This window comes from Bradyrhizobium cosmicum, assembly GCF_007290395.2.
GTDB lineage: Bacteria > Pseudomonadota > Alphaproteobacteria > Rhizobiales > Xanthobacteraceae > Bradyrhizobium > Bradyrhizobium cosmicum.
In genome coordinates this window covers 5360311-5417038 of sequence record NZ_CP041656.2, presented here as the reverse complement: position 1 = coordinate 5417038, position 56728 = coordinate 5360311, and the positions used below count along the sequence as shown (strand labels likewise).

Here is a 56728-nt window from a genome sequence, read left to right as displayed (position 1 = left end):
ATAGCCGTAAGCAATGCCGAGCCTAGCCGCGGGAATGCCGAACTGGCTGTCGTGTGAAGCGATGCGGATGTCGGTGAGCATCGCGACCTGCATGCCGCCGCCGAGACAGAAGCCCTGGATGCAGGCAATCGTCGGCTTCGGGTAGTCGGCGAGCAGCGCGCGCTGGGCGGCGCTGCGCTTGGCATATTCTTCGGAGGCCGCCGCGTTGTGGCGGGTCTTCTCGAACTGGCTGATGTCGGCGCCCGAGACGAACGCCTTGCCGCCGGCGCCGCGCAGGATCACGACGCGCACTGAATCGTCATCGCGTAAGGCCGTCAGCGCCTCGCCAAATCCCTCCCACATTTCCAGCGACATCGCATTGCGCTTGTCGGGATTGTTGAAGGTGATCACACCGACGCCGCTGGCCGCATGCTTGAGGATCTTGCCGTCGGCATATTGTGTTTCGGTCGTGCTGAAAATGTCGGACATCGCGCGCTCGCTGGTCAAAGGCCGGGCGCAATGTGCTGTCAGGTCGCGCGCGGGGTCAACCGTGGCAAGGCGAGGGGCTTGGCATCAGCTTGTGCCGCGATTGCATGCCGCGGTTACCTCCGCGTCGAATGGCCGGCAGGCGGCCAAGAGAAAGGGCGGCCAAGCCGCCCTGAAAAGCCGATGCCGCGCGCCGATGGCGCGCAGGCTCAAATCTGATCCGGCAGCCTCGTTCAATCCGGCCGCGTCCCCGTGACGCGGTGGATTGAACATCGGCCTTTGACTTCAGCCTTCAACATAGCTCTTGGAGGCCAGGCCGTCGATCGATCAGGCTTCGTTCGCCGCGATCGATTCCATCAGCGAGACGAGCTGACGCTGCACCGTCTGATCCTTGATCTTGCTGTAGGCGCGCAGCAGGCGGAGGCTGAACGCAGAGTCGAGGAACAGCAGGCTCTCGACTTCGCGCGCCTTGTTGTCGCCGTCATAGAAGAAGGTCACGGGCACATCGAGGGCGGTGGCGATCTGCTGAAGCCGAGCCGCGCCGACGCGATTGACGCCCTTCTCGTATTTCTGGACCTGCTGGAAACTGACGCCGAGCTTTTCGCCGAGCTCAGCCTGCGAGATCTTCATCTCGACGCGCCGCAGACGGATCCGCTTGCCAAGCTCAATGTCCGGCTTGCCGGCACTGCGCTGCTTCATTCTTTTCGCCGCTGTCTTCATACTTTTTCTCATCGTTCTTCGGTTGAAAACCCCCCGAAGAGCTGGGTCAGGGGTTCGCCCATATAGGAGTCCTTGAATTCGTGCGGGTGCACGAATTCTTCCTTAAACCACGGGAAGCGCGCCGGATTGAAAGCATCGATCAGCCAGTCAATCATGTGCCGCACGCGCGGAATCCGGCCGCTACCAGGATGGTAGGACAACCAGATATCCAGCGGTCGGTTCAGCTCGACCTCCAGTGGAATCAACTTCCCGCCAAGCGCAATGGCATAGCTCGGGAATACGCCGATGCCGGCTCCATTCGCGACAGCCCAGTAGTTGGCGCTTGAGACGTTGGTCTTCATGACCAGAAGGTCACGTTCCGGTACGCCCGGGAAGAAGCTCTCGAAGGTTTCCTTGGCGGCGATCTGGTCGGCGAATTGCAGCACCAGGCGGTGCTTGATCAACTCCGCCGCGGAGCGCGGCGCGCCATATTTCTCGACGTAACTCCTGGAGGCCCAGAACATCAGATGCATGCGGCCGAGCCGCACCAGCTTGACGTCGAGCGCCGAAGGCCGCGACAGGTGGATGGCGACGTCGGCCTCGTGGCGCGAGACGTCGGCCGAGCGCATCGCGCAATGCAGGTCGACCAGGATTTTCGGATAGGCCTGCTGGAATTCGACCAGCCGCGGGGCGAGCCAGAACGTACCCAGTCCCTCGGTCACGGCGACGCGGACCTCGCCGGACAGGGCATTGGCCGTCGAATCGCTGGCGCGCAGGACGTCGAAGGCCGCGGCCTCCATGCGTTCCACGGCTGACACCACCAGCGCGCCCTCATCGGTCAGATGGGTGCCATGGACGTCGCGGGTGAACAGGGTGGTACCGGTCTGGCGCTCGAAATCGTCGATCCGGCGGCGGACGGCGTTGATCGATAGAGACAGGCGCTCGGCCGCCGAGCGGAAACTGCCGCATCGAACGACTTCCAAGAAAATGCGAGCCGCATCCCAATCAGAGAGGCCGCTGATATTGATCTTTGGGCGTTCCTCCAGTGGAACGCCCCTTTCCGCCAAGGAGTGCATACAAGTCCCTTTGGGTCGCTAAACTGGCAGAATCTGGGGCAAACCACAACCACGACGGGTTGGGGGCCGGCGAGTTTTGAACGCCATCTTTACTACCTCGTTGGCGGTATCTGGATGCTACCAATTGCTGGGAATCGGGCAAGCTATCGTCCGGGTGAGGGGTGTCGCGTGAGTTCCGTTGCGAGCCTTGAAATGGCTACGGGATTGTCGGCGTCGTCTATGACGGGCGTCCTCGCCCGAGTGCTTCGGAATTGCGCGATGGATGAATCGCATATCTCCGGGCGTTCTTCCCCTGACACTCACGACGATGGCAAACCGCGCAGCGCGGGAATGTCAGCTGGAAGTGCGCAGAAGCACTTCGAAATCATGTTCGGAGGCGCAGACGCCTCATGCTATCCTTACTGCTCCACGGGGGCCGAGGGGATCGCCACGACTATATCTCGCAGGCCGAACTAACGGAAAGAACGCCGGTGTCGCATTCAGACGAACAGTTGCAGTCGGTGCTGGAAACGCTTGAGGAGTGCCGCAAGGTCCTCAACGAGATCAACAGCCGTGAGTCGGCCGAATTGCTGTCCGTCGTCATTCTCGACGTGCGGATGAAGCTCAAGGGAATTGACGGTGCCGATCTCAAGGCGCTGTGCGACGAAATGCTGCGGAGCGCTGCCAGCGATCCGCAGTCCCCCTCCAAGCAGACGCAGGACCAGCCCCGGCGTCCGCTGCTCCGCGTGGTGAAGTAGCCGCGCCGCCGAATCTCGCTTTTTGGCGAGATTTGTGCGCGTCCCGGTGCCGTATCTGTGATCGCAGATGGCATCGGGAGGAGCCCTGGTTTTGTGCGCCTCTGTTGCGCATTTTCCGGCATCGGCTACACCAGTGCCGGTTCGGCTCCGGTGTGCGCGCACTCCCCCGTGTGCGGCCAGAGGGCCTGAGATGGCTCCGACTGCATCATGCAAAATGTTTCGATCCCGGCGGCGCTGATTGCCGGCCTCGTCAGCTTCCTCTCCCCCTGCGTCCTGCCTCTCGTTCCGCCCTATCTGATCTATCTGACGGGCGCGACGATCGAGCATGTCGAGAGCGATGAGCCGGCCTCGGCCTCCAAGCGCGCCATCATGATGTCGGCGCTCTTGTTCGTGCTGGGCTTTTCAACGGTGTTCGTGGCGCTCGGCGCCAGCGCTTCGTTGGTCGGCGGATTGATCCGCGCCTGGTCGGCCGAGCTGTCGATCCTTGCCGGCATCGTCATCATGGTCATGGGACTGCATTTCCTCGGACTGACGCGGATCGGCCTGCTGATGCGCGAGGGGCGGCTGCCGATCCCCAAGCCCGTCGGCCTCTGGGGCGCCTATCTCATGGGGCTGGCCTTCGCCTTCGGCTGGACGCCGTGCATCGGCCCGATCCTCGCGGCGATCCTTTCGATCGCTGCGGCCGAAGCGACAGTGACCAAGGGCGCAGGGTTGCTCGCGGTCTATTCGGCCGGCCTCGGCATTCCCTTCCTGATCGCAGCGCTGATGATCGAGCAATTCTCGACCCTGTTCGCGCGCATGAAAGGCCATCTCGTCAACGTCGAGCGCGCCATGGGCGTGTTGATGGTGATCACCGGCATCGGCTTCCTCACCGGTGCAGTCTCGAATGTGAGCATCTGGCTGCTGGAGACGTTCCCGGCACTGCAGACGATCGGATAGGGCGCAGCGGTCCCGTCGATGGGAACCGGGTTTTCACGGATGGAACCTGAAAGAAACCGTTCCGGATCTCCGGTCATGCTCCTCTGCAGAATCAAAATACCAAACTTTTCCGATCCCGAGACGTTGCAGCAGCACAACCGCGTGGTGGAGATCTCGTGACAAAGACACTGTTCCTAGAACCCTTGTCGAACAACGCGGCTCTGGTTGCCTGGCAATTCGTGGGGCAACCGTTGCAGGAGTGGCCGAGCTGGGTCCAGTCAACCTGCTCGCTTCAGAAGGATGCCGAGGGAAAATTCGAGCTTCGGCACGAGCGCCGCAGCGGCACGCAGATTGTCTATCTCGGCGAGTGGCTCGTGAGGGATCTGGACGGCGGCATCGACTTCTACACGGACGCCGAGATTTGGGCGCGGTTCGCCGCGAAGCGCTAGTGATCTATCGCACAGGTCGGGTGGGGCAAAACGCCTCGCCCTTTCGGACACACTTCAGATGCAATCTGAGGTAATATTTCGTCCTACTGCACCCAGAGGGGCAATTTTCAAAAACGTATACTGAAGCGAGAATTTTACACCGATCGACAAACTCGGCGCCCCTCTCCCTTACAGCATTTTGCGCAGGAGCAAGCGATGGGAACCGACGTAAACGTTCAGCCCGGTCATGGCAAAGCCGGACGTCAGCCGACGCGACAATTTCTCGATACGCTTTCAGGACACGACGATCCCGGCATGTTCGGTCGGATGTTTCCGACACTCGAACCGCTGGCCGTCGACGACGGTCCGCTTCATGATCTCGCCAACGCGATGAAGGACCCCGCTCCGGGCGACGCGGCTGGAAACAATACCAAAGTGCCCGCCGGGTTCACTTATCTCGGGCAGTTCGTCGATCATGACATCACCCTGGATCTGACTTCCTTTGGCGACAAGGAAGCCGACCCGATGGCCGTGCAGAACTTTCGCACGCCGGCGCTCGATCTCGACAGCATCTATGGTCTGGGTCCAGACGGAAGCCGCCACTTGTACGCGCGCAATTCCGCTGGCGACAACGGCAAGACCCCGGGCCCCAAACTGCTGATCGGCAAGACGGTCAACGTTCCGCTCGGCAACGTCACGGGAGATCACCGCAACGATCTTCCGCGCAGTCCCGAGGGGTTCGCCTTGATCGGGGATCATCGCAATGACGAGAATCTGCTGGTCGCGCAAACTCACGTTGCGATGCTCAAATTTCACAACAAGGTCTGCGATCAGCTCGCTGCGTCGGGCAAGCCGCCCGGCGAGATATTCGAAGAAGCGCGCCGGATCGTGACTTGGCACTACCAGTGGATGGTCCTGCACGATTTTGTGGAGCGGATCACCGAGAAAGGACTGGTGGCGAAGATCCTCGAACAGGGTCGGCGCTTCTACCGCTTCAAGAAGATCCCGTACATGCCGGTCGAGTTCTCCGCCGCGGTCTATCGTCTCGGCCACAGCATGGTTCGCGAGGTCTACAGCCACAACAGGATCTTCACGCCGGGCGGCGTCGTTCCTGGGACCCTCGACCTGCTGTTCCAGTTCACCGGGCTTTCGGGAGGCATCATCGGAGATCTCGCGCCTAATCCGATCCAGCCGCCGCTCCCGCTTCCGGTGCTTTCAAGCAACTGGATCATCGACTGGCGCCGCTTCCATGAGATCCTGCCGTCCAATCCGCCGGGAGTCGCGTTCAACCCGTCGCGCAAGATCGACCCGTTTGTCGTGCCGCAGCTCCACACTCTGCCTGGTGACGGCAGCAGCCTGCCGTTCCGCAATCTCAAGCGCGGTGTAATATTGGGATTGCCGTCCGGGCAGGACGTGGCGAAGGCCATGAAGATCAAGAATCCGCTGACGCCGGCCGAGATATCGAAGGGGACCGACGGAGCGGTGGCGAAGAAGCATGGTCTGCACGAGCACACCCCGCTCTGGTACTACATCCTCAAGGAGGCGGAGCAGCGGGGCGGCGGCGAAAAGCTCGGACCGGTAGGGGCGACGCTTCTTGCCGAGGTCTTCGTCGGTCTCGTCCACGGCGATCACCAGTCGTACCTCTGGCTCAAGGGCAAGAGCTGGAAGCCAACGCTGCCTTCGCAAGTGCCAGGTGAGTTCACCATGGCCGACCTGCTGCGCTTTGTCGGAGACATCAGCCCGATCGATGGCATCTCGACCGTCTAGTTGCTTGACGATCTGCCGGCTGCACAAATGAGGCTGGGCCGCGAATTGGCCCAGCCCGTGTTTGGCTGCAGCGTCCCGGTGATCGCGAAATATTGCACCGGCGCGCCCTCGCCGACGCCACGAGTTCCTCGCCGATGTCCCCGTTCACCGCGCCTCGTCGAGCGCGCAGATGACCGTGCAGACCACGCCGCGCGGCAGAAAATCCACCGTCGCCTCGCCGCCGAGCTGGTCGCGCGCGCTGCGCTCGATCAGGCGGGAGCCGAAGCCTCGCTGTACCGGAGCCGTCACTGGCGGGCCGCCGGTCTCGGTCCAGATCAGCCGCAGCCGCGGTTTTGGCGTGTCCCCGATGACCTCCCATTCCAGCGTGACCCGGCCGGTCTCGTTGGAGAGCGCGCCATATTTCGCGGCGTTGGTGGCGATCTCGTGCACGATCATCGACAGCACGACAGCGAGCCTCGGTGACAGCGGCACCGTGGGGCCTGTCATGCGGATACGTTCGGGGCCGGAGAGCAGGAACGGATGGAGCACCCGCGCGATCACGTCCTTCAGATCGGAGCCCTGCCATTTCTCCTGGCTGAGGAGATTGTGCGCCTCGGCGAGTGCGCCGAGGCGGCCCTCGAACTTGATCCGCTCGTCGCGGCTGGCGCTGCGGAAGGTCTGCACCGCGATCGCCTGCATCAGCGCCAGGGTGTTCTTGACGCGATGGTTGAGCTCCTCGATCAGCAGATTGTGCAGCATGTCGCCGCGCGCGATCGTGGTCGCCATCCTGACCGCAAAGGTGAGGCCGATCAGCAGCAGCACGCCGCCGATCAGGCTGGTGATCGCGATGTTGCGCCAGAGCGGCGCGATCAGCGAGCTCTCGGCAACACCGGCCGCGACGGTCCAGCCGGTCAGTCGCGAGCGCGTGTAGGCCGAGGCCAGCGCGACGCCTTCGAGCGAGACGGTCGACAATGCGGCCTCGGGCGCGCGAAACATCGCGTTGTACAGCGAGGGAGACGCCTGCTTGCCGAACGTCTCGCTCGGATTGGGCGCGCGTGCGAACACGAAGCCCTTGCTGTCCAGCAGCGACACCGTCCACTGCTCGTCGGGACGTTGCCGGTCGACCAGTTGCTGGAAGATGTCGAGCGGCGGGCTGAACGAGAGCGTGTAGGCGACCTCGCCGTCGCGCAGCACCGGAACTTCGACCGTCACGATCGGACGCTTCTTGGTCGAGCCGACGAACAGATCGGAATATTGCGGCGCCTTGCTTGCAAAGACCCGCTCGACGATCTCGCGATTATTGCGTGGCGGCAGGCTCGCCGTGTCGGGTGTCACGGTCGAGAAGAGCTGATGCCCCGACCGGTCGGCCAGAAGAAGAATGCTGTCTTCGCCATATTGGTTGATGAAACCCGCGGCGAGGTGCCGGAAGCGGTCGAAGTCGCCGCTGCGCAAGGATTCGCTGAGCGCGAGCACCTGCAACCCGCCCGTCATCCGCTGCACCTCGGCGTCGAGCACGAGGCGCATGCTGCGGACAGTCTCCAGCACCCGGCGCGTGGCGTCGGTGCGATCCTGGCGGTAGTTGGCGTAGGCGAGGCCGACCGCGAACACGATCAGCGGCAGCGTCGTTCCCGCGACCAGAAGAGCGAGTCGGACCGGCAGGGTGAATTTCGGCAAACGTGAACGTCCCGGTTCCAGCGCATCCGCGCTGGATTATGATTTTGCCCGACCATACGGGCATGATTTGCGCGGCGCTATAATTTTCGCATTTTGGAGAGCAGTTCAGAAAAGGATTTTGCAGCGCGGTCGCCGGCGTCCGCGCCTCAGCTCATGCCGATCGCGGTCAGCAACAGGCACACGGCGTAAACGGCCGCCAAGCTGAGACCGGCGATCCGGGCCTCTCGATGCGATGTCATGGTCGCCTCCCGGGTGGCGGCCGCCTTAAGGCGACCGCCGTCCATACATCTTGATCAATCGATTTCCTGAACGACCGTCCGCGTGGCGGGATCCACCAGCATCACGCGCTCGCCGGCGTAGACGTAGCGATATTTCGTCAGGGACGGACCCCAGTCCGATGGAACGGCTTCGAGCTCGACGTCGCCTGGAACCGTCGCGCCGACAATGATCTTCTCGTTCTTCACGATGGGACGTACGCGGTGCTCGGTGACGTAGGATTTGATCCTGGTCCGGTATTCCGGCTCGATCTGAACGACGGCCGTGTGACCGGTTCCGGTGGTGGTCACCACGGTGGACTGCGCGACCGCGCCAGTCGAGATCATCACCACCACGGCGGAAAGCAGATATAGCTTGTTCATCTTGTTCTCCTCACTGGAATAAGTGCGGCTCAACCGTCCACTGCAGACGGCGTTCCCTCGCTCTGGAACAAATTGCCGCTTTTTCCCGTTTGTGAATCGACCAGGCAGCAACGCCTGGCAATGGAGGAGAGCAAAAATGAAGCTGAAGATGGCAACTGCCGCGCTGATGATTGCTGTGTTTTCCCTGCCCGCGTTCGCGGCCGACGAGTTCTACGTCGTCCAGGACGTCAAGACGAAGAAATGCACAATCGTCGACAAGAAGCCGACGGAGACGACCATGACCGTCGTGAGCCCGTCGGGCACGGTCTACAAGTCGCGTACCGAGGCCGAGAGCGGCATGAAGACCGTCAAGGTCTGCACGTCAAACTGAGGAGGACGACAAATGCCAATTCTGATTTTGTGGGCGGTGCCAGCCGTGCTCGTGATCGGCGGTGGCGTCTATCTGATTGGCCATCTTCACTGAGCAGAAAACAACGGGGCCCCGCGATTCTTCGCGGGGCCCCGTGACACGAGCGTTCCTACAGATTGCTCTCGGTGATGGCGGCGTAGACCATGCTGCGCAGCTCGCGCCGGATGGGATAGGCGCTCGACGGCAGCACCTGCGTCATGAAGATGGTCACGAGTTCCTCGGCTGGATCGATCCAGAACGAGGTCGTGGCCGCGCCGCCCCAATTGTATTCGCCGGGGCTGCCGGCGACCAGCGTCTCCGCCGGGCGCATGGTCACGGCGAAGCCGAGACCGAAGCCGATGCCGTTATAGGCGGCCTCGGCGAACATCGAGCGCGAGACTTCCGGCAGCGAACGCCCGCCCGGAATGTGGTTGCTGGTCATCAACGCCAGCGTCTTCGGGCCGAGCAACCTGACGCCGCCGAGCTCGCCGCCATTGAGCAATGCACGGCAAAAGGTGAGATAGTCGGCCATCGTCGAGCACAGCCCGCCGCCTCCGGAGATGAGCGAGGGCGGGATGAGGAACGAGCTCTTGGTCGGGTCGTCCTGCAGCGTCAGACCCTCGCGGCGCTGGCCTGCGTGGAAGGTCATGCCGCCACTCGGATCGGCGGAATAGCAGGCCGCGAGACGGTGCGCCTTGGAGGCCGGCACGTGGAAATCGGTGTCGGTCATGCCGAGCGGATCGAGAATTCGTGCCTTGAGAAACTGTTCGAACGGCATGCCCGAAATCTTGCCGACGAGATAGCCGAGCACGTCGGTCGAGACCGAGTAGTTCCAGGCTTCGCCCGGCGAGAACTCCAGCGGGATTTTCGCAAGGCTCTCGATCATGGTCTGGAGCGTGCCGGACTTCTCGACCTCGCCGATCTTCTCGGCGCGATAGGCCGCATCAACGTTGGAGCGCTGCTGGAAACCGTAAGTCAGCCCGGAGGTGTGGCGGAGCAGATCGACGATCAGCATCGGCCGGGTCGGCGGCCGAGTCAGGAAGGCCGGCGCGGTGCCGGCGACGAACACGCCGAGATCCTTCCATTCCGGAATGTACTTGGCGACCGGCTCGTCGATCGCGACGAGGCCTTGCTCGACCAGCATCATGAAGGCGACGCTGGTGAGCGGCTTGGTCATGGAATAGATGCGGTAGATGGTGTCGTCCTTGACCGGCGCCTTGCGCTCGATGTCCGCATAGCCCTGTACCGAGCTGTGGGCGATCTTGCCGCGGCGATAGACCAGCAGATGCGTGCCCGGAAAACGGCCGGCATCGATGTACCGGTTCTTCAGATGCGCATCGACGCGCTCGAGCGCGGCCTTGGACATGCCCACGGATTCGGGCGAGGCGGGGGTAGGGGCGAGCATCAGTTTCCTCCGGGGCGTTTTGCCGGAAAGTTGATACCGAAATGGCGGCCGCATTCCAAGCCGGTTGCGCTTAACGCGGACCCGCCGACTGGTGTAGGCTCCCGCCCGGAACGCCTTAGGGAGCCCATCCGGGCCAACGAGAAAAACGCGAGGGCAAACGCATATGACCCAGTTCAACGAGACCGAACTCACCGAAGCCGTCGTCCAGAGCTTCGACAACACCCCGGACCCGCGGGCCAAATTCCTGCTCCAGGAATTGGTGAAGTCGCTGCACGATTACGTGAGCAAGACCGGTCTCACCTTCGAGGAATGGGAATACGCCATCGATTTCCTGACTCGCACCGGCCACAAATGCACCGATACCCGCCAGGAATTCATCCTGCTGTCGGATGTGCTCGGTGTCTCCATGCTGGTCGACGCGGTCAACCACCGCGACCGCGAGGGCGCCACGCAGACCACGGTGCTCGGCCCGTTCTATGTCGGCGAGCACAAGGTCACGGCACACGGCACCGATATCTCGCCGAACAACCAGACCGGCGATCGGATGTTCGTGCAGAGCCGCGTCACCGACCTCAAGGGCAAGCCGCTCGCCGGTGTCCCCGTCGACGTCTGGCATGCCGATGATGACGGCTTCTACGATTCACAAAAGCCGAACTACGACGAGGTCGGCGCCTCGGCGCGGGCGCGCTTCATCACGGACAGCGACGGCCGCTTCTTCTTCCGCACCATTCTGCCGTGCAGCTATCCGATCCCGACCGATGGCCCGGTCGGCGAGATGATCGTGCAGACCAAACGGCATCCGATGCGCCCCGCGCATGTGCACTTCCTGGTCAACGCAAAGGGCTACGAGCCGCTGATCACCCACGTCTTCATGGACGGCGACAAATATCTCGATTCCGACGTCGTGTTCGGCGTCAAGGACGACCTCATCGCCAAGATCGAGCCGCGCAACGATCCGGCGATGCCCGACGGCACCAAGGCGAACGGTCCGTGGCATTTGATGACCTATGAATTCCACCTCAAGCCGGGTGGTGGCATGGCGCCGAAACCGCTTGGGACGAAGGCGGCGGAGCCGGCGTGAGGCCGGATCGAGGGTCATCGCTCATCGGAAGGGCAGTGCCGTTGAGGCATTTCTCTTTCGCCCAACATAGGCCTTGCGCCGATTGCGCAATGGGTAGCTAGTGTTCGTGTCAGCGCACCACGCTACCCGGCCGTCGGAGGGCGCAATGCAAAACTACATCAATCACGAAAACATCAGACGTTATCAGAAGCTGATCGCCGTCAGTGAGGGTGACCCATCCCGCGACGAAGCACGGCACCAAACGCTGTTACGACTCCTGGACGAGGAAAAAGCTAAGGATGAGAGACCGCACGACTGGCCAAACGTCTGATCAGGGCCGTTCTGATCCAGTTTTCGGCTTTCTTGATCGAAATGGAACCTGCGTTTGCGTGTGGCGGGAGTATCGAGACTCCCAATGAGCCGTCGCGATATCGCCGACTATCCTGGATCGATATTGGAGAAGCCTGCTGGGCGCCGATTGTCGATTGCAACATTGTTGGGTCGCGTTCTGAACATAAAGCTAGAGCACCTTGGTCCCATCACCGTCCATTGTTGGCTGCTATCGGTGACAGAGAGTGCTGCATGCTCCCGCCCATCAAGGAGCATCGGATATGTCACACTATAAAGCCTACCTTATCTCCCGAGACGGCCACCACATTAAAGCCGTCAACCTTGAGTGTGTCGACGATGACGCGGCAAAGACACGCGCTGAGCAACTGACGGACTTTAGTGATGTCGAGCTATGGGAGCACGCCCGCAGGGTTGCGAAGTTTGGCACCAAATCTGACTGAAGACGCTGGCTGCGGGTTTCCCCGCCGCCCATTCCCCGTCGATCGCCGCCGCAAGAAGTCAGAACAGTTCTTGGCGCGCTGCTTTGTTCTGACCGGCCGTATATGCCCGCTTGGCCACCAGCAACTGCCGTCTGCACCTCACGAGTTCATCCTCTAACGTGCATGCAGCAGCGCCAGCAGCACGACCACCGCGCCGGCGAGCGCCGCCGAGGTCAGCTTCCAGAACATCAGCGGGCTGCGCTCCAGGAGCGGCGTGATCCGCGTGTCGAGATAGGCCGGATTGGGGGAGCGAAGCTCGAAGACGAATTCGGACAGATCCTCGTGCCGCTTGTAGGGATCGGGATGCAGCGCGCGCCGGAGCGCGCCATCGACCCAGGCGGGCACGTTGCGGTCGTCATCGGCCGGGCGGTACTGCAGCCTCCGCACGTCCGCCTTGCGCCGGATCTTTGCGATCTGGGCGCCGTAGGGAAGCCTGCCCGTGAGCATCTGGTAGCAAATCACCGCCAGCGAAAACATGTCGGAGCGCGGCGAGCCGCCTTGCCCAAGAAAATACTCCGGCGCCGTGTATTGGACGGTCCCCAGGATGTCGCCGGACTCGTCCTGCGGCGCGGCCTCGGTGACGCCGGCGACCCGGACCGATCCAAAGTCGATGATCTTCGCGGTGCCGGTCTTGTCGATCATGATGTTGTCGGGCCGCAGATCCTGATGCAGCATCTCCATGCGGTGGAAGGCGCGTAGGCCCGCGGCGATCTGCTCGATCAGTCCACGGACGGTTTCGAGGTCGGGCCGGGGATTGTCCGTCATCCACTGCCGCAACGTCTGTCCTTCGATGAATTCGGTCGCGACGTAGAGGTAACCGCGCCGCCGCGACTGTGACAGCGGTTTGAGCACGTGCGGGCTGTCGATCCGGCGCGCGATCCATTCCTCCATCAGGAAGCGCTTGAGATAGGCGGCATTGTCACGCAGATCGATCGACGGCAGCTTGAGCGCGACCGGCGCGTCGGTCTCCGTATCGACGGCGAGATAGATGTGGCTGCGGCTGCTGGCGTGGATCTCCCTGATGATCCCGTAGCCGTCGAAGATCGCGCGCGGCTCCGGCAAGGGAGGCAGCGGCAGTTCGGCGGTCTGATTGAAGATACCTGCCGGCTCGCGCTGCGGCACCGCATCGACGCGGAGGATCTGCACCGTGATGTTGTCGTCGCTGCCGCGCCGGTAGGCCTCTTCGACGATCGCCTTGGCCGCGCCGTCAAGCTCGGCTGCGCGTTCGTTGATGGCGCTGATGATGAAGCGATGGTCGACGAATTCGTAGGCGCCGTCGGTGGCGAGCAGGAAGGTGTCGCCGGCCTCGATCTCGACCGTCTGGTAGTCGATCTCGAGCTGCGGATTGATGCCGAGCGCGCGGCCGAGATAGGTCTGCTCCGACGACACGATGATGCGGTGATCCTCGGTCAGCTGCTCGAGCGCCTTGCCGGCGACGCGGTAGATGCGGCAGTCGCCGACATGGAAGATGTGCGCAGTGGTCGCCTTGATGACCATGGCGCTGAGCGTGCAGACGTAGCCCTTGTCGCGGTCGTAGGCATATTGGCTCTTGCGCGTCTGCGCATGGAGCCAGGAATTGGTCGCGTCAAGCACGCGGCGGGCGGAGGTCTTCACCGTCCAGGATTCCGACGTGCAGTAATAGTCCATCAGGAAGCTCTTGACCGCGGACTCGCTGGCGATCTGGCTCACCGTGCTGCTCGAGATGCCGTCGGCCAGAACGGCCGCGATGCCCTTCAGGCTGAGCTGTGGCTCCGCCGGAATCAGGACGCCGTGGAAATCCTGGTTGACAGGCTTGCGGCCCTTGTCGGAGTGCTGGCCGACCGAGATCTGGAGTCCGCGAGTCATGGTCATCACCAGGGAAGGGGAGCCTCACCCTGGGCGGGCGAGGCTCCCCTGTCGAGACGGATTCGATCAGGCCGCGACGCGGGGCGGCGCGGTCTTGCCGGCCTGGCGCTTCGGCTGGGTCATGACGTGCGTGGCATAGAGGGTCAATCCGGTGAAGGCGAGGCCGCCCACGAGGTTGCCGAGCACGGTCGGGATCTCGTTCCAGATCAGGTAATCCATGATCGAGAATTTCGCGTGCAGCATCAGGCCCGACGGGAACAGGAACATGTTCACCACCGAATGCTCGAACACCATGTAGAAGAACACCAGGATCGGCATCCACATCGCGATCACCTTGCCGGGGACCGAGGTCGAGATCATGGCGCCGACGACGCCGGTCGAGACCATCCAGTTGCAGAGCATGCCGCGCATGAACAGGGTCGCCATGCCGGCGGCACCATGCGCGGCATAGCCGAGCGTTCGGCCTTCGCCGATGTTGCCGATCGCTGCCCCGACCTTGTCGGGATCCTGCGTGAAGCCGAACGTCGTGACGAAGGCCATCATCAAGGCGACGGTGAAGGCTCCGGCGAAGTTGCCGACGAAGACGAGGCCCCAGTTGCGCAGCACGCCGCCGAGGGTAACGCCGGGGCGCTTGTCGATCAGGGCGAGCGGCGAGAGCACGAACACGCCGGTCAGAAGATCGAAGCCCAGGAGATAGAGCATGACGAACCCGACCGGAAACAGCAGCGCGCCGACCAGCGGCTGGCCGGTGTTGACGTTGATGGTGACGGCGAACCAGGCGGCCAGCGCGAGGATGGCGCCGGCCATATAGGCCCGGATGATGGTATCCCGGGTGGACATGAAGATCTTGGACTCGCCTGCATCCACCATCTTGGTGACGAATTCCGAAGGCGCGAGATACGACATCAATGGTTCCTTTTGCTTCGTGAGTGAGACCGACACGCCCCTCGAGAGAGCGCGCTGAACGTGATGGGCCGTGCGGGCTGATTGCCGCGCACGAGGGCTATGGGAGGTCTGGAAGCCTTGGGAATCGCGTCACGACGAAGAGCCGGAGGGGGCCGCGAAGCAGTTGAGCTTCCGGGCTGCAGCCGCCAGAGGCTGCAACATTGCGGCAAGCCGCAGTCTTCGTTGACGCCATAAGGAAATGCAAGTCGCGTGCCGATGCGGCGCGCTTAAAAATGATAGCAATTTCAATTGGATGGTGCCGGCCAGCATCTCGCTTTGACGGACTCCGCGGCCTTTTGGTTAGGCGGTTGCATAAAATTTGTGCGTCGCACAAGAAGTGAGCAATCCGCAAATTTCGCGTGCGGAAAAGGCCTGAGGCCGTCTGGCGTGGTACAGGTAACGCATTGAAAATTTGACGTTTTCAGATGCACCACGCTTGGCACGAAGCTTGAATGGTTCCAAGCTGACGCCACTGAAGCCGTCCCGCGAGACTTCTCATCCGAATTTGCTGACGCCACCAGGCGGGGGTTCCCCCGTCGCGCGTTCGCATGCGCCTTTTTCGGGCGCCACGGACGGACCGGGCTGCTCGTGCGTACTGACACAATCATTCGCAACGACGCAAAGGACGACACCGCCCATGACCAAGCGCATTCGCCGGCCTTCGGATACTGGCCTGAGCCGCCGTCAATTGTTGAAAGCCGCCAGCGGCACCGCCGCCCTTCTCGCTGCCGCCAAGCTGAATTTCCCAGCCGGCGCGTTCGCGCAGGATTCAGGCCCCGAGGTCAAGGGTGCCAAGCTCGGCTTCATCGCGCTCAGCGATGCCGGTCCGTTGTTCGTCGCCAAGGACAAGGGCCTGTTCGCAAAATACGGCATGCCCGACGTCGACGTGCAGAAGCAGGCCTCCTGGGGCACCACGCGCGACAACCTCGTGCTCGGCTCCGAAGGCAACGGCATCGACGGCGCGCACATCCTCACCCCGATGCCGTATCTGATCTCGGCCGGCAAGGTGACGCAGAACAACCAGCCGACGCCGATGTACATCCTGGCGCGTCTCAATCTCGACAGCCAGTGCATCTCGGTGGCCAACGAATATGCCGACCTCAAGCTCGGTGTCGATGCCACGCCGTTCAAGGCGGCGCTGGAGAAGAAGAAGGCCTCCGGCAAGGCGGTGAAGGCCGCCATGACCTTCCCCGGCGGCACCCACGATCTCTGGATTCGCTACTGGCTCGCCGCCGGCGGCATCGATCCCGACAAGGACATCGAGACCATCGTTGTGCCGCCGCCGCAGATGGTGGCCAACATGAAGGTCGGCACCATGGATTGCTTCTGCGTCGGCGAGCCCTGGAATCTGCAGTTGATCCACCAGAAGATCGGCTACACCGCCATCACGACAGGTGAGCTCTGGAACAAGCACCCGGAGAAATCCTTCGGCATGCGCGCGGCCTTCGTCGACAAATATCCGAAAGCCTCCAAGGCGCTGCTGATGGCGGTGATGGAAGCGCAGCAATGGTCCGACAAGGCCGAGAACAAGGCCGAGCTTGCCGCGACCATGGGCAAGCGGCAGTGGATGAACTGCCCGGTTGAAGACGTGCTCGACCGCTCCGCCGGCAAGTTCGACTACGGAATTCCCGGCAAGGTGGTCGAGAACTCGCCGCACATCATGAAGTACTGGCGCGACTTCGCCTCCTACCCGTTCCAGAGCCACGATCTCTGGTTCCTCACCGAGGATATTCGCTGGGGCAAATACGAGGCGAATTTCGACACCAAGGCGCTGATCGGCAAGGTCAACCGCGAAGACATGTGGCGTGATGCTGCCAAGACGCTCGGCGTCGCGGCGGCCGAGATCCCGACCTCCACCTCGCGCGGCAAGGAGACCTTCTTCGATGGCAAGGTGTTCGATCCCGAAAATCCGGCGGCTTATCTGAAGTCGCTCGCGATCAAGCGCGTCGAAGTTTGATGGAGCCAGCGGCCGCCGCGAGGCGGCCGCATCGTCTTTTGAAGCCGGAGAGATATTGCGATGAACATGCCTGCCACGAAGTTGGATGTTGAGACCGCGAAGCCCGTTGGCGCGGCCGCACCGGTCGTTGCGATGACGCCGAAGCGTGCTCCGCGCAGCGAGGCCTATGCGCGGATGGCGCGGGAGACCGCGGTGCGCGTGATCCCGCCGCTCGTGGTGATCGCGCTCCTGATGCTGGTGTGGGAACTGGTCTGCCGCCGCGCCGGCTCGGCGCTGCCGCCGCCGTCAAAAGTGTTCAAGGACACCAAGGAGCTGATCGTCGATCCGTTCTTCGACCATGGCGGCATCGACAAGGGCCTGTTCTGGCACCTCTCCGCCAGCCTCCAGCGCGTCGCCTTCGGCTATTCGCTCTCCGCCATCGTCGGCATCGCGCTCGGTGTGCTGGTCGGGCAATCGGTCTGGGCCATGCGCGGGCTCGATCCGCTGTTCCAGGTCCTGCGCACCATTCCGCCGCTCGCTTGGCTGCCGCTCTCGCTCGCCGCCTTCCGCGACGGCCAGCCGTCGGCGATCTTCGTCATCTTCATCACGTCGGTCTGGCCGATCATCATCAACACCGCGGTCGGCATCCGTAACATTCCGCAGGACTATCGCAACGTCGCCGCGGTGGTGCAGCTCAACCCGCTCGAGTTCTTCTCCAAGATCATGATCCCGGCGGCGGCGCCCTACATCTTCACAGGCCTGCGCATCGGCATCGGCCTGTCCTGGCTCGCGATCGTGGCCGCCGAAATGCTGATCGGCGGCGTCGGCATCGGCTTCTTCATCTGGGACGCCTGGAATTCCTCGCATATCAGCGAAATCATCCTGGCGCTGTTCTATGTCGGCATCATCGGGTTCGTGCTCGATCGTCTGATCGCGGGCCTTGGCAGGATCGTCACCCGCGGCACGGCGCAGGGCTGAGGAGAACACACATGACCGCCTATCTGAAGCTCGACCACATCGACAAGATATTCACCCGCGGCGCCGCCACCACGGAGGTGCTGAAGGACATCAACCTGACGATCGAGAAGGGCGAATACGTCTCGATCATCGGCCATTCCGGCTGCGGCAAGTCGACCCTGCTCAACATCATCGCCGGGCTCACCACCGCCACCACCGGCGGCGTGCTGCTGGAGAACCGCGAGGTCAACTCGCCCGGCCCCGATCGTGCCGTGGTGTTCCAGAACCACAGCCTGCTGCCCTGGCTGACCGTGTTCGAGAACGTCAAGCTCGGCGTCGACAAGGTCTTCGCCAGGACCAAGACCAAGGCCGAGCGCGAGGCCTGGGTGATGCACAATCTCAACCTCGTGCAGATGGCCCACGCCAGGGACAAGCGCCCCTCGGAAATCTCCGGCGGCATGAAGCAGCGCGTCGGCATCGCGCGGGCGCTGGCGATGGAGCCGAAAGTGCTGCTGCTGGACGAGCCCTTCGGCGCGCTCGACGCCCTGACCCGCGCGCATCTGCAGGACTCGGTGATGGCGCTGCACCAGAAGCTCGGCAACACCATTCTGATGATCACACACGACGTCGACGAGGCCGTGCTGCTGTCCGACCGCATCGTGATGATGACGAACGGACCGTCCGCCCGCATCGGCGAGGTGCTGGAGGTACCGCTGGTGCGGCCGCGCAAGCGGCTCGAGCTCGCGACCAGCGCGACGTACTTGAAGTGCCGTCAGCGCGTGCTCGAATTCCTCTATGAGCGTCACCGCTTCGTCGAGGCCGCGTAACTCGCGAGCGGTCGCCCTTGGGCCTGACGCGTCGCAGCCCGCAGGGTGAGGGCGCGCCAAGCCTCGCCGAAGCCAGGTGTGACACTTGGTATGAAACTCGCTTCTCCCCGTATGCGGGGAGAAGTCCCGCTGATGACGTTTGACCCATGAACCTTGTTCGCAACGGCGCGCACCAAGGCAAACCGAAACAGACAGGATTACATCATGACGCCGGAACAGATCACCCTCGTCCAGCAGAGCTTTTCCAAGGTCGCGCCGATTTCCGAAGCGGCTTCCGTGCTGTTCTACGACCGCCTGTTCGAGGTGGCGCCGTCGGTGCGCGCGATGTTCCCCGAGGACATGACCGAGCAGCGCAAGAAGCTGATGGGCATGCTCGCCGCCGTGGTCAGCGGCCTATCGAACCTCGAGACGATTCTTCCGGCGGCCTCCGCGCTCGCCAAGCGTCATGTCGCCTACGGCGCCAAGGCCGAGCACTATCCCGTGGTCGGCGCCACCCTGCTCTGGACCCTGGAGAAGGGCCTCGGCGAAGCCTGGACGCCTGAGCTCGCCGCGGCCTGGACCGACGCCTACGGCGTGCTGTCCGGCTTCATGATTTCCGAGGCCTACGGCGCGCAGTCGCAGGCCGCTGAATAGGAGATGCCTTGTGAGTGAACCGCTTGTCATCGTCGGTAACGGTATGGCGGCCGCACGTCTGGTCGACGAGCTCGCCAAGACCGCGCTCGGCCGCTACGCGGTCGCGGTGATCGGCGAGGAACCGCGGCTCGCTTACAATCGGGTGCTGCTCTCCTCCGTGCTGGCTGGTGAGACCGGCTCGCACGAGATCGAGCTTCGGCCGGCGGACTGGTGGCGCCATCGCGGCGTCACCGTCCGCTACGGCTACCGCGTCACCGAGATCGACATCGGCCGCCGCGAGCTCAAGATCGAGGGCGAAGAGAGCATGCACTATTCCAAGCTGGTGCTCGCCACCGGCTCGACGCCGTTGCGGCTCAACGTACCCGGCGCCGATCTCGCCGGCGTCCACACTTTCCGCGACACCCGCGACGTCGATTTGCTGCTGGCGCTCGCCGCCGGCAAGAAGCGCGTCGTGGTGGTCGGCGGCGGCCTGCTCGGGCTCGAAGCGGCCTACGGCCTCGCCAAGGCCGGCGCGCCCGTCACGCTGCTGCACCTGATGGACCGGCTGATGGAGCGCCAGCTCGATCTGCCGGCCGCCGACCTGCTTAAGACGCTGGTCGAACGCAAGGGCATCCGCATCCTGCTCAATGCCAGCACGAAGTGCATTCATGGCGACAGTCGCGTCGAAGCCGTCGAACTCGCCGACGGCAGCCGCATCGAGGCCGATGCGGTGATCTTCGCGGCCGGCATCAGGCCCAATGTCGCGCTTGCCAGGGACGCCGGCATCGCGGTCAATCGCGGCGTCGTCGTCAACGACGAGATGCAGACTGCTTCGCCCGACATCTACGCGCTCGGCGAATGCGCCGAGCATCGCGGTACCTGCTATGGCCTGGTCGAGCCGGCCTATGAGCAGGCGCGTGTGCTGGCGCGGCATCTCGCCGGCCGTCCCGCTGCCTATCAGGGCAGCGTGGTCTCGACCAATCTGAAAGTGTCTGGCGTCAGCGTGTTCTCCGCCGGCGACTTCATGGGCGGGGAGGGCAGCGAGAGCCTCGTGCTCACCGATCGCCGGCGCGGCACCTACAAGAAGCTCGTCATCGCCGACGGCCGGCTCACCGGCGCGGTGCTGATCGGCGATACCGCCGATGCGCTCTGGTATCTCGAGCTGATCCGCAATCGCGAAAAGGTCACCGCGATCCGTTCCGACATGATGTTCGGCCGCGCGCTTGCGCTTACGCCAAAGGCCGCTTGATATGACGGTGATCGATCCCTCGCTCCGCGCCACCCGGACGACCTGCCCTTATTGCGGCGTCGGCTGCGGCGTGCTCGCAACACCTGACGGCAAGGGCGGCGCCGCGATCGCGGGCGACCCCGATCATCCCGCCAATTTCGGCCGGCTGTGCTCGAAGGGCTCCGCGCTCGGCGAGACCGTCGGGCTGGAAAGCCGGCTGCTCTATCCGATGATCCGCTGCAAGGGTGTGCTGGAGCGCGTGGCCTGGAGCGATGCGCTCGACCACGTCGCCCACCGCATGCAGCACATCATCGCGCGCGACGGCGCCGATGCGGTCGCGTTCTATCTCTCCGGCCAGCTTCTGACCGAGGACTATTACGTCGCCAACAAGCTGATGAAGGGCTTCGTCGGCACCGCCAATGTCGACACCAATTCGCGGCTCTGCATGTCGTCCTCGGTTGCCGGCCACCGCCGCGCCTTCGGCGCCGACACCGTGCCGGGCTGTTACGAGGATCTCGACCAGGCCGATTTGCTGGTCTTCGTCGGCTCGAATGCGGCTTGGTGCCATCCGGTGTTGTTCCAGCGCATGCTCAGGAATCGGCAGGAGCGCGGCGCGCGCATGATCGTGATCGATCCGCGCCGCACGGACACCGCGGGCGATGTCGATCTGTTCCTCGGCCTCAAGCCCGGCACCGACACGGCGCTGTTCTCCGGCCTGTTCGTTCACCTCGCCGACAATGGCGCGCTCGATCAGGACTACATCGCGCAGAACACGTCGGGCTTCGACGACGCGCTGGCACGTGCGCGCAACATCGCCGGCAGCGTTACCGCGACTGCGCTTGCCACGGGCCTGCCCGAACAGGACGTCGCGGCCTTCTTCAAGATGTTCCGTGACACGGAGCGGGTCGTCACGCTCTATTCGCAGGGCGTCAACCAGTCGGCGCAAGGCACCGACAAGGTCAACGCGATCCTGAACTGCCATCTCGCCACCGGGCGGATCGGCAAGCCGGGCGCCTCGCCGTTCTCGCTCACCGGCCAGCCCAACGCGATGGGCGGCCGCGAGGTCGGCGGCCTCGCCAACCAGCTCGCCGCGCACATGAACTTCACGCCGCCGGACATCGATCGCGTCAGGCGGTTCTGGAAGGCGCCGCGCATCGCCACCCATGAGGGGCTGAAGGCGGTGCAATTGTTCGAGGCCATCAACCGCGGCGAGGTCAAGGCGCTGTGGGTGATGGGCACCAACCCCGCGGTGTCGCTGCCCGATGCCGATTTCGTGCGCGAGGCGCTGAAGAAGCTCGAGCTGTTCGTGGTCTCCGAGAACGTGCTCTCCAACGACACCGTCGAGGCGGGCCCGCACGTGCTCTTGCCCGCGCTCGCCTGGGGCGAGAAGTCGGGTACCGTCACCAATTCCGAACGCCGCATCTCGCGCCAGCGCGCGTTCCTGCCGGCGCCGGGCGAGGCACGGCCGGATTGGTGGATCCTGAGCGAGACCGCAAAGCGTCTCGGTTTCGGCGACAGCTTCAACTACGAATCCGCCGCCGACATCTTCCGCGAGCACGCCGCGCTCTCGGCGTTCGAGAACAATGGCAGCCGTGATTTCGACATCGGAGCGCTGACTTCGTTGTCCGACGACGCCTTCGATGCCTTGAAGCCGGTGCAATGGCCGGCACGCGAAGGCGAAGTGCCCGGCGAGCGCTTCTTCGCAGCCGGCGGCTTCTTCACCAATGACGGCAAGGGCCGCTTCGTCGCGCCGGAGGTGCCGTCGCTGCGTGGCGAGACCGGGCCGTCGCGTCCCCTGCGGCTCAACACCGGGCGCATCCGCGACCAGTGGCACACCATGACGCGCACCGGCCTCAGCCAGCGGCTGGGCGCGCATCTGCCCGAGCCGTTCGTCGAGATCCACCCCGATGATGCCAACAAGTACAACATCGCCCATGATGGCTATGCCCGCATCACCACCGATTACGGCCAGTGCATCCTGAAGGTCGTCGTCAGCGACCGGCAGCAGCGCGGCATGCTGTTCGCGCCGATCCACTGGAGCGCGATGAACGCCTCGCATGGCCGCGTCGGCGCGCTGGCGGCATCGTTCACCGATCCGTTCTCGGGGCAGCCGGAATCGAAGGCGACGCCGGCGGCGATTGCACCCTATGAATACGTCTTCCGCGGTTTTGCGCTGTCGCGAAAACAACTCGACCTGCCGCCGAACCTGCTGTGGACGCGTGTCACGGTTGCCTGCGGCTTCGGATATCTCTTCGCCGACAATGCCGACCTGTCGCGCTGGCCGGCCTGGCTCGAGAGCGTCGCCGGCGAAGACGTTGCCGACTATCGCGACTTCGGCGGCGGCGTCTATCGCGCAGCCTCGTTCGCGGGCGACCGCATCGAGACCTGCCTGTTCGTCGGCCCCGCCCATGATGCCGGCGATTGGGAGGTGGTGAAGAGCCTGTTCGTGGCCGATCACGTCACCGACGACCAGCGCCGCATGCTGCTGTCGGGCAAGTCCAGCGAAGGCGCGGCCTCGACCGGTCCCGTCGTCTGCGCCTGCTTCGGCGTCGGCCGCGGCACCATCTGCGACACCATCGCTGCCGGCGCACGCACGGCCGCCGAGATCGGCGTCAAGCTCAAGGCCGGCACCAATTGCGGCTCCTGCATCCCCGAGCTGAAGCGGCTGATTGCGACGACGGACGTGGCGCCGGCGAAGCAGGTGAAGGTCGTGGGGGCTGCGGGGTAGGCCCGGTTCTTTCCGCCGTCATTGCGAGCGTAGCGAAGCAATCCAGAATCCCTCCGCGGAAAGACTCTGGATTGCTTCGCTACGCTCGCAATGACGAGGTTGATGCAGGGGTGTCAAAACACGAGGGCGGGTATAGGCTGGCACGCAGCCATGCTCCAACCCCAATCGACGCGCCCTTCATTGTGCCCTATGGTGCCGCGCTCTCTCCATCAACAACCACAAAAACAAAAATGATGTACCTGGAAACGCCGCCGCGCCTGATCGAAACCAAGATCTTCTCCGCCATGCCCGACAAGTTCCGCCGCAAAAGCGTGCGGACCGACTGGGCTGACGCGAACCGGCCGGGTGTGCTGACCGACAGCTTCATCGAGGGGCCGTCCTTCGACAAGGACGGCCATCTCTACATCGTCGACATTCCGTTCGGCCGGATTTTCCGCATCGCGCCCGACGGCGAGTGGTCGCTGGTCATTGAATACGAGGGGTGGCCGAACGGGCTGAAGATCGCGGCCGACGGCCGCATCTTGGTCGCCGACTACATGCACGGCATCATGGAGCTCGACGCCAAGGCCGGCAGCATCAAGCCGATCCTGACCGCGCGCAATTCGGAATCGTTTCGCGGCTGCAACGACCTGCATCTTGCCTCCAACGGCGACATCTTTTTCACCGATCAGGGCCAGACCGGCCTGCATGATCCCAACGGGCGGGTTTATCGGCTGACGCCTGGTGGCCGGCTCGATTGCCTGATCAATACCGGCATCAGCCCGAACGGGCTGGTGCTCGACCCCAGCGAAACCGTGCTGTTCGTCGCCATGACGCGCGACAATTCGGTATGGCGGCTGCCGTTCATGCAGGATGGCAGCGTGTCGAAGGTCGGCCGCTTCTGTTCGCTGTTCGGCACCAGCGGCCCCGACGGCATGACGATGGATACGGCCGGCCGCCTGTTCGTCGGCCACGCCTCGCTCGGCCACGTCTTCGTGTTCGCGCCGAATGGCGAGCTGATCGCGCGCATCAAGTCATGCGCGGGGCCGAGCTGCACCAATGTCGCGATCGGTGGCGCGAAGAAGGACCGGCTCTATATCACGGAGTCCGGGACCGGCAGCGTGCTGGTCGCGGACATCAGCGGCTTGTGAGTTTTGACATGAAATCGAACCTCTTCGGCAAGACCGGCGCCAGTGTCTCCGTGATCGGGCAGGGCACCTGGTATCTCGACCACGGCGATCGCAACCGCGCGGTCGCGGCGCTTCAACGCGGGCTCGATCTCGGCATGACGCACATCGACACCGCCGAAATGTATGGCGATGCCGAGCTCGTCATTGCGGAGGCGATTGCGGGACGTCGCGATGAAGTGTTCCTCGTCTCGAAGGTGCTGCCGAGCAATGCGTCGCGTCGCGGCACCATCACGGCCTGCGAGCGTTCGCTGAAGCGGCTGAGGACCGATCGCCTCGATTGCTATCTGCTGCACTGGCGCGGTTCCTATCCGCTGGAAGACACCGTTGCTGCATTCGAGGAGTTGGTAAAGGCGGGCAAGATCAAGTCCTGGGGTGTCTCGAATTTCGATGCAGATGATCTCGACGAAATTCTCGATGTCGCGGGCGAGGGCCGCATCGCCTGCAATCAGGTGCTCTACCATCTGAAGGAGCGCGCGATCGAGCATGCGGTGATCCCGTGGTGCGAGCAGCATGGCGTTGCCGTCGTCGCCTATTCGCCGTTCGGTCACGACGATTTTCCAACGAGCAACAGCAAGGGCGGCGCGTTGCTCGCGCGTATTGCCGAGGCGCGTCGCGCGACGCCGCGTCAGGTCGCGCTGGGCTTCCTCACCCGGGCGACTACGGTGTTTGCGGTCCCGAAGGCGTCGTCGGCGGAACATGCCGGCGAGAATGCCGCGGCTGGCGATCTCGCGCTGACGAAGGATGAGATTTCGGCGCTCGATGCGGCGTTTCCGCGCGGTCCGAAGCCGCGCGGCCTGCCCATGCTGTAGTGCAGCAAAGCGCGCGTTGCTCGCATTCTTAATGAAGCATTGACGCGCGCGGACCTGAGCGCATATCGGCATCCTGTTTTCGGAAGTTGTGAAAGCGGCGCTTTTGTCGTTTTTTACCACCGTTCCCGAATCGCATTATTCCCAGGTTCCAGCCGTGACCCCGCCGCCCGCCGCAGCCGCAAGGCTCGACAGTATTCCCATGCCCATGCCGGAGAAGAAGCAGAAGGTTCGCCGCGCGCCTGCGCGCGTCGATCATCCCTTCAAGGGCATCGCGCTGGTGCTGCTGTCGACGGTGTTTCTCGGCTGCTCCGACGTCACCGCGAAATATCTGTCGACGAGCCTGCCCTCGATAGAGATCACCTGGATCCGCTTCGTGACGTTCGCGCTGATGTTCGTGCCGGTGATGCTGCCGGGCTCGCCGCTCCATGCGATGCGCACCGAGCGTCTCGGCCTGCAGCTGATGCGCGGCGCCGCGCTGCTCGGCTCCTCGCTGTTCTTCATCACCGGCCTGAGCTTCCTTCCCATCGCAGAAGCTTCCGCGACCGGTTTCGTCTCGCCGCTGTTCGTCACCGCGCTGTCGATCATCTTCCTGAGCGAGAAGGTCGGCATGCGCCGCTGGATCGCGACCGCGATCGGATTGACGGGCGTGCTGATCATCCTGCGGCCGGGCTCGAGCGCGTTTCACGTCGCCGCGTTCTTCCCGATCATCTCGGCGTTCTGCTGGGCCGCCGCCCTGATCCTGACCCGCATGATGAGCGGACGCGAAGCCGTCCTCACCACCATGGCCTATTCCGCGCTCACGGGTGTTGCAATTCTCAGCCTGATGGTGCCGTTCGTCTGGGTCACGCCGAGCTGGACCGCGATCGGGCTCGGCATCGTGATCGGCATCGCCTCTACCGTCGGCCAGTGGATCGTCGTGCTGGCCTACCGCTACGGCGATGCCTCGGTGCTGGCGCCGTTCTCCTACACGCAGCTGCTGTGGGTCAGCATTCTCGGCTTCTTCCTGTTCGGCGAGCTGCCCGACGTCTGGACCGTCACGGGCGCGGCCTTCATCGTCGCCAGCGGTCTCTACATCGCCCATCGCGAGCGCATTCGCCGCGCCCAGCTCCTGGTGCTGGAAGAGCGTTCCCCGAACCCCTGACGCAAGTTCGTAGCGTCCACTTCGTGCTATCATCGGCTCCAATAACAGGGGAGGAGCCGCATGCGCGCTGCGATTTTCAGGAACGGTGAGATTGTCGTCGACCGCATCGCCGAGCCTAAGTCGGGTCCCGGCCAGGTGCTGGTCAAGACGCTCGCCTGCGGCATCTGCGGCTCCGACCTGCATGCGCGCCAGCATGCCGGCCGCATGGCCGACATGACCAGGAGAGCTGGTCGCAAGCCCATGGATGTCACTCGCGATGTCGTATTCGGCCACGAATTCTGCTGCGAGATCGTCGACTACGGTTCGGCCACCGAACGCAAGCTCAGGCCTGGCACACGGGTCTGCTCGATGCCGGCGCTGCTGACGCCGGAAGGCATCAAGGGCATTGGCTACTCCAACGATTTTGTCGGCGGTTATGCGGAAGCAATGCTGCTCAGCGAAGCACTGCTGCTGGAAGTGCCGAACGGCCTCGCGCCGGAACACGCCGCGCTAACCGAACCGCTCGCGGTCGGGGTCCACGCCGTGGCCAAAGCCAATATCCGCGGCGGCGAGGTGCCGCTGGTGATCGGCTGCGGCCCGGTCGGGCTCGCGGTGATCGCCGCGCTCAAGATCAAGGGCCTGCATCCGATCGTCGCCGCCGACTATTCGCCGGCGCGGCGCGCGCTCGCGGCAAAGCTCGGTGCCGATATCGTTGTCGATCCCAGGGTTTCGCAGCCGTATGCGACCTGGGCGGAGCACGCGCAGATGTCGGAGGCTGAGAAGGCGGCGCGGCCGCCGTTGCAGGCGATGCTGCCGGCGCTGAAGCCGGCGATCATCTTCGAATGCGTCGGCGTGCCCGGCTTGTTGCAGCAGGTGTTCGAGGGCGCGCCGCGCGATGCCAGGATCGTCGTGGTGGGTGTCTGCATGGAGAGCGACAAGAACGAGCCCATGCTCGGCATCATGAAGGAGCTCAACGTCCAGTACGTGCTCGGCTACACGCCGGACGAGTTCGCGGCGTCGCTGCGCCTGATTGCGGAGGGCGAGGTTGATGCGGCAGCGATGGTCACCGCCGAGGTCGGTCTCGACGGCGTCGCAAAAGCCTTTGCCGACCTCGCCAATCCCGAGGCGCACACCAAGATCATCGTGCAGCCGTGGCGGTGATAGTGCAGCCGCAGCGGTGGTGCGCTCCCTCCCTCGCTTGCGGGGGAGGGTTGGGGAGAGGGTGCTTCCGCATCGGTGGTCCCCGTGTGGAGAGAGCCCTCACCCGCGCCTCCGGCGCGACCTCTCCCGCTCGCGGGAGAGGTTAACGGAGAGCGCCTGCCCCAATCAATACTTCGACGGCACGTACATCTCCGGCGGGATCGGGCCGCGGTGATAGTCGGGATTGCGGACGCGCGGCGGCAGCACGACAGGCACGCGGGCGACCTCCTGGTACGGCATCTGGGTCAGGAGATGCGCGATGCAGTTGAGCCGCGCGCGCTTCTTGTCCACGGCGTCGACGATCCACCACGGCGAGTCCGGCAGGTGGGTGTGCTCCAGCATCGTCTCCTTGGCCTTGGTGTACGCCTCCCAGCGACTGCGCGACTCGACGTCCATCGGGCTCAGCTTCCATTGCTTGAGCGGATCCCTGATGCGCATGCTGAAGCGGAACTGCTGCTCGTCGTCGGTGATCGAGAACCAGTATTTGACCAGGATGATGCCGGAGCGGATCAGCATCCGCTCGAACTCCGGCACCGTCTTGAAGAACTCCTGGTACTCCTCCTCCGAGCAGAAACCCATCACGCGCTCGACGCCGGCGCGGTTGTACCAGCTGCGGTCGAACAGCACGATCTCGCCGCCGGCCGGCAGGTGCGAGACGTAGCGCTGGAAGTACCATTGCGTGCGCTCGCGCTCACTCGGCGCTGGAAGCGCGGCGACGCGGCAGATGCGGGGATTGAGCCGCTGGGTGATGCGCTTGATGACGCCGCCCTTGCCGGCGGAGTCGCGGCCTTCGAACAGCACGACGACCTTCTTCTTCTCGCTCTGCACCCAGTCCTGGAGTTTCACCAATTCGCCCTGGAGCCGGAGCAGTTCCCGGAAATAGAGCTTGCGGTCGACCGCGGGGCCCAGCGTGCCGCTTTCGTCCAGCAACTCGTCGAGACGGGCATCATCCAGCTCCATCTCCAGCTCCTCGTCGAGATCGTCGGCCATCTCGCGGATGATGCGCTCGCGGTTGGCGGCTTCAGAGGTGCGGTCGGCTGCGGTCATAAGGTCCTTCTCGCGGGCTTGGATGCCTGTCGCCCACGACCATCGGCGGGGTTTATTGCGTCCATGTGACACCGGTGGGCGGGCGAGCCATCACACCGGCAGCGCGATCGAATATTTCACCTGGCTGAGCGCAAAGCTCGACTCGATCGAGGCGATGCCGTCGAGCCGGGTCAGCTTGGTCTTCAGGAAGGTCTCGTAGGAGGCGAGGTCGGCCGCGACGACGCGCAACAGATAATCGCGGTTGCCGGTCATCAGATAGCATTCCAGCACCTCGTCCCATTTCGAGATCGCGCGTGCGAAGCGGTTGAGATCCTCCTCCTTCTGCCGCGCCAGCTTGATCGAGATGAAGACACTGACATGCAGCCCCAGCGCCTTCTGGTCGACGGTCGCGATGTAGCGCGAGATGACGCCGCGCTGCTCCAGCAGCTTGACCCGGCGGTGGCAGGGCGAGACCGAGAGCCCGACCTTGTCGGCGAGCTCCTGCATGGTCATGCGGCTGTCGTTCTGGAGGTAGCTGAGGATCTTGCGGTCGATGGCGTCGAGCTCGGACATTGGGACGGAACCTGCCTTTTTAGGGTCTTCCCTGGTATGGTATCCCAATATCCGAGGGTATGACGCGAAAAATTGAGAAATCTGGCGCGGCCCGCAGGGGTATGATCGGCCTTATTTTTCCGGAGCATCGCCATGCCCGTTGAGTCCGCCCGCCTCGAAACCCTGACCGCGCTGGCCCGCAAGGCGCTGTGGCTGTCGTCATGGACCATCCACCACGCCAACCACATCCGCCCGAACACGGACGGCCTGAAGGTCGGCGGCCACCAGGCCTCGTCGGCCTCGCTGGCCACCATCATGTCGGCGCTGTATTTCCACGTGCTGAAGCCTGAGGATCGCGTCGCGGTGAAGCCGCATGCGAGCCCGGTGTTTCACGCCATCCAGTACCTGTTCGGCCGGCAGAGCCGCGAGAAGCTGGAGAATTTCCGCGGCTTCAAGGGCGCGCAGTCCTATCCCTCGCGCACCAAGGACGTCGACGACGTCGACTTCTCGACCGGCTCGGTCGGCCTCGGCGTGGCGCAGACGCTGTTCGCCTCGCTGGTGCAGGATTACGTCAAGGCGCATGGCTGGATGAAGGACCGCCGCGAGGGACGGATGATCGCGCTGGTCGGCGACGCCGAGATGGACGAGGGCAACATCTTCGAAGCGCTTGCGGAGGGCTGGAAGCACGGCCTGCGCAACACCTGGTGGGTGGTGGACTATAACCGCCAGTCGCTCGACGCGGTCGTGCGCGAAGGTCTCTGGGAAAAGTTCGAGACCATGTTCCGCAATTTCGGCTGGGACGTCGTCATCGTGAAATACGGCCGGCTGATGCGCGAGGCGTTTGCGGAAGCGGGCGGTGAGGCGCTGAAGCGCTGGATCGACAATTGCCCGAATGCGCTCTACGCCGCGCTGTGCTTCCAGGGCGGTGCCGCCTTCCGTAAGCATCTGCACGACGAAATCGGCGACCAGGGCCCGATCACGAAATTGATCGACAAGCGCAGCGACGAGGAGTTGCTGGCGCTGATGTCGAACCTCGGTGGCCACGACATGGCGAGCATGCTGGACGCCTTCGAGTCGATCGATCACGACCGCCCGGTCTGCTTCATCGCCTACACCATCAAGGGCGTCGGCCTGCCGTTCCAGGGCCACAAGGACAACCACGCCGGCCTGATGACGGTTGCGCAGATGGAAAAATATCGCGAGAGCCAAGGCATCCGTCCCGGCCACGAATGGGACAGATACGAAGGCCTCGCGCAGGACGCTGCCGAACTCGACGCCTTCCTCGCGCGAGTGCCGTTCAACCGGGATGGCCGCCGGCTCTCTGCACCGGTGGTCGAGGTGCCTTCGCAGCTCGCCTTCAAGCCGTCGCCGCAGATGTCGACCCAGCAGGGATTCGGTCTCGTGCTGAACGAGATCGCCCGCGGCGACAGCGAGCTTGCGCAGCGCATCGTCACGACCTCGCCCGACGTCACGGTGTCGACCAATCTCGGTCCCTGGGTGAACCGGCGCGGCCTGTTTGCCCGCGGCGAGAAGGCGGATTTATTCCGCAGCGAGAAAATTCCCTCCACGTTCAACTGGGACTTCTCGCCCAAGGGCCAGCATCTCGAGCTTGGCATTGCCGAGATGAACCTGTTCATCATGCTCTCGGCGCTCGGCCTGTCGCACCAGATCAACGGCGAGCGGCTATTGCCGGTCGGCACGCTCTATGATCCCTTCATCGAGCGCGGGCTCGATGCGTTGAACTATGCCTGCTACCAGGACGCCCGGTTCATGGTGGCGGCGACGCCATCCGGCATCACGCTCGCGCCCGAAGGCGGCGCGCATCAGTCGATCGCGACGCCGCTGATCGGCATGGCGCAGGACGGGCTCGCCTCGTTCGAGCCGGCCTTCGTCGACGAACTCGCCGTGATCATGGGCTGGGGCTTTGAGCACATGCAGCGCGATCCGGGCGAGGGCGGTTCTGTCTATCTGCGCCTTTCGACGCGCGGCATCGAGCAGGCGCAGCGCATCATGACGCCGGAACTGGTGCAGGGCATCACCGACGGCGCCTATTGGCTGCGCAAGCCGGGCCCGAATGCCGAACTCGTGATCGCCTATACCGGCGCGGTCGCGCCCGAAGCGATCGAGGCGACTGGCTTCATCGGCGAGAGCCGCCGCGACATCGGCCTGCTCGCGATCACCTCGGCCGACCGCTTGCATGCGGGCTGGACCGCCGCGCGAAAATTGCGCCGCGATCGTCGCGGCGTGCAGCATCTCAGCCATATCGAAAAATTGCTGGCGCCGCTGCCGCGCGACTGCGGCATCGTGACCGTGATTGACGGCCATCCGGCCACGCTCGGCTGGCTCGGCAGCGTCCGCGGCCATCGCGTCGAGGCGCTCGGCGTCGAGCAGTTCGGCCAGACCGGCACCATCGCCGACCTCTATCGCCACTACGGCATCGACGCCAACGCGATCATCGATGCGGCGGAAAGCCTCACCGCGGGCGCGCCGGTCCTGCATCGCAAGATGGCGGTGTAGTCGAGGTAACTGGCTGTCATTCCGGGGCGACGCGTAGCGTCGAGCCAGGAATCCATCGGGCGTCGGTACAGGTGGTAAAATGGATTCCGGGCTCGCGACTTTGTCGCGCCCCGGCATGACGGCCGAGCCACCTTGCCTCGCTCCCGCCATCGGCTCATATATGCCCCGTCCGCCGCAACGCTGGCCCCGCATATGGCGGGTTCAATTGCCGGCGCTTTCGTGCAAGGATGCCTGCCGAAACGCCCCCACCATGCCCCCAAGAAGAGGTTAACGATGGTCAATCGCATGCAATTCTACATCGACGGCGCCTGGGTCGATCCCGCCGTCAAGAAGTCCACCGCCGTGGTGAACCCCGCGACGGAAGAGGCGATGTACGAGGTTGCGCTGGGCTCCAAGGCTGACGTGGACAAGGCCGTCGCCGCCGCCAAGCGCGCCTTTGCAACGTTCTCCCAGACCAGCCGTGAAGAGCGCGTCGCGCTGCTCACCAAGGTGATCGAGATCTACAAGGGCCGTCTCAAGGAGATCGGCGCCGCCGTGTCCGACGAGATGGGCGCCCCGCTGCCGATGGCCGAGAAGCTCCAGGCGGGCGCCGGCCTCGGCCATCTCATGACCACGCTCGACGTGCTCAAGAACTATCATTTCGAGGAGCCCGTCGGCACCGCCATGGTGCTGCGCGAGCCGATCGGCGTGGTCGGCATGATCACGCCCTGGAACTGGCCCCTGAACCAGATCGCCTGCAAGGTCGCGCCCGCGCTCGCCGCCGGCTGCACCATGATCCTGAAGCCCAGCGAGTTCACCCCGACCTCGGCGCTGATCTTCGCAGAAATCCTCCATGAAGCCGGCGTACCGAAGGGCGTGTTCAACCTCGTCAACGGCCTCGGCCCCGAGGTCGGTGCCGCCATGAGCGAGCACCCCGACATCGACATGATCTCGTTCACCGGCTCGACCCGCGCCGGCATCGACGTTGCCAAGCGCGCGGCGCCGACCGTCAAGCGCGTCAGCCAGGAGCTGGGCGGCAAGTCGCCGAACGTCATCCTCGAAGGCGCCGACCTCACGAAGGCGGTGACCGGCGGCGTGATGCACATGTTCAACAACTCCGGCCAGTCCTGCAACGCGCCCTCGCGCATGATCGTGCCGCTGTCCAAGATGAAGGAAGTCGCGGCGATCGCGAAAGCCGTCGCCGACAAGACCAAGGCCGGTGATCCCCGCGCCGAAGGCACCACCATCGGCCCGGTCGTCAACCGCGGTCAGTGGGACAAGATCCAGGGCCTGATCAAGAAGGGCATCGACGAGGGCGCAACGCTCGTTGCCGGCGGCCCGGGCCTGCCCGAGGGCGTCAACAAGGGCTTCTACGTCCGTCCGACCATCTTCGCCGACGTCACGCCCGACATGACGATCGCCCGTGAGGAAATCTTCGGACCGGTGCTGACCATCATCGGCGCCAAGGACGAAGCCGACGCCGTGCACATCGCCAACGACACGCCGTATGGTCTCGCCGGCTATGTCACGGGCGCTTCGGTCGAGGACGCCAAGCGCGTCGGCCGGCAGATCCGCGCCGGCAACGTCAACCTCCAGGGCGTTCCCAACGATCGCACCGCGCCGTTCGGCGGCTACAAGCAGTCCGGCAACGGCCGCGAGTGGGGCAAGTACGGCCTTGAGGACTTCCTCGAAGTGAAGGCCGTCGCCGGCTTCAACGCGGCGTAAGTTCTATCGCCTCAACGAACGAAGCGCCGGAGCGGGCAACCGCTCCGGCGCTTTTATTTTGCTCCGCCGTCATTGCGAGCGTAGCGAAGCAATCCAGAATCTTTCCGCAGAGGCAGTCTGGATTGCTTCGTCGCAAGTGCTCCTCGCAATGACGGGGAGAGTGTGGAGACTCTATCCCCCCACCGCGCCCTGCGTGTTCACATACAGCGCGTAGATCGACTGGCTCGCCGCCATGAACAGGCGGTTGCGCTTGACGCCGCCGAAGCAGAGATTGGCGCAGCGCTCGGGCAGTGCGATGCGGCCGATCATGACGCCGTCGGGCGCGAACACGACGACGCCGTCGAGCTCCGGATCGCCCATGCCCCAGCCGCACCAGAGATTGCCGTCGATGTCGCAGCGCATGCCGTCCGGCGTGCCGGGGCCTGCATCGATGAAGACACGCTTGTTCGAAATCGCAGTGCCGTCCGCCGAGACGTCATAGGCGAGGATTTTCCGGTTGGGCACGCCGCGGGATTCCACGACGTACAGAATTTTTTCATCGGGCGAGAAGCACAGCCCGTTCGGACCGAGCACGCCTTCGGCGACGATGCTCGCCTTGCCGGTCGCGGGATCGAACCGGTAGACATTTGCGTCGATCTCGGGTTCGGCCTTGTAGCCCTCGTAATTGCCGAGCAGGCCAAAGGTCGGATCGGTGAACCAGATCGTGCCGTCGGATTTCACCACGACGTCATTCGGTGAGTTGAGCTTCTTGCCGCCAAAGGAGTCCATCAGCACGGTGATGCTGCCGTCATATTCGGTGCGGGTCACGCGGCGCCCGCCGTGCTCGCAGGTGACGAGCCGGCCCTGCCGGTCGCGCGTGTTGCCATTGGCGAAATTGGAGGGCTTGCGGAACACCGACACCGTGCCGGTCTCCTCCTCCCATTTGAGGATGCGCTGGTTGGGGATGTCGCTGCACAAGAGATAGCGCCCGTCGCCGAACCATACTGGCCCTTCGGCCCAGCGCAGGCCGGTGGTCAGTCGCTCCACCGCCGACAGTTTCAACCAGTATTTTTCGAAGCGGGGATCGAGCGCGTGAATGGCTGGATCGGGATAGTAGCTCGCCGGCCTCCAGCCTGACCGCTCCTGGGTGTGGGACGATGCCTCATTCATGTCGGTTCTCTCGTTTCGTTCCCTCTGGACAATGCTGCTATCATTAGAGACACGTGACGGCAAATCGGTCACCAGCGACGAGGGAAGACATGCCGCGCATCTTGATGACGGGAGCTTCGGGCGGAATCGGAACGCGCCTGCGCAAATTGCTGCCGCCGATCTATCCCGACCTGCTCCTCTCCGACATCCGCGAGCCCAAGGACCTCGGCCCTAAAGAGCAGTTCAAGGCCGCGGACCTGTCCGACCTCGCGCAGGTCGAGGCACTTTGCGAGGGCGTCGACGGCATCCTCCATTTCGGCGGCTATTCGGTCGAAGGCCCGTGGGACGACATCCTCCAGGCCAACATCATCGGCGGCTACAATCTGTTCGAGGCCGCGTACCGCAAGGGCGTCAAGCGCGTGGTGTTCGCCTCGTCCAATCACGTCGTCGGCTTCTATCCGCGCCACCACAAGATCGGTACCGACGTCACCGTGCGCCCCGATGGGCGCTACGGCGTCAGCAAGGTGTTCGGCGAAGCGGTCGGTTCGCTCTATGCCGACAAGCACGGGCTTAAGGTCACCTGCATCCGCATCGGCAATTGCGACGAGCGGCCGCTCGATCACCGCCGCATCGCGATGTGGCTGAAGCCGGAAGATCTGGTGCAGCTCTGCCAGATCGGGCTCGAGCATCCCGACATCCATTTCGAGGTGTTCTACGGCGTGTCGCTGAACGAGCGCGCCTGGTGGGACAACCACCGCGCCTACGCGTTCGGCTATCGCCCGACGGGGCGCTCCGAGGATCACGTGGCGCACGCGATGGCCGAGCAGGCCAAGCTGAAGCCGGATCCGATCGGCGATCACTACCAGGGCGGCGCGTTCTGCAGCAACGAGTTCGACGGTGACGCGAGCCGGATCATCGACTGGAATAAGCGCTAAGGCTCGCTAGGTCCTGGCAAACGAAAGGGCCGTCTGGAAAGACGGCCCTTGTTTGTTATTCGACGATCTCGACGATCCGGTGGGTTCGCGGCTCGACGAGCACGGTGCGCCCGTTGACCACCGTGTAACGATACTCACGGGCGCCGTACTCCGGCGGCACCTCGTAATAGGTCACGCCTTCCTCTGGAAGAACGGCTCCAACTCTCACATCCTCGCGATACTGATATGAGGGGCGTCGTTGTTCGACGACGTAGGAGTGGAAGCGAGGACGCTGGTCGACACCAAGGACTCCCGCTACGCCGCCAACGACGCCTCCGACGACGCCACCGACAACAGCACCGACCGGGCCTGCCGCTCGCTCACCATCCCGCGCACCGCGTTCGACACCTCCGGGGACGCCCTGGGCCTGGGACGCCACGGGAAGCATAACGGCGACAGCAATAGCGGCAGCTCCGACAAAACGGCAAATCATGGCAGCTCCTACGATGGGGGATTGGTTCAGGACCAAGTACCAAGCGGCCGATAGGTTCCCCGGGGATTGCCGAGGTGGGGCGTTATCTTCCGGACAAGCGCGTGGCATGCCTCGGAATCAAAAATGCAGGTTGAGGCGCAGCAGAGCCTGGTGGCGTTCGAACTGGTCGAGGTTGAGGCTGCGGTTGTCTCCAAGGGCGCTGCCCGCAACCTGCATCTGCCAGGTGCCGGAGATGCCGATCTCTTTTGAGATGGTGTAAGAGAAGGTTGGTCCGGCGAAGATTGCGTCGCCTGCAAAGCGGTTGAGTGCGCCACCGTCATAGGCCCGCGCGTAGCGAACGCCGAGGCCGAACACGAGCTCGGGCCGGACGGCGTATGAGAGCGCTGCCTGCAACTGCATCTCGGAATCGTGTCGCCACAGATCGGTCGCGATCTCGCGCGTTCCGCCGGTCCCGTACCAGACGTTGAAGGCCGCAAACAGCCTGTCCTTGATCAACTCGCGATCGAACAACGCGGCAAACTCTGCGCCATATTGCGCGATAGGAATCCCACTGGCGTCGTCGATCCGGCTCCAGCCGGGCTGTGCGTGGAGGGTCAGCCCGAACGGTGCGACGGCGCGATCAACCAGCTTGTAGCGCAATTCAAGTGCAGCACCGCTGAACGCGACGTCCTGATGATCCGCAAGTCCGGGGACGCCTCGAATGCGCTGTCCGCTCAACGAAAATCCAGGCGCGATCCGGAAATTGTCCGAGACCGTGTATTTGACCTGGTTGAGATTGGCCAAGGCTGCGTAGCTGCCGGAGCGCTTGCCGAACGCGCCAACATTCTCGAACTCGACCTCGATTTCGCCAGGCTTGCCGATGTCGGAGCCCATGCTGAAACCAAAAATGTGCTCTGTGTCGATGTCCGCGTGATCTGCCGGCAGCCCAAGTGGTGGCTTGGAGATGCCGGGGCTCAACACGGTCCGGGAGGGAGCGTATGCCGGCCCACCTGGCTTATCGCCGGCGAAGGCCGAGATGCAGCCCGCCAAATGACCGGCCGCGATCGTTACCGCCGCCGCGGCGCGCGAGAAGCGCCATTTTCCGGACGCGAACAAATCCATGAGCACGAGAATCCAGACACCTTCTGAAGACGGGGGACTAGAGTGCGATTGCAAGTCATTCGCAAAATGATCCCATGGAACTTCATAGGCTGCAATTGTTGCTAGTCATTCTTAGTTGCGTTCTAATGTCGCGGATGCCGATGCCGAACAAATGGCCACGCTTCTACCGAGGGGCTGGCGGCTGGAACGGCAGGTGTTCGCTCGCGCCGCGCCGGCGGGTCTAAGGGACTGACTGGCGCTCCGCCTCATCACTCGCAATCCGCGCCAGATAGTCCTTCTTGCTGAACTGCATGTGATCCACACACAACTGCGCCAGCGCCCAGCTGTCGCGGCCCTTCAACAGCTCGATCATCAACTCGTGCTGTCGGCGCGACTGCGCGAGGCCGTCGCGGTCGGCGAGGTTCTTGGCGCGCATCGGCAGCGTCAGGTTCATGTAGTCCTGCAGCGAGCGCACCAGATAGGGATTGCCGCAGGCGGCGAACAGCGCGACGTGGAAGGCGTCGTTGGTCTCGTGAATGCCGCGCAGGTCTCGCACATCCGCCTTCGCGCAATACTGCGATTGCAGGGCTGTCAGCTCGTCGATCAGGGCCTGCGGCGCGGGCAGGGGAATCATCAGCGCGGCCTGCCGGGTCAACATCTCGCGGACCTCGTAGATCTGCCGGACCTCCTCGGCCGAATAGAACCGCACTGTTGCGCCGACGTTCTTCTCGCGGCGGACAATGCCGCGGCGCTCGGCGTCCACCAGCGCCTGCCGCACGAAATGCCGCGAGGTGCCGTAGGCCGACATCAGCGCGTCCTCGGTCAGGCGCGCGCCCGGCGCGAGGCGGCCGAAGATGATGTCTTCTTCCAGCCGCGCAACGACGTCGTCCGGATCATCGCGCCGGACCGGCATTGCCTCAGCGGTGCGAATGTCGGACATGCCCTCAGCCTCCGGCTTTGGCCGGTCCGTCCTGTGGAGCAGGGAAGGGGCAGATTGTCAATAATACGTGTCGTGAGCGGCGTCAGAAGGCCGAACTGCGACAATATGGGCCAATCTTATTGACAATCGAGGGACAGGCTGTACCACAATGGCAAGGCAAGGAGTGGCATGATGACGAGTGGTTTGCGCAAGGGTCTGACGAGCTATGGCGATGCCGGCTTCTCGCTGTTCCTGCGCAAGGCGTTCATCAAGGCCATGGGCTATTCCGACGACGCGCTGGAGCGCCCGATCGTTGGCATCACCAACACCTATAGCGACTACAATCCCTGCCACGGCAACGTTCCCCAGATCATCGAAGCCGCCAAACGCGGCGTGATGCTGTCGGGCGCGATGCCGTTCGTATTCCCGACCATCTCGATCGCCGAGAGCTTTGCGCATCCGACCTCGATGTATCTGCGCAATCTGATGGCGATGGACACCGAGGAGATGATCCGGGCGCAGCCGATGGATTCGGTGATCGTGATAGGCGGCTGCGACAAGACACTTCCCGCGCAAGTCATGGCCGCGATCAGCGCCGATTTGCCGACCGTGGTCATCCCCGTGGGACCCATGGTGGTCGGCCATCACAAGGGCGAGGTGCTGGGCGCCTGCACCGATTGCCGTCGTCTCTGGGGTAAGTATCGCGCCGGCGAGATGGACGATGTCGAGATCGAGGCGGTTAACGGCCGCCTCGCGCCATCGGTCGGCACCTGCATGGTGATGGGCACGGCCTCGACCATGGCCTGCATGATCGAGGCCATGGGCCTGTCGCTGCCGATGAGCGCGACGATTCCGGCGCCGCATGCCGAACGCTTCCGTCTGGCCGAGGCCAGTGGCCGGGTCGCGGCCGAGATGGCAAAGACCAAGGGGCCGAAGCCGAGTGAGATGCTGACGCCGGCCTCGTTCAAGAACGCGCAGGTCGTGCTGCAGGCGATCGGTGGCTCGACCAACGGCTTGATCCATCTGACGGCGATGGCGCATCGCTCGCCGCACCGGCTCGATCTCGAAGTGTTCGACCAGATCGGCCGCGAGGTGCCGGTGCTGATCGATCTGAAGCCGTCGGGCGAGCACTACATGGAGCATTTCCATCACGCCGGCGGCGTGCCGAAACTGCTGGCGCAGCTCGGCGACCTCGTCGATCTCGATACGAAAACCATTTCAGGCCAGACCCTGCGCGATGTTGTCGCCAATGCGGAAGACGTGCCCGGCCAGGACGTGATCCGGTCGCGCGACAATCCCATCAAGAAGGAAGGCGGCCTTGCCGTCCTGCACGGCAACCTCGCGCCGCGCGGTGCCGTCATCAAGCAATCCGCCGCGAGCCCGAAGCTGCTGAAGCATACCGGGCGGGCCGTGGTGTTCGAATCCGTCGAGGACATGACGCTGCGCGTTGACGATCCCGATCTCGACGTTACCGCCGACGACGTGCTGGTGCTGCGCAATGCCGGCCCCAAGGGTGCGCCCGGCATGCCGGAGGCGGGCTATCTGCCGATCCCGAAGAAGCTCGCGCGCGGCGGCACCAAGGACATGGTGCGCATTTCCGACGCGCGCATGAGCGGCACCGCGTTCGGCACTATCGTTTTGCACATCACCCCGGAATCCGCCGTCGGCGGGCCGCTGGCGCTGGTGAAGAACGGCGACATGATCAGTCTGGATGTTGCCAGGCGCAGCATTGAGCTGCTGGTCGATGCCGCCGAGCTCGAACGGCGTCGTGCCGCCTTGAAGCCGGCCGCCGCGCCCGACGAGGCGCGGCGCGGCTACGCCTGGCTGTTCAACGAGACCATCATGCAGGCCGACGAGGGCTGCGATTTCGATTTCATGCAGAGGACTGGGAAGAAGACCGAGACAGGCTGACAAACGACGAGCGCCCAGACCGCACAAGCGGCGGGCGATAAAACAGGGGGAAACGATGATTGCGCGATCCATGAGTGGATTGGTGGCTGCCGCCGCCATGCTTTTCGTCACCGGAGCCGGGGCGCAGGAGGTGAAGCATTATCGCTTCGCCTACGACCAGCCGCGCAACACCGGCTATTCCATCGCGGGCGACCTCTTTGCCGACAAGCTCAAGGAACTGAGCAAAGGCACCATGATCATCGACCAGTATCCCGGCGCGCAGCTCGGCCAGGAGCCGCAATTGCTGCAGCTCGTGAAGGCCGGAGACATCGAATTCGCGATCATCTCCTCGGCCAACACCGCGACCATCTCGCCGCAGGCCGGCGTGATGTCGCTGCACTTCCTGTTCCGTGACGAGAACCACGTCATCAAGGGGCTGGCCGATCCGAAAGTGTTCGAGGCGCTCAAGACCATGATCGACGAGACCACGCAGGGCCTGCACGTGATCGCGACGGGCTCGCAGGGCGTGCGCCACATGTACTCCAAGCGCGAGATCCACAATGTGGCTGATATCAAGGGCCTGAAGATCCGCGTGCAGGCCACCGCGACCGAGGACACTATGTTCCCGGCCTATGGCGCTCAGACCGTGCACATGCCGTTCGGCAGCGTCTACACGAGCCTGCAGACCGGCGTGGTAGACGTCGCCGAGAACAGCATCAACGTCTACCTCGTCAACAAGCACTACGAGGTCGCCCCGGTCCTCAACATCACCGAGCACGAGGCCAACAACGCGCTGGTCTTCATCTCCGACAAGCTCTGGCAGAGCCTGTCGGCGGAGCAGAAGGGGTGGGTGCAGACGGCGGCCAACGAGATCAGCACCAAGGAGCCGGCGAAGGCGTTCGACCTTGAGCGCACCGCGGCCGAGAAGCTGAAGAAAATGGGCGTCAAGGTCGTCACGGACGTCGACAAGAAGAGTTTTACGGGGATTGCCGACCCCTATCTCGACAAGCTCGCCAAGGAGCTCGGCCCGCACGCCGAGAAGGTCAAGAACCTGATCCGGTCGGTGAACTGACGGTGCGCTCCCTCTCCCGCTTGCGGGAGAGGGCTGGGGAGAGGGTGTCCACGGAGAGACTCCCAAAGAGGAGAGAACCCTCACCCGCGCCTGCGGCGCGACCTCTCCCGCAAGCGGGAGAGGTGAAGACAACTCGCAGTCATATTCCATTTGAGCTCACCCCGCTACGAGGCGGGACGACGGGGGACTAAATGCCCATCGCCGAAAAACTGGTTCTGACGCGCCAGCGACACCTGAAATGGCGCTGGCTCGACTGGCTCGAGCTTGCGCTGATGATCCTGTGCGGCCTGCTCTGCTTCGGCTTCTCGCTGTCGGTGACGGCGGACATCGTCACCCGCACCATCGGCCATCCCTGGCTATGGCTTCAGGAAGTCACTTCGACGCTGTTCATCTATGCGATCTTCGTCGGGACGGCGGCTGCAACCCGGCGCAACGACCATCTCTACCTCACCGCGATCTCCGAGGCGATGCATGGCACGCCGCGGCTGATCGTCGAGGTGATCATCCGCCTCGTCGTGCTCGGCGTCGCGTTTTGCCTGATCTGGTATGGCTATCAGAACTATCTCCGTGGCTTCGGTAGCTTCCGGCTGCCGTCGGGCACGCCGATCGCCTCGCTCTATGCGATCATCCCGTTGTCAGGCGTGCTGATCGGCCTGTTCACGATCGAGCAGCTGATCAACGGCCTGCGCAACGGTTTTGACCATCCCGAGCCTCCCGAGGAGGATGGAGCGCCAGACGTCACCGATGCACAGATGAGGGCACAGCCGTGAGCGCACCCGTCGTTCTGACCTTGATGACGATCTGCTTCCTGTCGTTCGGCTATCTCGGGGTGCCCGTGCCCTTCTCGCTGATGGCCGGTGTCTTCATCGGCGCGATCCTCTCGGACGTCTCGCTCGCTGCGATCATCCAGAAGATTTTTGACGGCGTCGATTCCGAGGCGCTGCTGGCGATCCCGTTCTTTCTGCTGGTCGGCGAGCTCATGAGCTCGGCCAATGTGGTGGTGCGAATAGCCAATTTGTCGGTGTCGCTGGTTGGGCATATCAGGGGCGGGCTGTCGCAGGTCGTGGTCGTCTTCAGCATGTTTTTCTCCGAAATGTCGGGCTCGACCACGGCCGATGTCGCGGTGATGAGCCGCGCCCTCGGTGGTCCGATGAAGCGCGAGGGTTACGAGCCCGCCTTCATCGCCGCCATCATTGCATCCGCCTCCACGATTGCGGCGCTGGTGCCGCCCAGCATCACCGCGGTGGTCTATGGCGCGGTCGGCAACGTCTCGATTGCGGGCCTGTTCATGGCAGGCGTGGTGCCGGGCCTGATGATCGGCTTCGGGCTGATGATCTACTGCTACTTCTTCGGCCCCTCCGGCCTGCGCAAGCCGCGCGCGCCGCTGCGGCAGGTGGTGTTCGCCGCGGGCGATGCGGCTTTGCCGCTGATGATCCCGGTGATCCTGCTGGGCGGCATTCTCACCGGCTGGTTCACGCCGACGGAAGCCGGCGTCGTCGCCGTGGTCTGGATCATCCTGGTGGTGATCCCCGCGCTCAATCGCGGGCATATCAGGAAAATCCCTTACGACTTCTGCCTCGCGGGCCTGATCTTCTCGCTGCCCCTGATCACGATTGGCGCCGCCAATGCGTTCGGCTGGATGCTCGCCTATTTGCGCGGCGCCAGTTACATCGCCGATGTGATCACTTCGATGGCCGGCAACGATCCGCATCTGATCATGCTGCTGATGGTGCTGCTGTTCACCGTGGTCGGCGATTTCATCGAGCCGGTGCCGACCATCATCATCTTCATGCCGCTGGTGAATACGCTCACCGAGGCCGGGGACATCAACGCCGTGCACATGGGCGTCGTGCTGATCGCGACGCTCGCCTTCGGCCTGATCACGCCGCCTTACGGCCTGGTGCTGCTGATGGCGTCGAAATTCGTCGGCGTCAGTTTTGCCAAGGCGCTACGCGCGGCGTTGCCGATCTATCTGGTATTCCTTGGGACGATCGCGTTTGCGATCTACTTCCCGAGCGTGGTGCTGTGGCTGCCGCAGAAAGTGCTGCCGGAATCGGTCGGTTGCTTCAAGTCGCCGGCGGGAACGGGCTACATCTGTCCTAAGTAATCTTGATCGAGTGATCTTCTCAAGTGACAAGCTGCTCGACGCGCCATTGCGCATCTTCGCGGGTGTAGCGAAACGGAGTGCCGTGGCTGTTCTTGAAATAGCTGCCGCACAGCGCGTTCGCCATCCCCTGCATCACGGCGTCGTGGCAGACGAACAGGAAGTCGTCGTCAGGATGACGGTCGAGCCAGTTGGAGACGCAAGCCAGCGACCGCTCGGTCATGGCGTCCCAGCTCTCGCCGTCGGCGGGCAGGATCGAGACGAGGCCGGTCGCCGATTTGACGCCGTGCTGGATCATGAGGTCGCGGACGGGGAGGCCCTCGAAGCTGCCGAAATCGAACTCGATGATGCGCTCGTCGATCGTGAGCGGCACCGCGATCGCGTCCGCGATGATCTCGGCGGTTCGCGCCGCGCGCACCAGCGGGCTTGCGACGATTCGGCTGATGCCGGTATCGCGCAGCATATCCGCGGCCTCGTGCGCTTGCCGCAGGCCGTCCGCGTTCAGCGGATTGTCGGTCCGGCCCTGGAAACGTCCTTCGCGATTCCAGTCGGTCGCTCCATGGCGCAGACCGCAGAACGAGCGCGACGGTGTGAGCGCGCTCACTTGCCCTTGCTCGTGAACTTCTTCACGGCTGTGCGAAACTCTTCCGTGTTCATCGCCATGATGATCTTGTGTTCTTCGGCGTCGAGCTGCTGCTTCACCGGCGTGGTGGCGGCCGCATAAACCAGCGACTTGGTGCCGGCGATGGCGGCCGGCGGGTTCTGCGCCAGCCGCTCGGCCAGCTGCCGTGTCGCGGCCTTCAGCTCCGTCGCCGGGACGATCTTGGCGACGAGGCCCCATTCATGGGCCTGCTGCGCGGTGAAATTGTCCTCGGCCAGGAAGATCTGCAGCGCGCGGCGGGAGCCGACCGTGCCGACGATGCCGACCGTGGAGCCGCCATCCGGCGACACGCCGATCTTGGCATAGGCGGGCGTGAATTTGGCATCCTCCGCGGCGATGCAGAGATCGGTGACGAAGGCGAGGCCCATGCCGGCGCCGGCGGCCGAACCGTGCACGCTGGAGAGCGACAGTTTTGGCATGCGCCGGATGATCTCGATGAAGGCGTGGTAGTGCTTGAGGAGCTCGCCGACGACCGGCGTCACTGTATTGGCTTCCGCCGCAGCGCCGATCGTCTGCAGATCGCCGCCGGCCGAGAAGGCGCGACCCTCGCCCTCGATCACCACGACCCTTATGGCGTCGTCGCTCTCGACATAGGTCGCGAGCTGCTCGAGCTTCTGCGCGATGGCCAGGTTGACCGAGTTGAACGCAGCGGGGCGGTTGAGGGTGATGGTCGCGATCGGGCCGTCGATCCGCAGCAGGGCGGGATCATCGGGTTGGGAAACGGGAGCAGGCATTCTGGAATCCCCGGCATGAGGTCGTTGCTGCAACTAAATCGCAGATGGCGAGGGGTGACAATCCCCGGCCGCCAGTGCCCCGGCCGCCGGTGCCCCGTGCACCACTCTTGCGCAGGGCGGAACGATGGGTTCAAATAGCGCGCCTTCGCCAAGGGACGGACACGAGCGCCGGCTCCTCCTGGGCAAGCAAGCCGAAATCAGTACGAGAGGAGACGACATGGGTTACGCTCGTGTCTTGCGGAAATGGGCTGTCCGATGACGGGCGGTCCGGTGATCATTGTCGGTGCCGGCCATGGTGGCTACCAGGTCGCCGCATCGCTGCGCCAGGCGGGTTTTTCGGAGCGCATCTGCCTGATCAATGACGAAGCGCATCTGCCCTATCAGCGGCCGCCGCTGTCCAAGGCTTATATCAAGGGCTCCGCAGGGCCGGAGAGCCTGATGTTCCGGCCGGAGAAATTCTACCACGACCAGAAGATCGAGCTGATTGCGGGCCGCGCCGTGTCGATCGACCGTGCGGGCCGCAAGGTGCTGCTCGCCTCGGGCGATCAGCTGCCTTACGGCCACCTGATCCTGGCGACGGGCGCGCGCAACCGGCTGCTCGACCTGCCCAACGCCAACCTGCCCGACGTGAAATACCTCCGCATCCTCGACGAGAGCGAGGCGCTGCGCCAGATCATGCCGTCGAAGACACGGGTGGTGGTGATCGGCGCCGGTTTCATCGGCCTCGAATTCGCGGCCACCGCGCGCATCAAGGGGCTCGAGGTCGACGTGCTCGAGCTCGCCCCGCGCGTGATGGCGCGCGCGGTGACGGCGGAGGTCTCGGAATACTTCCAGCAACGGCATCGGGACGCCGGCATCCGCATCCACCTCGGCGTGCAGGCAACGTCCATCGAGGCTGCGGACGGCAAGGTGACCGGTGTCTCCCTGAGCGACGGCCGGCATCTGCCCGCCGACCTCGTCGTGGTCGGCGTCGGCGTGCTGCCGAACATCGAGCTTGCGGCCGAGGCGGGGCTTGCCGTCGCGGCCGGCATCATCGTCGACGAATATCTTGCGACCTCTGATCCCAATATTTCCGCGATCGGCGATTGCGCGCTGTTCGCCAGCCCGCGCTTCGGCGGATCGCTGCGGCTGGAATCGGTGCAGAACGCCACCGACCACGCCCGCTGCGTGGCTGCGCGGCTGACCGGCGACAAGAAGCCCTATGACGGCCATCCCTGGTTCTGGAGCGATCAGGGCGATGACAAGCTCCAGATGGCCGGCCTCACCACCGGCTACGACCGCGTCGTGCTGCGCGGAAATCCCGCGAACAAGGCGTTCTCGGCGTTCTGCTACAAGGGCGAGAAGCTACTCGGCATCGAGTCCGTCAACCGCGCCGGCGATCACATGTTCGGCCGCCGGTTGCAGGCCATGGACCGCTCGATCACGCCAGAGCATGCCGCGGACGAAAGCTTCGACCTGAAGAGCGCGCTGGCGTGATCAGCCTGCGTTGAGAACCGCCGCCACCTCCGCGGCCGTCGGCATCGACGGCCCGGCGCCCATGCGCTGCACCGAGATCGAGGCGGCGGCATTGGCGAAGGCGAGGGCGGCGCGCAAGGCAACTCCGTCTGCCAGCTGCGCCGCGAGCGCGCCGACGAAGCAATCGCCGGCGCCTGTGGTATCGACCGCCTTAACCGCACGGCCGGGCACGGCAAATCCCTCGCTGGCAGCCAGCGCCAGCACCCCGCGCTTGCCGAGCGTGACGCAAATGGTCTGGTCCGCGCGCGCCTGAAGCTGTCGCGCCACCTCGATGATGCGCGCAGCGCTATCGTCCTCCGAAAGCTCCACACCGGCGAGGAAGCCGAGTTCGGTCTCGTTCAGCACGAGGACGTCGACGAGCGCGAGCAACTCGCGCGACATCGTCTGCGCCGGCGCCGGGTTGAGCACCGTCGTGGCGCCGGCCTCGCGCGCGCGCTGGAAGAACGCGGCAATCGTCGGCAGCGGAATTTCGAACTGGCTGACCGCGACGTCGCCCTTCAGCAGCGGGACGACACGGACGTCGTCGGCGGCAACCAGCGCATTGCTGCCGGGAATGACGACGATGGTGTTGTCGGAGGCCGCCACCGTGATGATGGCGGTCCCGGTATGCGCCTCGGCCGTCTCCTGGAGATAGCCGAGATCGATGCCCTGATCGGCGAGGAAGGCTTTCAGTTCAGCGCCGAAGGAATCCTTGCCCAGCCGGCCGATCAGCGTGGTCTGCGCGCCGAGCCGCGACGCCGCCACGGCCTGGTTGGCACCCTTGCCGCCCGGAAAATACAGCACCTGCTTGCCGGCGACGGTCTCGCCGACTTTCGGGTGGCGATCGGCGGTCGCCACCACATCCATGTTGATGCTGCCGGCGACGAAGACGCGCCCCATGACTCACCCTTGCGAAGCCTAGACCCTGACTTCGAACTCGTGCCTGACTTTGGCGATGTCCACAAGGGTCGGCAGGCCGGCCTCGTTGCCTAGGCGCTGGATCTTGAAGGTCGAGGCCGCGCGGGCAAAATCGAAATGCTCGCGCCAGCTTTTGCCGGGATGGGCGAGATAGGAATAGACATAGGCGCCGTGGAAGACGTCGCCGGCGCCGTTGGTGTCGATCACACGCTCGCGCGGGATCGGCATCGCCGGCATGATCTCGACCGCGCCGGCTTCGTTATACCAGAGCAGGCCCTTCTCGCCCATGGTGACGCCGCCGATCTTGCAGCCGCGTCCCTTGAGGTAATCCAGCATCTTCTCCGGCGTCAGGTCCATCTGCTCGCACAGGCGCTCGGCAACGATGGCGACGTCGATATATTCAAGCAGCTCATGCGTGTTGGTGCGCAGGCCGCCGCCGTCGAGCGAGGTCAGGATACCGGCCTCGCGGCAGACTTTCGCGTAGTGGAGCGCGGCATCCGGCTGATGGCCGTCGACATGCAGCACGCGGCAGCCGCCGAGATTGAGCATCGGGAAGGGGTGGATGTGATCGTCGTCGCGGCAGCGCACGATGGCCCGCTTGCCGTCCTTGGGCATAATGAAGGACAGCGAGGATTGGTTCACCTTCCGCCCATGCAGCGAGATTCCGTACTTCGCGCACATGTCCATGAACATGCGGCCGAGCCAGTCATTGGCCGCGGTGGCGATCAGATCGGGCACGATGCCGAGCTTGGCGCAGCAGAACGCCGCCGTGACTGCATTGCCTCCGAAAGAGACCGCGTAGTCGGTCGCCACGTGCTTCTCGTCGCCGGTCGGCATATGGTCGGTGATGAAGACGACGTCGATATAGGTCTGTCCGATAAAGAGGGCCTGCATTGGTTGTCCGTGATGCGCTGGGTGGTCCCGGCCGGCGGCTTACCTTAGCACCGCTTCGGCAGGAGGAACGCCAAAAATATTCGCGATCCCATGACGATAGGCGCTTGAGGTAGGCTTGGCGCCGGAATACGACCGTGGCAGGGCAGCATTGCCAGGGCCGAGCCGAAGACCCCCAAGGACTTTTCCAGGGCGTCTCGGTTCCCGCCCTGTTGTACGGGAGGGAACATGATCACCGGCCTCGATCACGTCGTCGCTCTGGTCAGGGATATCGGTGCGGCCAGGGCGGCCTATCAGACGCTGCTTGGGCGTGCGCCCGCATGGCAGAATTCCGGCGAGGGCGCCGACCGCGTGCTGTTCACCCTGGATAACATGACGATCGAGTTGATGGCGCCGAGCGGCTTCAACGTGGTCGCCGACCGCATGCGCGCGCTGCTCGACGACCAGGAGGGCGTGCTCGCGAGCCTTTGTTTTCGCGTCGCAGACATGGGCAAGATGCACCGGCGGCTGGACCGGGTGGCTTTGAAGCCGGATCCGGTCACCGAGGTCGAAAGCAGCGATGCCGAATCCGGCGCGGTGCTCCACTGGAAGCGCACGCGTGCTGCCACCGAACTGACGCGGGGCGTGCGCATGTTCTTCCTCGAACTTGCCGACGAGCGCCCCAAGTCGGCCGTGACCGACATCGCGCCGATCGACGCGCTCGATCACGTCGTGATCACCACCGAGGATTCCGATCGCGCCGCCGCGCTCTATGGCGCGCGGCTCGGGCTCGATCTCGCGCTCGACCGCTCCCACCACGACTGGGGCCAGCTGATGTTCTTCCGCTGCGGCGACCTCATTGTTGAGGTGGTGCGCCGCCCCGTGGCGGGTGGCGATGCCGCGCACGACCGTCTATGGGGCCTGAGCTGGCGCGTCGCCGACATCGACGCCACCCGTGCCCGCCTGATCGCCGCCGGCCTCGACGTCACCGAAGTGCGCAACGGCCGCAAGCCGGGCACGCGGATCATGACGGTGCGGAGCGGCACCTGCGGCATCCAGACCGTGCTGCTGGAGCGCTCGCCGAAGCCGGTGGAGTGAAGGCAGGTCCCTCCACCCGTCATTGCGAGCGCAGCGAAGCAATCCAGAGTCTTTCCGCGGTGGCAGTCTGGATTGCTTCGTCGCAAGGGCTCCTCGCAATGACAGCGCTTGCGTGATACACGCGGGTTACCAGCACTCCAGCGAGCATCCGATTGGCGAAGGCAACGGCAAAGCGAACTCTGAAATGGCAGCGTGACCCCGAGGGGATGCGGCTGCGGATTCTCGAAGCCGCCAAGCAGGAGTTTTCGACCCACGGGCTCGCCGGTGCGCGGGTCGATCGTATCGCCGCCAAGGCCGGCGCCAACAAGCGCATGCTGTATTATCACGTCGGCAACAAGGACGAGCTCTATCTCGCGGTGCTCGAAGGCGCCTATGACAAGATCCGCAGCGAGGAGCGGGGGCTCGATCTCGAGCATCTCGATCCGCCCGAGGCGATCCGGCGGCTGATCGAATTCACCTGGGGCTACTTCCTGCGCAACCCGGAATTCCTGTCGCTGCTCCAGACCGAGAACCTCGCGCGCGCAAAGCACCTGAAGAAATCGACCAAGGTCAAGTCGATGCACTCGCCCTTCGTCGAGATGATCCGCACCGTGGTGCGGCGCGGCGTTGACAGCGGCGACTTCCAGGTCGCAGTCGATCCGGTGCAGCTCTACATCTCGATCGCGGCGCTCAGCTTTTTCTATCTCTCCAACTCGGCCACGCTCAGCGTGATCTTCGGTCGCGACCTCCTGGACAAGAAAGCCAAGGACGAGCGTCTGGCGCACATGGCCGGCCTGGTGCTGGCCGCGCTGACGGGGCGGTCGTCGGAGCTGCTGGAGATCGCAAAGGCGCCGAAGCCGCGAGCCGCGGTGGCGCAGACGGTGTAGTCCGTAGCCCGGATGGAGCGCAGCGCAATCCGGGATTGGGGCCGATGATCTCTCATCTTGCTCCGTCATTGCGAGCGTAGCGAAGCAATCTAGGCTGTTTCTGCGGAAAGACTCTGGATTGCTTCGCTGCGCTCGCAATGACGAGGATCTTGCCGTGTGCTCAACCATTTAACCGTCACCCTGAGGCGCCGGAGCGTAGCGGAGGCCTCGAAGGGCGACGGCCCCGCTATATCCGGCCGTTCATCCTTCGAGGCTCGCTGCGCTCGCACCTCAGGATGACGGGGTCTGCTGGGAGCACAAAACGTCACAGGGAAAGCTCTGGACAGTATTTATCCAACGGGTTAATTTCTCTCCCGAAGAACAAGAATGCCGGGAGTGAGACGTGGCTGAAGTGAAGCCGCAAGGCGCGGTATCCAAGATGCTGAATGCGGCCTGGATCCGGCCGTTCTTGTTTCTGGTCTTCATCGTCGTGGCCTGGGATCTCGCGATCCGCGTGTTCAGGATTCCCGCCTATCAGATCCCGGCGCCGGGCGACGTGGTTGCCGTGCTCCGCACCGAATGGCCGGAGCTCCTGCGCCAGTCCTGGCCGACCACCTATGCGACCGTCTGCGGCTTCCTGCTGTCGGCCCTGTTCGGCATTCCCGTGGCGATGCTGATTGCGGGCTCGCGGACGGTGGAGAGTTACGTCTATCCGCTGCTGGTATTCTCGCAGTCCGTGCCGAAGATCGCGATCGCGCCACTGTTCGTGGTTTGGTTCGGCTTCGGCATCATTCCCAAAGTGATCTCGGCGTTCCTGCTTGGCTTCTTCCCGGTGGTGGTCTCGGCCGTGCAGGGCTTCAAATCGGTCGATCCTGATATGGTCGATCTTGCCCGCGCCATGCAGGGCAGCCGCTTCCAGGTGTTTTGTGCGGTGAACCTGCCGCATGCGCTGCCGGCGATCTTCTCCGGCCTCAAGGTGTCGGTGACGCTCGCGGTGGTCGGCGCCGTCGTCGGCGAGTTCGTCGGCTCCAATTCCGGCATCGGCTATGTGATGCAGCGCTCGATCGGCACGTTCGACCTGCCGACGATGTTCGCGGCGCTGGTGATCCTCGCGCTGCTCGGCGTGATCCTGTTCTGGATCGTCGACCGGATCGAGAAGCTGGTCATTCCCTGGCACGTCAGCCAGCGCGAAGACGTGATTTTCGCCTCTTAACTAACGAACGGCCACCAACGGCCGGCGCAACAAGGGCAAGGGAGAGAAACGATGAAGCGGTTGATTGGAGCTGTCTCAGCGGCACTGATGGTGTTTGCGGTTATGCCGGCGCAGGCCGCCGACAAGGTCGTGCTGATGTTGAACTGGTACGTCTATGGCGAGCACGCGCCGTTCTATTACGGCAAGGCCAAAGGCATTTATGCCGCCGAAGGCATCGACCTCGAGATCCAGGAAGGCCGCGGCTCGGCGGCGACCACGCAGGCCGTCGCCGCCAAGACCGCCGATTTCGGCTATGTCGACGTTCCCACCATGATGCGCGCGGCGATCAAGGGGGCGCCCGTGGTCGCGACCGGCGTGCTGCTGCAGACCTCGCCGATGTCCGCCATGGGCTTCGCCGACAAGAACATCCGGAAGCCCGAGGACATCAAGGGCAAGACGGTGGCGATCACGCCGGCCGACTCCATGACCCAGATCTGGCCTCTGTTCCTGAAGAAGACCGGCTTGAAGGAAAGCGATTTCCAGACGGTCGCCGGCGACGGCCAGACCAAGCTCAACGCGGTCATCAACGGCCAGGCCGATCTGCTGCTCGGCTACGTCATGGACCAGTCGATGAAGATCAAGGACGCCACCGGCAAGGACGTGTTCCCGATCAAGTTCGCCGACTACGGCATCAACATGGTTTCCTCCGGCATCATCGCCAACTCGGATTACGTGAAGGCCAATGCCGACCTCGTCCGCCGATTCATGTCGGCGACGACCAAGGCCGTCGAGGCCGCCGAGAAGGAGCCGAAGGCGGCCGCGCAGTCGATTCTCGATGCCAACCCCAAGGGTGGCAAGATCGACACGCTGACGCAGGGCTTCGAGCTGACCATTCCGCTCTACCGGACGCCCGAGACCAAGAGCAAGCGGCCGTTCCAGGTCACCGACCAGAACATGACCGACAGCGTCAATTTGATGGTCGAATATGGCGGGCTGGACGCCAAGGCCAAGGACAACCCGAAGGCGTTCTACACCAACGACTACCTGCCGAAGAGTGGCTCGTGAGCGACAAATATCCGCTGTCGTCCCTGCGAACGCAGGGACCCATAGCCACCGGCCTTGATTGTCACGGAAGGTCTCTCCTCGCAGGCCCAAATGTGCCGCCGCGGCGTATGGGTCCCTGCGTTCGCAGGGACGACGGGGGGAGAGGGCTGCGATGAACCCTGCGACCAGACCAATCGACATGCAGCCGGCCGCGCATCTGAGACTGGTGAGCGACCGGGCCGGCAACGACGCGTCGGGCATCAAGCTGTCAGGCGTCTCCAAGACCTACCGGACGCGCGATGGCGACGTACCGTCGCTGCGTCCGCTCGACTTCCACATCAACGACGGCGAGTTCTTCGTCGTGGTCGGACCAAGCGGCTGCGGCAAGTCCACGCTGCTCAAGCTGATCTCGGGGCTGCTGCCGCCGACATCCGGCGAGATCGTGGTCGAGGGCGAGAAGGTGACGACCCCGCACGGCAATGTCGGCATCGTGTTCCAGAATGCATTGCTGCTGCCGTGGCGCAACATCCTGTCCAACGTGATGCTGCCGATCGACATGAAGCGGCTGCCGCGGCAGACATATCTCGATCGCGCCAAGGCGCTGTTGAAGCTGGTCGGCCTCGAAGGGTTCGAGAAGAAGCTGCCCTGGCAGCTTTCCGGCGGCATGCAGCAGCGCGCCTCGATCTGCCGCGCGCTGGTGCACGATCCCAGGATCATGCTGATGGACGAGCCGTTCGGCGCGCTCGATGCACTGACACGCGAACGCATGAATGTCGAACTGATGCGGATCCAGCGCGAGACGCAGAAGACGGTGCTCCTGATCACGCATTCGATTCCTGAAGCCGTATTTCTGGCCGACCGCGTGCTGGTCATGACCGAGCGCCCCGGCGCGATCGCCGCGATCTATGACGTGCCGCTGCCGCGTCCGCGCTCGCTCGACGTGATGGCCGATCCCATCTTCACCGAGCTCGTGCAACGCATCCGCAAGCACTTCTTCTCGCAAGGGGCATTGGATTAGGACGATGGTGCCAGCTCCAATTTTCCAGGCGTCATGGCCGGGCTTGTCCCGGCCATCCACGCCTTGCCTCGCGCGACAAAGAACGTGGATGCCCGGGACAAGCCCGGGCATGACGACCATCTCTGGACCATGCCTGTGCGCCTGAAGCTGCGAGACATCGCCTTCTTCGAACGCCCCGTGCAGTTCGCGCGGCCGTTCCGCTTTGGCGCGATCACTATCAACGCGACGCCGCAGCTGTTCGTGCGGGTCGAGATCGAGGTCGAGGGCAGGGGCACCGCGGTCGGCGCCAGCGCCGAGCTGCTGGTCCCAAAATGGTTCGACAAGCGGCCGGAGCTATCGCCGGCGCAGACGGTCGACGGGTTGCGGCGGTCGCTTGAGATCGCGCGTGGTCTTTATCTGGCGCGGACCGGCTTCCTGACGGCGTTCGATCTGCATGCGTCGTGTATCGGCGCTCAGGTCGCGACCTGCGCGAAGAAGAATATTCCGGCGCTTGCCGCGGCTTACGGTCCGGCCGAGATCGACAAGGCGATCCTGGACGCGTTGCTGCGAGCCGCTGAGACCAGCTTCTTCGACGGCATGGCCGGGAATGTCGCCGGCATCGATGCGCGGCTCTCGCCCGACCTGAAGGACGCAGACGTCGTTCAGTTCCTCTCGGGCCGCAAGCCGCTGTCGCGCGTTGCCGTCAGGCATACCGTCGGCCTCGACGATGCCGTCGAAGGCGAGGGCGGTGTTGCGGATCCGCGTGAGAACGCCGGTGCGAATTATTTCAAGCTGAAGCTGGCGGGCGATCCCGCTGCCGATGCGGCGCGGCTGGCGCGCATCGGCAAGGAGCTCGATAGGCTCGGACGCGACCCCAGGGTGACGCTCGACGCGAACGAACAGTACGCCGATCTCGCCGCGCTGCAGGCGCTGATGGATCGGCTTGATCATGATCCTGCATTGCGACCAATCGCGTCGCGTCTGCTCTATGTGGAGCAGCCCATGCCACGCGACATCACCAGGCAGTCGCCGCTTGGCTCGCTCGCCGCGCGTAGCTTCATCATCGATGAAGCCGACGATTCCTATGATGCGTTCCCGGCGGCGCGGGCGCTGCGCTATCGCGGCATCTCGTCGAAATCCTGCAAGGGGCTCTACAAGTCCATCATCAATGCGACGCGCGCGGCAAAATGGAGCGCAGGCGGCCAGACGTTCTTCGTGACCGGCGAGGACCTGACCTGTCAGGCCGGCCTTGCCGTGCAGCAGGATCTCGCCCTCGGCGCCTTTCTCGGCATCACCCATGCCGAACGCAACGGCCATCACTATGTCGACGGCTTTGGCGACACGCCCGCCGCTGAGGCGCAGGCCTTCGCGGCCGCGCATCCCGATCTCTACGTCGATGCCGGGCAGGGCGCCCGGCTCTCCATTCACAACGGCGATCTCCTGACGGGATCGCTTCATGCTGCGGGCTTTGCGACGTCGGTCCATCCGGACTGGGCGGCATTGCGCCCGCTCGAACAGCCAAGATCAATTCAGGAGCAATTGGCATGACAACGCAACGCCTCGGCCTCATCATGAACGGCGTCACCGGCCGCATGGGGCTCAACCAGCATCTGATCCGTTCGATCGTCGCGATCCGGGAGCAGGGCGGCGTCCGCCTGAAGAACGGCGACCGCGTCATGCCCGATCCGATCCTGGTCGGCCGCAGCGCCGAGAAGGTCGAGGCGCTCGCCAAGCGCTACAACATCGCGCGCTGGACCACCGATCTCGACGCCGCGCTCGCCGACAAGAACGACACCATGTTCTTCGACGCCGCGACCACGCAGGCCCGCCCTGGTCTACTGACCCAGGCCATCAATGCCGGCAAGCACGTCTATTGCGAGAAGCCGATCGCGACGAACTTCGAAGAAGCGCTCGAAGTCGTCAAGCTTGCGAATGCCAAGGGCGTCAAGCACGGCACGGTGCAGGACAAGCTGTTTCTGCCCGGCCTGAAGAAGATCGCCTTCCTGCGCGATTCAGGCTTCTTTGGCCGCATCCTCTCGGTGCGCGGCGAGTTCGGCTATTGGGTGTTTGAAGGCGGCTGGCAGGAGGCGCAGCGGCCGTCCTGGAACTACCGCGACGAGGACGGCGGCGGCATCATCCTCGACATGGTCTGCCACTGGCGCTACGTGCTCGACAACCTGTTCGGCAACGTCCAGAGCGTGGTCTGCATCGGCAATACCGACATTCCCGAGCGTTTCGACGAGCAGGGCAAGAAGTACAAGGCGACCGCCGACGACTCCGCCTATGCCACCTTTCAGCTCGAAGGCGGGGTCATCGCGCATATCAACATGTCCTGGGTCACCCGCGTCTATCGCGACGATCTCGTCACCTTCCAGGTCGACGGCACCCATGGCTCGGCGGTCGCAGGCCTTTCCGACTGCATGATCCAGGCGCGGCAGGCAACCCCGAGGCCGGTGTGGAATCCCGACGAGAAGCGGCTGCACGACTTTTACGGCGACTGGCAGAAGCTGCCTGACAACGTCACCTACGACAACGGCTTTAGGGAACAATGGGAGATGTTCATCCGCCACGTCTACGAGGATGCGCCCTACAAGTTCACGCTGCTCGAAGGCGTCAAGGGCGTGCAGCTCGCCGAATGCGCGCTGAAGAGCTGGAAGGAGCGGCGCTGGATCGACGTCGCCCCGATCAAGGTCTGAGTCTCGATGTTTGTTGAGCCGTCATTGCGAGCGAAGCGAAGCAATCCAGAATGCCTCCGCGGCAACAGTCTGGATTGCTTCGTCGCTTCGCTCCTCGCAATGACGGGGAAAGGTCTAAAATCATGAACAAGCCTGTCATGCCGATCTCGTCATTATCGCTCAAGCTGCCGAAGGCCGATCGCTCGATCGAGACCTACCGGCTCGCGGCGTCGCGCACGTTCCCCGCAAAGCTCGAAGGCTCGCTGAACCGCATCGCGTTCTCGGCCGTGCATATGGTCGCCGACCCCCTCGCGGATAACGATCCCTGGCTCTCCGCCGCGATCGACTGGGACAAGACCATCGCTTTTCGCGAGCACGTCTGGGACCTCGGCCTCGGCGTTGCCGAAGCCATGGACACCGCGCAGCGCGGCATGGGGCTAGACTGGCCGACCTCGCTGGAGCTGATCACGCGCTCGGTCGGTGCCGCCAAGCGGCGCAATGCGCTGGTGTTCTCCGGCGCCGGCACCGACCATCTCGCGGTCGAGGACGCCAGGAGCCTCGACGACGTGATCCGCGCCTATGAAGAACAGATCTCGGCGGTCGAAAAGGTCGCCGGACGCATCATCCTGATGGCGTCGCGCGCTCTCGCCAAACTCGGTCGCAACGCGGACGACTACGCCAAAGTCTATGACCGCGTGCTCTCGCAGGTGCGCGAGCCCGTGATCATCCATTGGCTCGGCGATATGTTCGATCCCGCCTTGACGGGCTATTGGGGCACCAAGGACCTCGAAAAGGCGATGGACGTTGCGGTCGCCATCGTCAACGGCAATGCCGCCAAGGTCGACGGCGTCAAGGTCTCGCTGCTCGACAAGCAGCGCGAGATCGACATGCGCCGCCGCCTCGACAAGCGCATCAAGATGTACACCGGCGACGACTTCAACTACGCGGAGCTGATCGCCGGCGACAGCGAAGGCTTCTCACACGCGCTGCTCGGCATTTTCGATGCCATCGCGCCGGCGGCGTCCTACGCGCTGTCGCGGCTGGCGGTTGGCGATGAAGCCGGCTTCCACGACGTGCTGGGGCCGACGGTGCCGCTGTCGCGCCATATATTCAAGGCGCCGACGCGCTTCTACAAGACCGGCGTCGTGTTCATGGCATATCTCAACGGCCATCAGGACCATTTCACCATGGTCGGCGGCCAGGAGAGCACGCGCTCGATGCTGCATCTGGCCGAGCTGTTCCGCCTGGCCGATCAGGCCGGGCTGCTCGCAAATCCGGAACTGGCGACACGGCGGATGAAGACCGTGCTGGCCTCGCACGGGATCGAATCCTGATGCGCGATTTCTCGTCCGATCACCGCT

52 protein-coding genes (2 of these 52 running past the window's edge) are annotated in these 56728 nt (G+C 64.0%); 34 read left to right on the top strand and 18 right to left on the bottom strand.

Features of this window, described 5'->3' with window-relative positions:
- From FNV92_RS25995 to FNV92_RS25985, 3 genes are all read right to left on the bottom strand, one after another.
- Positions 1–468, bottom strand: the 5' portion of a protein-coding gene (locus FNV92_RS25995) for an enoyl-CoA hydratase (RefSeq protein WP_143843975.1). Its footprint begins 354 nt before the window's first position; only the first 468 of its 822 coding nucleotides appear in the window; the start codon lies at positions 466–468; its stop codon lies beyond the left edge, outside the window.
- A gap of 324 nt (positions 469–792) precedes the next feature.
- Positions 793–1164 carry a helix-turn-helix domain-containing protein gene (locus tag FNV92_RS25990; protein ID WP_014497036.1) on the bottom strand — a complete coding sequence of 124 codons (372 nt, stop codon included), beginning with the start codon at positions 1162–1164 and terminating at the stop codon, positions 793–795.
- 29 nt (positions 1165–1193) lie between these two features.
- Entirely contained in the window at positions 1194–2240 is a 1047-nt protein-coding gene (locus FNV92_RS25985; RefSeq protein WP_015687678.1) for a LysR family transcriptional regulator, read from the bottom strand.
- A gap of 470 nt (positions 2241–2710) precedes the next feature.
- Between FNV92_RS25985 and FNV92_RS25980 the strand changes: the two genes are divergently transcribed.
- The 4 genes from FNV92_RS25980 (at position 2711) to FNV92_RS25965 (ending at position 6090) form a co-directional block, all read left to right on the top strand.
- Positions 2711–2977 carry a hypothetical protein gene (locus tag FNV92_RS25980; protein ID WP_041748462.1) on the top strand — a complete coding sequence of 89 codons (267 nt, stop codon included), beginning with the start codon at positions 2711–2713 and terminating at the stop codon, positions 2975–2977.
- 207 nt (positions 2978–3184) lie between these two features.
- On the top strand, positions 3185–3916 hold the full coding sequence (locus tag FNV92_RS25975; protein ID WP_143843978.1) for a cytochrome c biogenesis CcdA family protein: 732 nt from the start codon (positions 3185–3187) through the stop codon (positions 3914–3916).
- Between the two features lie 155 nt (positions 3917–4071).
- Positions 4072–4344 carry a hypothetical protein gene (locus tag FNV92_RS25970; RefSeq protein WP_015687675.1) on the top strand — a complete coding sequence of 91 codons (273 nt, stop codon included), beginning with the start codon at positions 4072–4074 and terminating at the stop codon, positions 4342–4344.
- 195 nt (positions 4345–4539) lie between these two features.
- The gene (locus FNV92_RS25965; protein WP_143843979.1) at positions 4540–6090 is read left to right on the top strand and encodes a peroxidase family protein; all 1551 of its coding nucleotides are present in this window, start codon (positions 4540–4542) and stop codon (positions 6088–6090) included.
- Positions 6091–6234: 144 nt separating this feature from the next.
- Here the strand turns inward: FNV92_RS25965 and FNV92_RS25960 are convergent, their stop codons facing one another.
- Entirely contained in the window at positions 6235–7743 is a 1509-nt protein-coding gene (locus FNV92_RS25960; RefSeq protein WP_143843980.1) for a sensor histidine kinase, read from the bottom strand.
- A gap of 293 nt (positions 7744–8036) precedes the next feature.
- Entirely contained in the window at positions 8037–8381 is a 345-nt protein-coding gene (locus tag FNV92_RS25955; protein WP_143843981.1) for a DUF1236 domain-containing protein, read from the bottom strand.
- A gap of 136 nt (positions 8382–8517) precedes the next feature.
- On the opposite strand from FNV92_RS25955, the gene FNV92_RS25950 reads away from it, so the two are divergent.
- Positions 8518–8751: a hypothetical protein gene (locus FNV92_RS25950; protein WP_143843982.1), complete on the top strand. Its 234-nt coding sequence runs from the start codon at positions 8518–8520 to the stop codon at positions 8749–8751.
- 148 nt (positions 8752–8899) lie between these two features.
- Here the strand turns inward: FNV92_RS25950 and FNV92_RS25945 are convergent, their stop codons facing one another.
- Entirely contained in the window at positions 8900–10174 is a 1275-nt protein-coding gene (locus FNV92_RS25945; protein WP_143843983.1) for a serine hydrolase domain-containing protein, read from the bottom strand.
- 163 nt (positions 10175–10337) lie between these two features.
- Between FNV92_RS25945 and FNV92_RS25940 the strand changes: the two genes are divergently transcribed.
- Positions 10338–11255 carry an intradiol ring-cleavage dioxygenase gene (locus FNV92_RS25940; RefSeq protein WP_143843984.1) on the top strand — a complete coding sequence of 306 codons (918 nt, stop codon included), beginning with the start codon at positions 10338–10340 and terminating at the stop codon, positions 11253–11255.
- A gap of 145 nt (positions 11256–11400) precedes the next feature.
- Positions 11401–11565 (top strand): hypothetical protein, encoded by a 165-nt coding sequence (locus FNV92_RS25935; RefSeq protein ID WP_168213562.1) that lies wholly within the window; start codon positions 11401–11403, stop codon positions 11563–11565.
- 613 nt (positions 11566–12178) lie between these two features.
- Here FNV92_RS25935 and FNV92_RS25930 read toward each other — a convergent pair.
- Both FNV92_RS25930 and FNV92_RS25925 read right to left on the bottom strand, forming a co-directional pair.
- Positions 12179–13915, bottom strand: a complete 1737-nt coding sequence (locus tag FNV92_RS25930; protein ID WP_168213563.1) for a bifunctional protein-serine/threonine kinase/phosphatase — start codon at positions 13913–13915, stop codon at positions 12179–12181.
- A 60-nt stretch (positions 13916–13975) separates the two neighbouring features.
- Positions 13976–14815: a formate/nitrite transporter family protein gene (locus FNV92_RS25925; protein ID WP_143843986.1), complete on the bottom strand. Its 840-nt coding sequence runs from the start codon at positions 14813–14815 to the stop codon at positions 13976–13978.
- Between the two features lie 676 nt (positions 14816–15491).
- Here FNV92_RS25925 and FNV92_RS25920 point away from each other — a divergent pair.
- From FNV92_RS25920 to FNV92_RS25875, 10 genes are all read left to right on the top strand, one after another.
- Positions 15492–16811 (top strand): CmpA/NrtA family ABC transporter substrate-binding protein, encoded by a 1320-nt coding sequence (locus FNV92_RS25920; protein ID WP_143843987.1) that lies wholly within the window; start codon positions 15492–15494, stop codon positions 16809–16811.
- A gap of 60 nt (positions 16812–16871) precedes the next feature.
- Complete coding sequence (gene ntrB, locus FNV92_RS25915) at positions 16872–17768, top strand: nitrate ABC transporter permease (RefSeq protein ID WP_015687663.1); 897 nt, start codon at positions 16872–16874, stop codon at positions 17766–17768.
- Positions 17769–17779: 11 nt separating this feature from the next.
- Positions 17780–18574: an ABC transporter ATP-binding protein gene (locus FNV92_RS25910; protein ID WP_143843988.1), complete on the top strand. Its 795-nt coding sequence runs from the start codon at positions 17780–17782 to the stop codon at positions 18572–18574.
- Between the two features lie 204 nt (positions 18575–18778).
- Positions 18779–19207, top strand: a complete 429-nt coding sequence (locus tag FNV92_RS25905; RefSeq protein ID WP_143843989.1) for a globin family protein — start codon at positions 18779–18781, stop codon at positions 19205–19207.
- Positions 19208–19217: 10 nt separating this feature from the next.
- The gene (locus tag FNV92_RS25900; protein WP_168213564.1) at positions 19218–20435 is read left to right on the top strand and encodes an NAD(P)/FAD-dependent oxidoreductase; all 1218 of its coding nucleotides are present in this window, start codon (positions 19218–19220) and stop codon (positions 20433–20435) included.
- 1 nt (position 20436) lies between these two features.
- Positions 20437–23142 (top strand): nitrate reductase, encoded by a 2706-nt coding sequence (locus tag FNV92_RS25895; protein ID WP_143843991.1) that lies wholly within the window; start codon positions 20437–20439, stop codon positions 23140–23142.
- Between the two features lie 233 nt (positions 23143–23375).
- Positions 23376–24272 (top strand): SMP-30/gluconolactonase/LRE family protein, encoded by an 897-nt coding sequence (locus FNV92_RS25890; RefSeq protein ID WP_143846209.1) that lies wholly within the window; start codon positions 23376–23378, stop codon positions 24270–24272.
- Between the two features lie 8 nt (positions 24273–24280).
- Positions 24281–25120 carry an aldo/keto reductase gene (locus FNV92_RS25885; protein WP_143843992.1) on the top strand — a complete coding sequence of 280 codons (840 nt, stop codon included), beginning with the start codon at positions 24281–24283 and terminating at the stop codon, positions 25118–25120.
- A gap of 199 nt (positions 25121–25319) precedes the next feature.
- The gene (locus FNV92_RS25880; RefSeq protein WP_168213804.1) at positions 25320–26261 is read left to right on the top strand and encodes a DMT family transporter; all 942 of its coding nucleotides are present in this window, start codon (positions 25320–25322) and stop codon (positions 26259–26261) included.
- A gap of 60 nt (positions 26262–26321) precedes the next feature.
- Positions 26322–27401, top strand: coding sequence for a zinc-binding dehydrogenase (locus FNV92_RS25875; RefSeq protein ID WP_143843994.1), 1080 nt, complete (start codon positions 26322–26324; stop codon positions 27399–27401).
- Between the two features lie 165 nt (positions 27402–27566).
- On the opposite strand, the gene ppk2 is transcribed toward FNV92_RS25875, so the two are convergent.
- Together ppk2 and FNV92_RS25865 are read right to left on the bottom strand one after the other, a co-directional pair.
- A complete protein-coding gene (gene ppk2 / locus FNV92_RS25870; protein ID WP_168213565.1) occupies positions 27567–28487 on the bottom strand; it encodes a polyphosphate kinase 2 in 921 nt (306 codons plus the stop codon).
- Positions 28488–28577: 90 nt separating this feature from the next.
- Positions 28578–29039, bottom strand: a complete 462-nt coding sequence (locus FNV92_RS25865) for an Lrp/AsnC family transcriptional regulator (protein WP_143843996.1) — start codon at positions 29037–29039, stop codon at positions 28578–28580.
- A gap of 132 nt (positions 29040–29171) precedes the next feature.
- Here FNV92_RS25865 and FNV92_RS25860 point away from each other — a divergent pair, with 132 nt between their 5' ends.
- Positions 29172–31535: a transketolase gene (locus tag FNV92_RS25860; RefSeq protein ID WP_143843997.1), complete on the top strand. Its 2364-nt coding sequence runs from the start codon at positions 29172–29174 to the stop codon at positions 31533–31535.
- Between the two features lie 273 nt (positions 31536–31808).
- On the top strand, positions 31809–33239 hold the full coding sequence (locus FNV92_RS25855; protein ID WP_143843998.1) for an aldehyde dehydrogenase family protein: 1431 nt from the start codon (positions 31809–31811) through the stop codon (positions 33237–33239).
- 171 nt (positions 33240–33410) lie between these two features.
- On the opposite strand, the gene FNV92_RS25850 is transcribed toward FNV92_RS25855, so the two are convergent.
- Positions 33411–34388, bottom strand: a complete 978-nt coding sequence (locus FNV92_RS25850) for an SMP-30/gluconolactonase/LRE family protein (RefSeq protein WP_143843999.1) — start codon at positions 34386–34388, stop codon at positions 33411–33413.
- Positions 34389–34477: 89 nt separating this feature from the next.
- Between FNV92_RS25850 and FNV92_RS25845 the strand changes: the two genes are divergently transcribed.
- A complete protein-coding gene (locus FNV92_RS25845) occupies positions 34478–35302 on the top strand; it encodes an NAD-dependent epimerase/dehydratase family protein (RefSeq protein WP_015687649.1) in 825 nt (274 codons plus the stop codon).
- Between the two features lie 55 nt (positions 35303–35357).
- Here FNV92_RS25845 and FNV92_RS25840 read toward each other — a convergent pair whose 3' ends face one another.
- From FNV92_RS25840 to FNV92_RS25830, 3 genes are all read right to left on the bottom strand, one after another.
- Complete coding sequence (locus FNV92_RS25840; protein WP_143844000.1) at positions 35358–35774, bottom strand: DUF1236 domain-containing protein; 417 nt, start codon at positions 35772–35774, stop codon at positions 35358–35360.
- A gap of 117 nt (positions 35775–35891) precedes the next feature.
- On the bottom strand, positions 35892–36881 hold the full coding sequence (locus FNV92_RS25835) for a hypothetical protein (RefSeq protein WP_143844001.1): 990 nt from the start codon (positions 36879–36881) through the stop codon (positions 35892–35894).
- A gap of 214 nt (positions 36882–37095) precedes the next feature.
- On the bottom strand, positions 37096–37794 hold the full coding sequence (locus tag FNV92_RS25830; protein ID WP_015687645.1) for a GntR family transcriptional regulator: 699 nt from the start codon (positions 37792–37794) through the stop codon (positions 37096–37098).
- Between the two features lie 171 nt (positions 37795–37965).
- Between FNV92_RS25830 and FNV92_RS25825 the strand changes: the two genes are divergently transcribed.
- The 4 genes from FNV92_RS25825 to FNV92_RS25810 all read left to right on the top strand — a co-directional run bounded on the left by FNV92_RS25825 (position 37966) and on the right by FNV92_RS25810 (position 42842).
- Entirely contained in the window at positions 37966–39684 is a 1719-nt protein-coding gene (locus FNV92_RS25825; RefSeq protein ID WP_168213805.1) for an IlvD/Edd family dehydratase, read from the top strand.
- Positions 39685–39739: 55 nt separating this feature from the next.
- Positions 39740–40735, top strand: coding sequence for a TRAP transporter substrate-binding protein (locus FNV92_RS25820; protein ID WP_143844003.1), 996 nt, complete (start codon positions 39740–39742; stop codon positions 40733–40735).
- A 191-nt stretch (positions 40736–40926) separates the two neighbouring features.
- Positions 40927–41505, top strand: coding sequence for a TRAP transporter small permease (locus FNV92_RS25815; protein WP_143844004.1), 579 nt, complete (start codon positions 40927–40929; stop codon positions 41503–41505).
- A complete protein-coding gene (locus FNV92_RS25810; protein ID WP_015687641.1) occupies positions 41502–42842 on the top strand; it encodes a TRAP transporter large permease in 1341 nt (446 codons plus the stop codon). Before FNV92_RS25815 ends, FNV92_RS25810 begins: the two co-directional genes overlap by 4 nt.
- 19 nt (positions 42843–42861) lie before the next feature.
- Here FNV92_RS25810 and FNV92_RS25805 read toward each other — a convergent pair whose 3' ends face one another.
- On the bottom strand, positions 42862–43443 hold the full coding sequence (locus FNV92_RS25805; RefSeq protein WP_143844005.1) for a histidine phosphatase family protein: 582 nt from the start codon (positions 43441–43443) through the stop codon (positions 42862–42864).
- Positions 43440–44234 (bottom strand): enoyl-CoA hydratase/isomerase family protein, encoded by a 795-nt coding sequence (locus FNV92_RS25800; RefSeq protein WP_143844006.1) that lies wholly within the window; start codon positions 44232–44234, stop codon positions 43440–43442. The genes FNV92_RS25805 and FNV92_RS25800 overlap by 4 nt, the downstream gene beginning before the upstream one ends.
- 255 nt (positions 44235–44489) lie before the next feature.
- Here FNV92_RS25800 and FNV92_RS25795 point away from each other — a divergent pair, with 255 nt between their 5' ends.
- Complete coding sequence (locus FNV92_RS25795; protein ID WP_143844007.1) at positions 44490–45710, top strand: NAD(P)/FAD-dependent oxidoreductase; 1221 nt, start codon at positions 44490–44492, stop codon at positions 45708–45710.
- Here the strand turns inward: FNV92_RS25795 and rbsK are convergent, their stop codons facing one another.
- Together rbsK and FNV92_RS25785 are read right to left on the bottom strand one after the other, a co-directional pair.
- Complete coding sequence (gene rbsK, locus FNV92_RS25790; protein ID WP_143844008.1) at positions 45711–46628, bottom strand: ribokinase; 918 nt, start codon at positions 46626–46628, stop codon at positions 45711–45713.
- 18 nt (positions 46629–46646) lie between these two features.
- On the bottom strand, positions 46647–47540 hold the full coding sequence (locus tag FNV92_RS25785) for a sugar kinase (RefSeq protein WP_143844009.1): 894 nt from the start codon (positions 47538–47540) through the stop codon (positions 46647–46649).
- Positions 47541–47765: 225 nt separating this feature from the next.
- On the opposite strand from FNV92_RS25785, the gene FNV92_RS25780 reads away from it, so the two are divergent.
- From FNV92_RS25780 to FNV92_RS25740, 9 genes are all read left to right on the top strand, one after another.
- Entirely contained in the window at positions 47766–48614 is an 849-nt protein-coding gene (locus FNV92_RS25780; RefSeq protein WP_143844010.1) for a VOC family protein, read from the top strand.
- 206 nt (positions 48615–48820) lie between these two features.
- Positions 48821–49480: a TetR/AcrR family transcriptional regulator gene (locus FNV92_RS25775; protein ID WP_143846211.1), complete on the top strand. Its 660-nt coding sequence runs from the start codon at positions 48821–48823 to the stop codon at positions 49478–49480.
- Between the two features lie 382 nt (positions 49481–49862).
- Positions 49863–50672 (top strand): ABC transporter permease, encoded by an 810-nt coding sequence (locus FNV92_RS25770; RefSeq protein ID WP_015687633.1) that lies wholly within the window; start codon positions 49863–49865, stop codon positions 50670–50672.
- 51 nt (positions 50673–50723) lie between these two features.
- Positions 50724–51716, top strand: a complete 993-nt coding sequence (locus FNV92_RS25765) for an ABC transporter substrate-binding protein (protein WP_143844011.1) — start codon at positions 50724–50726, stop codon at positions 51714–51716.
- Between the two features lie 151 nt (positions 51717–51867).
- Positions 51868–52713 carry an ABC transporter ATP-binding protein gene (locus tag FNV92_RS25760; RefSeq protein WP_143844012.1) on the top strand — a complete coding sequence of 282 codons (846 nt, stop codon included), beginning with the start codon at positions 51868–51870 and terminating at the stop codon, positions 52711–52713.
- A 129-nt stretch (positions 52714–52842) separates the two neighbouring features.
- Positions 52843–54240 (top strand): enolase-like domain-containing protein, encoded by a 1398-nt coding sequence (locus tag FNV92_RS25755; protein WP_041748999.1) that lies wholly within the window; start codon positions 52843–52845, stop codon positions 54238–54240.
- Positions 54237–55388: a Gfo/Idh/MocA family protein gene (locus FNV92_RS25750; RefSeq protein WP_015687629.1), complete on the top strand. Its 1152-nt coding sequence runs from the start codon at positions 54237–54239 to the stop codon at positions 55386–55388. The genes FNV92_RS25755 and FNV92_RS25750 overlap by 4 nt, the downstream gene beginning before the upstream one ends.
- Before the next feature lie 122 nt (positions 55389–55510).
- The gene (locus tag FNV92_RS25745) at positions 55511–56701 is read left to right on the top strand and encodes a dihydrodipicolinate synthase family protein (protein WP_143846212.1); all 1191 of its coding nucleotides are present in this window, start codon (positions 55511–55513) and stop codon (positions 56699–56701) included.
- On the top strand, positions 56701–56728 hold the 5' end (the start) of the coding sequence (locus tag FNV92_RS25740) for a sugar phosphate isomerase/epimerase family protein (RefSeq protein WP_143844013.1). It continues 836 nt past the right edge of the window; only the first 28 of its 864 coding nucleotides appear in the window; the start codon lies at positions 56701–56703; its stop codon lies beyond the right edge, outside the window. The genes FNV92_RS25745 and FNV92_RS25740 overlap by 1 nt, the downstream gene beginning before the upstream one ends.

Excerpts from the sequence above, each read along its gene's own strand:
- FNV92_RS25990 (WP_014497036.1), bottom strand. The coding sequence starts at position 1,164 with ATGAAGCAGCGCAGTGCCGGCAAGCCGGACATTGAGCTTGGCAAGCGG.
- FNV92_RS25985 (WP_015687678.1), bottom strand. The coding sequence starts at position 2,240 with ATGCACTCCTTGGCGGAAAGGGGCGTTCCACTGGAGGAACGCCCAAAG.
- FNV92_RS25975 (WP_143843978.1), top strand. The coding sequence starts at position 3,185 with ATGCAAAATGTTTCGATCCCGGCGGCGCTGATTGCCGGCCTCGTCAGC.
- FNV92_RS25965 (WP_143843979.1), top strand. The coding sequence starts at position 4,540 with ATGGGAACCGACGTAAACGTTCAGCCCGGTCATGGCAAAGCCGGACGT.
- FNV92_RS25955 (WP_143843981.1), bottom strand. The coding sequence starts at position 8,381 with ATGAACAAGCTATATCTGCTTTCCGCCGTGGTGGTGATGATCTCGACT.
- FNV92_RS25950 (WP_143843982.1), top strand. The coding sequence starts at position 8,518 with ATGAAGCTGAAGATGGCAACTGCCGCGCTGATGATTGCTGTGTTTTCC.
- FNV92_RS25945 (WP_143843983.1), bottom strand. The coding sequence starts at position 10,174 with ATGCTCGCCCCTACCCCCGCCTCGCCCGAATCCGTGGGCATGTCCAAG.
- FNV92_RS25940 (WP_143843984.1), top strand. The coding sequence starts at position 10,338 with ATGACCCAGTTCAACGAGACCGAACTCACCGAAGCCGTCGTCCAGAGC.
- FNV92_RS25935 (WP_168213562.1), top strand. The coding sequence starts at position 11,401 with ATGCAAAACTACATCAATCACGAAAACATCAGACGTTATCAGAAGCTG.
- FNV92_RS25930 (WP_168213563.1), bottom strand. The coding sequence starts at position 13,915 with ATGACCATGACTCGCGGACTCCAGATCTCGGTCGGCCAGCACTCCGAC.
- FNV92_RS25925 (WP_143843986.1), bottom strand. The coding sequence starts at position 14,815 with ATGTCGTATCTCGCGCCTTCGGAATTCGTCACCAAGATGGTGGATGCA.
- FNV92_RS25920 (WP_143843987.1), top strand. The coding sequence starts at position 15,492 with ATGACCAAGCGCATTCGCCGGCCTTCGGATACTGGCCTGAGCCGCCGT.
- ntrB (WP_015687663.1), top strand. The coding sequence starts at position 16,872 with ATGAACATGCCTGCCACGAAGTTGGATGTTGAGACCGCGAAGCCCGTT.
- FNV92_RS25910 (WP_143843988.1), top strand. The coding sequence starts at position 17,780 with ATGACCGCCTATCTGAAGCTCGACCACATCGACAAGATATTCACCCGC.
- FNV92_RS25905 (WP_143843989.1), top strand. The coding sequence starts at position 18,779 with ATGACGCCGGAACAGATCACCCTCGTCCAGCAGAGCTTTTCCAAGGTC.
- FNV92_RS25895 (WP_143843991.1), top strand. The coding sequence starts at position 20,437 with ATGACGGTGATCGATCCCTCGCTCCGCGCCACCCGGACGACCTGCCCT.
- FNV92_RS25890 (WP_143846209.1), top strand. The coding sequence starts at position 23,376 with ATGTACCTGGAAACGCCGCCGCGCCTGATCGAAACCAAGATCTTCTCC.
- FNV92_RS25885 (WP_143843992.1), top strand. The coding sequence starts at position 24,281 with ATGAAATCGAACCTCTTCGGCAAGACCGGCGCCAGTGTCTCCGTGATC.
- FNV92_RS25880 (WP_168213804.1), top strand. The coding sequence starts at position 25,320 with ATGCCCATGCCGGAGAAGAAGCAGAAGGTTCGCCGCGCGCCTGCGCGC.
- FNV92_RS25875 (WP_143843994.1), top strand. The coding sequence starts at position 26,322 with ATGCGCGCTGCGATTTTCAGGAACGGTGAGATTGTCGTCGACCGCATC.
- ppk2 (WP_168213565.1), bottom strand. The coding sequence starts at position 28,487 with ATGACCGCAGCCGACCGCACCTCTGAAGCCGCCAACCGCGAGCGCATC.
- FNV92_RS25865 (WP_143843996.1), bottom strand. The coding sequence starts at position 29,039 with ATGTCCGAGCTCGACGCCATCGACCGCAAGATCCTCAGCTACCTCCAG.
- FNV92_RS25860 (WP_143843997.1), top strand. The coding sequence starts at position 29,172 with ATGCCCGTTGAGTCCGCCCGCCTCGAAACCCTGACCGCGCTGGCCCGC.
- FNV92_RS25855 (WP_143843998.1), top strand. The coding sequence starts at position 31,809 with ATGGTCAATCGCATGCAATTCTACATCGACGGCGCCTGGGTCGATCCC.
- FNV92_RS25850 (WP_143843999.1), bottom strand. The coding sequence starts at position 34,388 with ATGAATGAGGCATCGTCCCACACCCAGGAGCGGTCAGGCTGGAGGCCG.
- FNV92_RS25845 (WP_015687649.1), top strand. The coding sequence starts at position 34,478 with ATGCCGCGCATCTTGATGACGGGAGCTTCGGGCGGAATCGGAACGCGC.
- FNV92_RS25840 (WP_143844000.1), bottom strand. The coding sequence starts at position 35,774 with ATGATTTGCCGTTTTGTCGGAGCTGCCGCTATTGCTGTCGCCGTTATG.
- FNV92_RS25830 (WP_015687645.1), bottom strand. The coding sequence starts at position 37,794 with ATGTCCGACATTCGCACCGCTGAGGCAATGCCGGTCCGGCGCGATGAT.
- FNV92_RS25825 (WP_168213805.1), top strand. The coding sequence starts at position 37,966 with ATGACGAGTGGTTTGCGCAAGGGTCTGACGAGCTATGGCGATGCCGGC.
- FNV92_RS25820 (WP_143844003.1), top strand. The coding sequence starts at position 39,740 with ATGATTGCGCGATCCATGAGTGGATTGGTGGCTGCCGCCGCCATGCTT.
- FNV92_RS25815 (WP_143844004.1), top strand. The coding sequence starts at position 40,927 with ATGCCCATCGCCGAAAAACTGGTTCTGACGCGCCAGCGACACCTGAAA.
- FNV92_RS25800 (WP_143844006.1), bottom strand. The coding sequence starts at position 44,234 with ATGCCTGCTCCCGTTTCCCAACCCGATGATCCCGCCCTGCTGCGGATC.
- FNV92_RS25795 (WP_143844007.1), top strand. The coding sequence starts at position 44,490 with ATGACGGGCGGTCCGGTGATCATTGTCGGTGCCGGCCATGGTGGCTAC.
- rbsK (WP_143844008.1), bottom strand. The coding sequence starts at position 46,628 with ATGGGGCGCGTCTTCGTCGCCGGCAGCATCAACATGGATGTGGTGGCG.
- FNV92_RS25785 (WP_143844009.1), bottom strand. The coding sequence starts at position 47,540 with ATGCAGGCCCTCTTTATCGGACAGACCTATATCGACGTCGTCTTCATC.
- FNV92_RS25780 (WP_143844010.1), top strand. The coding sequence starts at position 47,766 with ATGATCACCGGCCTCGATCACGTCGTCGCTCTGGTCAGGGATATCGGT.
- FNV92_RS25775 (WP_143846211.1), top strand. The coding sequence starts at position 48,821 with ATGCGGCTGCGGATTCTCGAAGCCGCCAAGCAGGAGTTTTCGACCCAC.
- FNV92_RS25765 (WP_143844011.1), top strand. The coding sequence starts at position 50,724 with ATGAAGCGGTTGATTGGAGCTGTCTCAGCGGCACTGATGGTGTTTGCG.
- FNV92_RS25760 (WP_143844012.1), top strand. The coding sequence starts at position 51,868 with ATGAACCCTGCGACCAGACCAATCGACATGCAGCCGGCCGCGCATCTG.
- FNV92_RS25755 (WP_041748999.1), top strand. The coding sequence starts at position 52,843 with ATGCCTGTGCGCCTGAAGCTGCGAGACATCGCCTTCTTCGAACGCCCC.
- FNV92_RS25750 (WP_015687629.1), top strand. The coding sequence starts at position 54,237 with ATGACAACGCAACGCCTCGGCCTCATCATGAACGGCGTCACCGGCCGC.
- FNV92_RS25745 (WP_143846212.1), top strand. The coding sequence starts at position 55,511 with ATGAACAAGCCTGTCATGCCGATCTCGTCATTATCGCTCAAGCTGCCG.